57 protein-coding genes, 1 tRNA gene and 1 pseudogene (2 of these 59 cut by a window edge) are annotated in these 54,830 nt (G+C 69.5%); 32 read left to right on the plus strand and 27 right to left on the minus strand.

The window, feature by feature from the left end; all coding sequences use genetic code 11:
• Window positions 1–409: the 5' portion of a GNAT family N-acetyltransferase gene (locus tag DS837_RS09035; protein WP_149164436.1), read on the minus strand. The gene continues 59 nt to the left of window position 1, outside the view; the window shows 409 of its 468 coding nt (coding positions 1–409); the start codon lies at window positions 407–409; its stop codon lies beyond the left edge, outside the window.
• Window positions 410–422: 13 nt separating this feature from the next.
• Window positions 423–1,496, minus strand: coding sequence for a tRNA (adenosine(37)-N6)-threonylcarbamoyltransferase complex transferase subunit TsaD (gene tsaD, locus DS837_RS09040; protein ID WP_149164437.1), 1,074 nt, complete (start codon window positions 1,494–1,496; stop codon window positions 423–425).
• A 72-nt stretch (window positions 1,497–1,568) separates the two neighbouring features.
• Between tsaD and DS837_RS09045 the strand changes: the two genes are divergently transcribed.
• The 5 genes from DS837_RS09045 (at window position 1,569) to DS837_RS09065 (ending at window position 7,500) form a co-directional block, all read left to right on the plus strand.
• Window positions 1,569–2,405 (plus strand): class I SAM-dependent methyltransferase, encoded by an 837-nt coding sequence (locus DS837_RS09045; RefSeq protein WP_149164438.1) that lies wholly within the window; start codon window positions 1,569–1,571, stop codon window positions 2,403–2,405.
• 87 nt (window positions 2,406–2,492) lie between these two features.
• Window positions 2,493–3,419: a hydroxymethylbilane synthase gene (gene hemC / locus DS837_RS09050; RefSeq protein WP_149164439.1), complete on the plus strand. Its 927-nt coding sequence runs from the start codon at window positions 2,493–2,495 to the stop codon at window positions 3,417–3,419.
• Window positions 3,420–3,431: 12 nt separating this feature from the next.
• The gene (locus DS837_RS09055) at window positions 3,432–4,187 is read left to right on the plus strand and encodes a uroporphyrinogen-III synthase (protein ID WP_149164440.1); all 756 of its coding nucleotides are present in this window, start codon (window positions 3,432–3,434) and stop codon (window positions 4,185–4,187) included.
• Window positions 4,188–4,249: 62 nt separating this feature from the next.
• Window positions 4,250–6,094, plus strand: a complete 1,845-nt coding sequence (locus DS837_RS09060) for a COG4223 family protein (protein WP_149164441.1) — start codon at window positions 4,250–4,252, stop codon at window positions 6,092–6,094.
• A complete protein-coding gene (locus tag DS837_RS09065) occupies window positions 6,091–7,500 on the plus strand; it encodes a heme biosynthesis protein HemY (protein ID WP_149164442.1) in 1,410 nt (469 codons plus the stop codon). The genes DS837_RS09060 and DS837_RS09065 overlap by 4 nt, the downstream gene beginning before the upstream one ends.
• A gap of 186 nt (window positions 7,501–7,686) precedes the next feature.
• On the opposite strand, the gene DS837_RS09070 is transcribed toward DS837_RS09065, so the two are convergent.
• Both DS837_RS09070 and DS837_RS09075 read right to left on the minus strand, forming a co-directional pair.
• Window positions 7,687–8,925, minus strand: a complete 1,239-nt coding sequence (locus tag DS837_RS09070; RefSeq protein ID WP_247889831.1) for a pentapeptide repeat-containing protein — start codon at window positions 8,923–8,925, stop codon at window positions 7,687–7,689.
• A 43-nt stretch (window positions 8,926–8,968) separates the two neighbouring features.
• Entirely contained in the window at window positions 8,969–9,946 is a 978-nt protein-coding gene (locus DS837_RS09075; protein ID WP_149164444.1) for a protein phosphatase CheZ, read from the minus strand.
• Between the two features lie 409 nt (window positions 9,947–10,355).
• Here DS837_RS09075 and DS837_RS09080 point away from each other — a divergent pair, with 409 nt between their 5' ends.
• The gene (locus DS837_RS09080; RefSeq protein WP_149164445.1) at window positions 10,356–11,462 is read left to right on the plus strand and encodes a Do family serine endopeptidase; all 1,107 of its coding nucleotides are present in this window, start codon (window positions 10,356–10,358) and stop codon (window positions 11,460–11,462) included.
• A gap of 34 nt (window positions 11,463–11,496) precedes the next feature.
• Window positions 11,497–12,234: a hypothetical protein gene (locus DS837_RS09085; protein WP_247889832.1), complete on the plus strand. Its 738-nt coding sequence runs from the start codon at window positions 11,497–11,499 to the stop codon at window positions 12,232–12,234.
• A gap of 10 nt (window positions 12,235–12,244) precedes the next feature.
• Here DS837_RS09085 and DS837_RS09090 read toward each other — a convergent pair whose 3' ends face one another.
• Window positions 12,245–12,514: a DUF2934 domain-containing protein gene (locus tag DS837_RS09090; protein ID WP_149164446.1), complete on the minus strand. Its 270-nt coding sequence runs from the start codon at window positions 12,512–12,514 to the stop codon at window positions 12,245–12,247.
• A 76-nt stretch (window positions 12,515–12,590) separates the two neighbouring features.
• The gene (locus DS837_RS09095; RefSeq protein WP_149164447.1) at window positions 12,591–13,256 is read right to left on the minus strand and encodes an NnrU family protein; all 666 of its coding nucleotides are present in this window, start codon (window positions 13,254–13,256) and stop codon (window positions 12,591–12,593) included.
• Window positions 13,257–13,474: 218 nt separating this feature from the next.
• Here DS837_RS09095 and DS837_RS09100 point away from each other — a divergent pair, with 218 nt between their 5' ends.
• The 4 genes from DS837_RS09100 (at window position 13,475) to DS837_RS09115 (ending at window position 17,047) form a co-directional block, all read left to right on the plus strand.
• Window positions 13,475–14,002 carry a hypothetical protein gene (locus DS837_RS09100; protein WP_149164448.1) on the plus strand — a complete coding sequence of 176 codons (528 nt, stop codon included), beginning with the start codon at window positions 13,475–13,477 and terminating at the stop codon, window positions 14,000–14,002.
• Window positions 14,003–14,232: 230 nt separating this feature from the next.
• Window positions 14,233–14,694 carry a DUF4398 domain-containing protein gene (locus tag DS837_RS09105; RefSeq protein WP_149164449.1) on the plus strand — a complete coding sequence of 154 codons (462 nt, stop codon included), beginning with the start codon at window positions 14,233–14,235 and terminating at the stop codon, window positions 14,692–14,694.
• Window positions 14,694–15,464 (plus strand): OmpA family protein, encoded by a 771-nt coding sequence (locus tag DS837_RS09110; protein ID WP_149164629.1) that lies wholly within the window; start codon window positions 14,694–14,696, stop codon window positions 15,462–15,464. Before DS837_RS09105 ends, DS837_RS09110 begins: the two co-directional genes overlap by 1 nt.
• Window positions 15,465–15,739: 275 nt before the next feature.
• A complete protein-coding gene (locus DS837_RS09115; protein ID WP_247889833.1) occupies window positions 15,740–17,047 on the plus strand; it encodes a methyl-accepting chemotaxis protein in 1,308 nt (435 codons plus the stop codon).
• A gap of 21 nt (window positions 17,048–17,068) precedes the next feature.
• Here the strand turns inward: DS837_RS09115 and DS837_RS09120 are convergent, their stop codons facing one another.
• Window positions 17,069–18,646 (minus strand): phospholipase D-like domain-containing protein, encoded by a 1,578-nt coding sequence (locus DS837_RS09120; RefSeq protein ID WP_149164450.1) that lies wholly within the window; start codon window positions 18,644–18,646, stop codon window positions 17,069–17,071.
• Window positions 18,647–18,988: 342 nt separating this feature from the next.
• On the opposite strand from DS837_RS09120, the gene DS837_RS09125 reads away from it, so the two are divergent.
• The gene (locus tag DS837_RS09125) at window positions 18,989–19,414 is read left to right on the plus strand and encodes a hypothetical protein (protein ID WP_149164451.1); all 426 of its coding nucleotides are present in this window, start codon (window positions 18,989–18,991) and stop codon (window positions 19,412–19,414) included.
• 74 nt (window positions 19,415–19,488) lie between these two features.
• On the opposite strand, the gene DS837_RS09130 is transcribed toward DS837_RS09125, so the two are convergent.
• The 4 genes from DS837_RS09130 to DS837_RS09145 form a co-directional block, all read right to left on the minus strand.
• Window positions 19,489–21,819 (minus strand): ATP-binding protein, encoded by a 2,331-nt coding sequence (locus tag DS837_RS09130; RefSeq protein WP_149164452.1) that lies wholly within the window; start codon window positions 21,817–21,819, stop codon window positions 19,489–19,491.
• A 139-nt stretch (window positions 21,820–21,958) separates the two neighbouring features.
• Complete coding sequence (locus DS837_RS09135) at window positions 21,959–22,672, minus strand: gamma-glutamyl-gamma-aminobutyrate hydrolase family protein (protein ID WP_149164453.1); 714 nt, start codon at window positions 22,670–22,672, stop codon at window positions 21,959–21,961.
• Window positions 22,673–22,683: 11 nt separating this feature from the next.
• Window positions 22,684–23,697, minus strand: coding sequence for an amidoligase family protein (locus DS837_RS09140; RefSeq protein ID WP_149164454.1), 1,014 nt, complete (start codon window positions 23,695–23,697; stop codon window positions 22,684–22,686).
• Window positions 23,698–23,769: 72 nt separating this feature from the next.
• The gene (locus DS837_RS09145) at window positions 23,770–25,446 is read right to left on the minus strand and encodes a sensor histidine kinase (RefSeq protein ID WP_149164455.1); all 1,677 of its coding nucleotides are present in this window, start codon (window positions 25,444–25,446) and stop codon (window positions 23,770–23,772) included.
• Between the two features lie 390 nt (window positions 25,447–25,836).
• On the opposite strand from DS837_RS09145, the gene DS837_RS09150 reads away from it, so the two are divergent.
• A complete protein-coding gene (locus DS837_RS09150; RefSeq protein WP_149164456.1) occupies window positions 25,837–28,806 on the plus strand; it encodes a PAS domain-containing protein in 2,970 nt (989 codons plus the stop codon).
• Window positions 28,807–28,812: 6 nt separating this feature from the next.
• On the opposite strand, the gene DS837_RS09155 is transcribed toward DS837_RS09150, so the two are convergent.
• Both DS837_RS09155 and DS837_RS09160 read right to left on the minus strand, forming a co-directional pair.
• On the minus strand, window positions 28,813–29,250 hold the full coding sequence (locus tag DS837_RS09155) for a hypothetical protein (RefSeq protein WP_149164457.1): 438 nt from the start codon (window positions 29,248–29,250) through the stop codon (window positions 28,813–28,815).
• 36 nt (window positions 29,251–29,286) lie between these two features.
• Window positions 29,287–29,508: a hypothetical protein gene (locus DS837_RS09160; RefSeq protein WP_149164458.1), complete on the minus strand. Its 222-nt coding sequence runs from the start codon at window positions 29,506–29,508 to the stop codon at window positions 29,287–29,289.
• 289 nt (window positions 29,509–29,797) lie between these two features.
• Here DS837_RS09160 and DS837_RS09165 point away from each other — a divergent pair, with 289 nt between their 5' ends.
• The 3 genes from DS837_RS09165 to DS837_RS09175 all read left to right on the plus strand — a co-directional run bounded on the left by DS837_RS09165 (window position 29,798) and on the right by DS837_RS09175 (window position 32,484).
• Entirely contained in the window at window positions 29,798–30,748 is a 951-nt protein-coding gene (locus DS837_RS09165; protein WP_149164459.1) for an ABC transporter substrate-binding protein, read from the plus strand.
• A gap of 149 nt (window positions 30,749–30,897) precedes the next feature.
• Entirely contained in the window at window positions 30,898–31,686 is a 789-nt protein-coding gene (locus DS837_RS09170) for an ABC transporter permease (RefSeq protein ID WP_149164460.1), read from the plus strand.
• Window positions 31,687–31,695: 9 nt separating this feature from the next.
• Complete coding sequence (locus DS837_RS09175; protein ID WP_094307089.1) at window positions 31,696–32,484, plus strand: ABC transporter ATP-binding protein; 789 nt, start codon at window positions 31,696–31,698, stop codon at window positions 32,482–32,484.
• A gap of 93 nt (window positions 32,485–32,577) precedes the next feature.
• On the opposite strand, the gene DS837_RS09180 is transcribed toward DS837_RS09175, so the two are convergent.
• The gene (locus DS837_RS09180) at window positions 32,578–32,970 is read right to left on the minus strand and encodes a hypothetical protein (protein WP_149164461.1); all 393 of its coding nucleotides are present in this window, start codon (window positions 32,968–32,970) and stop codon (window positions 32,578–32,580) included.
• A 417-nt stretch (window positions 32,971–33,387) separates the two neighbouring features.
• Between DS837_RS09180 and DS837_RS09185 the strand changes: the two genes are divergently transcribed.
• The 7 genes from DS837_RS09185 to DS837_RS09215 all read left to right on the plus strand — a co-directional run bounded on the left by DS837_RS09185 (window position 33,388) and on the right by DS837_RS09215 (window position 37,915).
• Window positions 33,388–33,615: a YMGG-like glycine zipper-containing protein gene (locus DS837_RS09185; RefSeq protein ID WP_149164462.1), complete on the plus strand. Its 228-nt coding sequence runs from the start codon at window positions 33,388–33,390 to the stop codon at window positions 33,613–33,615.
• Window positions 33,616–34,477: 862 nt separating this feature from the next.
• A complete protein-coding gene (locus DS837_RS09190) occupies window positions 34,478–34,825 on the plus strand; it encodes a hypothetical protein (protein WP_149164463.1) in 348 nt (115 codons plus the stop codon).
• On the plus strand, window positions 34,822–35,109 hold the full coding sequence (locus DS837_RS09195) for a hypothetical protein (protein WP_149164464.1): 288 nt from the start codon (window positions 34,822–34,824) through the stop codon (window positions 35,107–35,109). The genes DS837_RS09190 and DS837_RS09195 overlap by 4 nt, the downstream gene beginning before the upstream one ends.
• Before the next feature lie 65 nt (window positions 35,110–35,174).
• Window positions 35,175–35,519 (plus strand): hypothetical protein, encoded by a 345-nt coding sequence (locus DS837_RS09200; protein ID WP_149164465.1) that lies wholly within the window; start codon window positions 35,175–35,177, stop codon window positions 35,517–35,519.
• 156 nt (window positions 35,520–35,675) lie between these two features.
• On the plus strand, window positions 35,676–36,497 hold the full coding sequence (locus tag DS837_RS09205) for a DUF5131 family protein (protein ID WP_149164466.1): 822 nt from the start codon (window positions 35,676–35,678) through the stop codon (window positions 36,495–36,497).
• Window positions 36,494–37,393, plus strand: coding sequence for a three-Cys-motif partner protein TcmP (gene tcmP, locus DS837_RS09210; RefSeq protein WP_149164467.1), 900 nt, complete (start codon window positions 36,494–36,496; stop codon window positions 37,391–37,393). The genes DS837_RS09205 and tcmP overlap by 4 nt, the downstream gene beginning before the upstream one ends.
• Window positions 37,394–37,516: 123 nt before the next feature.
• Complete coding sequence (locus DS837_RS09215; RefSeq protein ID WP_149164468.1) at window positions 37,517–37,915, plus strand: hypothetical protein; 399 nt, start codon at window positions 37,517–37,519, stop codon at window positions 37,913–37,915.
• Window positions 37,916–37,926: 11 nt separating this feature from the next.
• On the opposite strand, the gene DS837_RS33290 is transcribed toward DS837_RS09215, so the two are convergent.
• From DS837_RS33290 to DS837_RS09230, 5 genes and pseudogenes are all read right to left on the minus strand, one after another.
• Window positions 37,927–38,691: an LPD7 domain-containing protein gene (locus tag DS837_RS33290; protein ID WP_425599239.1), complete on the minus strand. Its 765-nt coding sequence runs from the start codon at window positions 38,689–38,691 to the stop codon at window positions 37,927–37,929.
• Window positions 38,692–38,900: 209 nt separating this feature from the next.
• Window positions 38,901–39,122 carry a hypothetical protein gene (locus tag DS837_RS32615; RefSeq protein WP_247889835.1) on the minus strand — a complete coding sequence of 74 codons (222 nt, stop codon included), beginning with the start codon at window positions 39,120–39,122 and terminating at the stop codon, window positions 38,901–38,903.
• 160 nt (window positions 39,123–39,282) lie between these two features.
• Window positions 39,283–39,918, minus strand: a pseudogene (locus DS837_RS33295) (MobA/MobL family protein); the annotation flags it as partial.
• Window positions 39,915–40,115 carry a hypothetical protein gene (locus tag DS837_RS09225; protein ID WP_149164470.1) on the minus strand — a complete coding sequence of 67 codons (201 nt, stop codon included), beginning with the start codon at window positions 40,113–40,115 and terminating at the stop codon, window positions 39,915–39,917. The gene DS837_RS09225 and the pseudogene DS837_RS33295, both read right to left, overlap by 4 nt.
• A 6-nt stretch (window positions 40,116–40,121) precedes the next feature.
• Window positions 40,122–40,301, minus strand: a complete 180-nt coding sequence (locus tag DS837_RS09230) for a hypothetical protein (protein ID WP_149164471.1) — start codon at window positions 40,299–40,301, stop codon at window positions 40,122–40,124.
• A 291-nt stretch (window positions 40,302–40,592) separates the two neighbouring features.
• Here DS837_RS09230 and DS837_RS09235 point away from each other — a divergent pair, with 291 nt between their 5' ends.
• The 6 genes from DS837_RS09235 (at window position 40,593) to DS837_RS09260 (ending at window position 45,748) form a co-directional block, all read left to right on the plus strand.
• Complete coding sequence (locus DS837_RS09235; RefSeq protein WP_149164472.1) at window positions 40,593–40,925, plus strand: hypothetical protein; 333 nt, start codon at window positions 40,593–40,595, stop codon at window positions 40,923–40,925.
• Entirely contained in the window at window positions 40,922–41,203 is a 282-nt protein-coding gene (locus DS837_RS09240) for a hypothetical protein (RefSeq protein WP_149164473.1), read from the plus strand. Before DS837_RS09235 ends, DS837_RS09240 begins: the two co-directional genes overlap by 4 nt.
• Window positions 41,187–42,014: a hypothetical protein gene (locus DS837_RS09245; protein ID WP_149164474.1), complete on the plus strand. Its 828-nt coding sequence runs from the start codon at window positions 41,187–41,189 to the stop codon at window positions 42,012–42,014. The genes DS837_RS09240 and DS837_RS09245 overlap by 17 nt, the downstream gene beginning before the upstream one ends.
• Window positions 42,015–42,580: 566 nt before the next feature.
• Window positions 42,581–44,806, plus strand: a complete 2,226-nt coding sequence (locus DS837_RS09250; RefSeq protein ID WP_149164475.1) for a DotA/TraY family protein — start codon at window positions 42,581–42,583, stop codon at window positions 44,804–44,806.
• 369 nt (window positions 44,807–45,175) lie between these two features.
• Window positions 45,176–45,418: a hypothetical protein gene (locus tag DS837_RS09255; protein WP_170295790.1), complete on the plus strand. Its 243-nt coding sequence runs from the start codon at window positions 45,176–45,178 to the stop codon at window positions 45,416–45,418.
• Between the two features lie 3 nt (window positions 45,419–45,421).
• The gene (locus DS837_RS09260) at window positions 45,422–45,748 is read left to right on the plus strand and encodes a hypothetical protein (RefSeq protein WP_149164477.1); all 327 of its coding nucleotides are present in this window, start codon (window positions 45,422–45,424) and stop codon (window positions 45,746–45,748) included.
• Between the two features lie 312 nt (window positions 45,749–46,060).
• Here the strand turns inward: DS837_RS09260 and DS837_RS09265 are convergent, their stop codons facing one another.
• From DS837_RS09265 to DS837_RS09280, 4 genes are all read right to left on the minus strand, one after another.
• Window positions 46,061–47,611 carry a hypothetical protein gene (locus DS837_RS09265; protein ID WP_149164478.1) on the minus strand — a complete coding sequence of 517 codons (1,551 nt, stop codon included), beginning with the start codon at window positions 47,609–47,611 and terminating at the stop codon, window positions 46,061–46,063.
• Between the two features lie 119 nt (window positions 47,612–47,730).
• Window positions 47,731–48,822: a site-specific integrase gene (locus DS837_RS09270; protein ID WP_149164479.1), complete on the minus strand. Its 1,092-nt coding sequence runs from the start codon at window positions 48,820–48,822 to the stop codon at window positions 47,731–47,733.
• A 132-nt stretch (window positions 48,823–48,954) separates the two neighbouring features.
• A tRNA-Gly gene (locus tag DS837_RS09275) sits at window positions 48,955–49,028 on the minus strand.
• A 35-nt stretch (window positions 49,029–49,063) separates the two neighbouring features.
• Window positions 49,064–49,723 (minus strand): GNAT family N-acetyltransferase, encoded by a 660-nt coding sequence (locus DS837_RS09280; protein ID WP_149164480.1) that lies wholly within the window; start codon window positions 49,721–49,723, stop codon window positions 49,064–49,066.
• A 416-nt stretch (window positions 49,724–50,139) separates the two neighbouring features.
• Between DS837_RS09280 and apaG the strand changes: the two genes are divergently transcribed.
• Window positions 50,140–50,532 carry a Co2+/Mg2+ efflux protein ApaG gene (gene apaG / locus DS837_RS09285; RefSeq protein WP_149164481.1) on the plus strand — a complete coding sequence of 131 codons (393 nt, stop codon included), beginning with the start codon at window positions 50,140–50,142 and terminating at the stop codon, window positions 50,530–50,532.
• A gap of 318 nt (window positions 50,533–50,850) precedes the next feature.
• Complete coding sequence (gene folE / locus DS837_RS09290) at window positions 50,851–51,516, plus strand: GTP cyclohydrolase I FolE (protein WP_170295791.1); 666 nt, start codon at window positions 50,851–50,853, stop codon at window positions 51,514–51,516.
• A gap of 12 nt (window positions 51,517–51,528) precedes the next feature.
• Here the strand turns inward: folE (DS837_RS09290) and DS837_RS32620 are convergent, their stop codons facing one another.
• Window positions 51,529–52,116, minus strand: coding sequence for a response regulator (locus tag DS837_RS32620; RefSeq protein ID WP_170295792.1), 588 nt, complete (start codon window positions 52,114–52,116; stop codon window positions 51,529–51,531).
• 235 nt (window positions 52,117–52,351) lie between these two features.
• Here DS837_RS32620 and ybaK point away from each other — a divergent pair, with 235 nt between their 5' ends.
• Complete coding sequence (gene ybaK / locus DS837_RS09300) at window positions 52,352–52,834, plus strand: Cys-tRNA(Pro) deacylase (RefSeq protein WP_149164484.1); 483 nt, start codon at window positions 52,352–52,354, stop codon at window positions 52,832–52,834.
• A gap of 53 nt (window positions 52,835–52,887) precedes the next feature.
• Here ybaK and DS837_RS09305 read toward each other — a convergent pair whose 3' ends face one another.
• The 3 genes in view from DS837_RS09305 to DS837_RS09315 are tightly spaced (at most 57 nt apart) and all read right to left on the minus strand, a layout consistent with a single transcriptional unit that may run on beyond the window.
• Window positions 52,888–53,841, minus strand: coding sequence for a DMT family transporter (locus DS837_RS09305; protein ID WP_149164485.1), 954 nt, complete (start codon window positions 53,839–53,841; stop codon window positions 52,888–52,890).
• A complete protein-coding gene (gene folE, locus DS837_RS09310) occupies window positions 53,822–54,511 on the minus strand; it encodes a GTP cyclohydrolase I (protein ID WP_149164486.1) in 690 nt (229 codons plus the stop codon). Before folE (DS837_RS09310) ends, DS837_RS09305 begins: the two co-directional genes overlap by 20 nt.
• A 57-nt stretch (window positions 54,512–54,568) precedes the next feature.
• On the minus strand, window positions 54,569–54,830 hold the end of the coding sequence (locus tag DS837_RS09315) for a sensor histidine kinase (RefSeq protein ID WP_149164487.1). Its footprint extends 1,301 nt past the window's final position; only the last 262 of its 1,563 coding nucleotides appear in the window; its start codon lies off the right edge, out of view; its stop codon occupies window positions 54,569–54,571.

Genomic DNA, 54,830 nt, shown 5'->3' on the forward strand with positions numbered 1-54,830 from the left:
GCTCGTAGAAGCGGTGGGCGTCGGTGCGCCGGGTCTGGCTGGTCAGTTGCACCATCACGCAGCCTTCGGCGCGGGCCAGCGCGATGGCGTGCCGCATCATGGCGCTGCCGATCCCCTGGCCGCGCAACGTGCCGTCCACCTTCACCGCCTCCACCGTCGCCCGCGCCGCGCCCCGGCGGGCCAGCCCGTGGGTGACGGTGAACTGGAAGCAGCCAACGATCCGCCCGTCCTGCTCCGCCAGAACGATGGAGTTGCCCGGCTGGGCCGCCATGCGGTCGAAGGCGTCCCAATAGAGCGGGTCCAGCGGCTCAGCATAGACGTCGCCACCCGTGGACAGGGCGTCGTCGGCGGTCAGCCGGACGATGTCCGGCACGTCCTCACGGACGGCGGTGCGGAAGGTCAGCGCCATGCCGCGCTCTCCCTCATGCCTTCACGCCGGAGCCCACCCCGGCCTTGCCGATGGCGGGCTTCGCCGTGGGATCGAGCGGCCAGCGCGGGCGCGGGGCGAAGTCCAGCGGGTCGGTCTGGCCCAGCCGCAAGCGCTCGATCCCCGCCCAGGCGATCATCGCCGCGTTGTCGGTGCACAGCCCCAGCGGCGGCGCCACGAAGGGCATGCCCTCGCGGTTGGCCAGCGTTTGTAGGCGGGCGCGCAGCGTCCTGTTGGCCGCCACGCCGCCGGCCACCACCAGGGCGCCGCCCTGCGGGTGCGTCTCCTTGAACTGGCGCATGGCGCGGGCGCAGCGGTCGGCCATCACCTCGGCGACCGTGTTCTGGAAGGCGGCGGCGAGGTCGGCCCGGTCCTCCGCCGAGAGGGGAGTCCCCAGTTCCTCGACATGGCGCCGCACCGCGGTCTTCAGGCCGGAGAAGGAGAAGTCACAGCCGGGGCGCCCGACCATCGGCCGCGGCAGGTCGAAGCGGCCCGGATTCGTCGCCAGCGCCGCCGCCTTCTCCAGCAGAGGCCCGCCGGGATAGCCGAGGCCGAGCAGCTTGGCCGTCTTGTCGAACGCCTCTCCCACCGCGTCGTCGATGGTGGTGCCCAGCCGCCGGTATTGGCCCACCCCCTCCACGACCAGAAGCTGGCAATGCCCGCCGGACACCAGCAGCAGCAGGTAGGGGAAGGGCACATCGTCGGTCAGCCGGGCGGTCAGCGCGTGGCCTTCCAGATGGTTCACCGCGACGAAGGGCAGCCCGCGCGCCGCGGCGATGGCCTTGGCGGTCATCACCCCGACGATCACCCCGCCGATCAGCCCCGGCCCGCCGGTGGCCGCCACGGCGTCGATGTCGGCGAAGCCCAGCCCGGAGTCGCTCATGGCGCGGCGGATCAGCCCGTCCAGATGCTGCAGATGGGCGCGCGCGGCGATTTCCGGCACCACCCCGCCATAGGGCGTGTGGTCGTCCAGCTGCGACAGCACCACGTCGGCGCGGATCTCCCGCGCGTCGGTCACGATGGCCGCCGCCGTCTCGTCGCAGCTCGTTTCGATTCCAAGAACGATCATGGCCGCCAAACTAGCCGTCTCCACCGCTCTGGTATAGGGTCTTGACCCGGATTCTTCAGGGTTTCGCCCTCCATGAACAAAGACGTCCCCGACGACGACGCCAGCATCGTCTATTACGACGGCGACTACCCGTCGCTGGAGATCGGCGAGGCGCGGGCGGAGCACGCCGCGACGCTGGCCCGGCTCGGCATGCTGGGCGACGTGCCCTTCTACAAGGAGCGCGCGGCGGAGACCGGCGGCCCGGTCCTTGAGATCGGCTGCGGCACCGGGCGCCTGACCATCCCGCTGGCCCGCGCCGGGCACGAGGTGTGGGCGGTGGACGTTTCCGCCGCCATGCTCGACCAACTCCGCGCCAAGCTGGCGCGCGAGGCGCCGGAGGTGCAGGCCCGTGTCCATCCGGTGCGGCAGGACGCCACGGCGCTCGATCTGCCGGTGCGGAATTTCCGGCTCGCCGCCATTCCCTTCAACGTGCTGATGCTGATCCCGGAACTGGCGGCGGAGCGCCGCGCGCTGGCCGCCGTCGCGGCGCATCTAGCGCCGGGCGGCACGCTGGCGCTGGACGTGATGAATCCGCTGACGCTGCCGATGGACGCCGAGACGAAGCCCAGCCCGTCGGAGCCGCGGCGCAGCCCGCGCAACGGCAACAGCTACATCCGCAACACGATGGCCTCCCGCCTCGACGAGGGGCAGTGCCAGCGCATCCACGGCTGGTACGACGAGCTGCTGCCGGACGGCAAGATCGCGGTGACCGAATACGCCTTCACCTGGCGGATGATCTTCCGTTACGAGCTGGAGCTGATGCTGGAGGCCGCCGGATTCGCCATCGAACGGCTGGCCGGCGATTTCGATGACGCCGCCTGGACGGTGGACAGCCGCCGCATGGTGGTCACGGCGCGGCGCGCATCGTGAGACGCGCGGCGACGCGCCTCACCAAAGAGTAGTGCGCCCGTCACCAAGGCTTGCAAACCGCGGCGGATCGCCTAGAACACTGCCCTCATGACCCAACCGCTCCGCATCGGCACGCGCGGCAGCCCGCTGGCGCTGGCGCAGGCCCACGAGACCCGCGACCGGCTGATCGCGGCGCACCCGCATCTGGCCGCCCCCGGCGCCATCGAGATCGTCGTCTTCAAGACGACCGGCGACCGCATTCTGGACCGCACGCTGGCCGAGGCCGGCGGCAAGGGCCTGTTCACCAAGGAACTGGAGGACGCGCTGCTCGACGGCCGCGCCGACCTCGCCGTCCATTCGATGAAGGACGTGCCGACCTGGATGCCCGACGGGCTGGAGATCGCCACGCTCCTGCCGCGCGAGGACACGCGCGACGCCTTCTTCTCGCGCGGCGGACACACGGTGGACACGCTGCCCGCCGGCTCCGTCGTCGGCACCGCCGGATTGCGCCGTCAGGCCCAGATCCTGGAGCGGCGGCCCGACCTGACGGTCGTGCCCTTCCGCGGCAACGTGCAGAGCCGCCTCGCCAAGCTGGAAGCCGGGGAGGTCGACGCCACCCTGCTGGCGCTCGCCGGGCTGCGCCGCCTCGGCCTGACCGACCGCATCACCGCCGTGCTGGAGCATGAGGAGATGCTGCCCGCCGTCGCCCAGGGCGCCATCGGCATCGAGATCCGCAGCGCCGACGACGCCACCCGCACCCTGCTGGCTCCGCTGAACTGCGCCGCCACCACGGCCCGCGTGACGGCGGAGCGCGCGCTGCTCGCCATGCTCGACGGCTCCTGCCGCACCCCCATCGCCGGGCTGGCCACGCTGGACGGCGACCGGCTGCATCTGAAGGCCAAGGTGCTGTCCAACGACGGGCGGCAGGTCTTCCGGGCCGAGCGCAGCGGCAACGCCAGCGATGCCGCCGCCATCGGCGCCGACGCCGGTGCGGAGATCAAGGCGGTCCTGCCGCCCGACTTCTTCAAGAGCTGACGGCGGCCGGCGATGGCGGCCCCTCACCTCCTGGTCACCCGTCCAGCGGAGGATTCCGAACCGCTGGCGGCCCGTCTGCGCGCGCTGGGCTTCGCCGTGTCGGTGGAGCCGATGCTGGACATCCGCTGGCTGGACGGGCCGGAGCCGGACATCGGGAACGTACAGGGTCTTCTCTTCACCAGCGCAAACGGCGTACGGGGCTACACCAGACGTACGAGCCGGCGTGACCGTCCGGTCTATGCGGTCGGCGACGCCACCGCGACCGCCGCCCGCGCGGCCGGTTTCACGCAGGTCGAGAGCGCGTCCGGCGACGTGTACGCGCTGGCCGAACTGGTGCGCGCACGCTGCACCGCAACAGCGGGTCCGCTACTTCATGTCGCAGGAACCAAGCTTGCCGGGGACCTGTCGGCCCTGCTGGGCGAGGCCGGATTTTCCATCCTGCGGGAAACGCTGTACGACGCCGTTCCGAGCGCGCGGCTGTCGGACGGCACGGCGGCGCTGTTGCGTACGGGAACACTGGACGCCGTGTTGTTTTTCTCTCCCCGTACCGCCCGTTCGTTTGTTAGGCTTGTCGCCGAGGCCGGGCTCATCGACCGCTGTCGTACAGTGGACGCGCTCTGCCTCAGCCCCGCGGTCGCGGAGGCTGCCCGCGCGTACGGTGAGCTGGGAGTGACACCGTGGCAGAACGTACGGGTGGCGCCACGGCCGGAGCAGGACTCTCTGCTCGGCCTGCTGCCGGAAGCATCCGGCGGCACGGGCCGGGCTTGAGCGCATCCGCTTGGGGGCTTGTGTGGCGTTCGTTGAGAACAACTGCGACCAGAAGGCACCCAATGACCTCTCGCCCAGGCTCCGAACACGAGGCTGACCCGAACGGCCACACGCCGTCCGACCAGAACCAGACGCCCGACCAGAATCAGGTGTCCGGCGGCCCCGCCGTCGAACGCATCATCGAACGCTTCGGCGGCATCCGCCCGATGGCCCACAAGCTGGACATCCCGGTCACCACGGTGCAGGGCTGGAAGAAGCGCGGCGCCATTCCGCTGGCCCGCCACGCCGACCTCCGCGTCTCCGCCGCCAAGCACCGCATCAAGCTGAGCGAAGCCGACCTGGAAGCCGCCACGCCGAGCGAGGACCGCAACGCTCCCGACGCCGCCGATTCGGTGACGCCGCTGCCGCCGGACGCCGCCATCATCGCCTCCGCCGCTCCCCTCCCCGGAAGCGCCGAACCGTTCAAGACCGAGCCCGCCAAGGCCGAGGACACCCTGCCGGGCGCCGACACGCTGCCGGGCGGTGGCCCGGTGCCGGCCACGGACCTGCCGCCCTCGACCCTGCCGCCCGTTGCCGATACCCTGCCGGGCGCCGCCGACACGCTGTCGGGTGGCGATGCGAAGGCCGAGACGATCAAGGGCGAGGAGATCCGGTCCGAAGAGTACAAGGTCGAGGCGACCCGGATCGAGGAGGCCAAGGCCGATCCCTTCAAATCCGAAGAGGTCAGGAGCGAGACGCCGCCCCCGGTGGAGCCCCCCGCCTCCGCCTACACCGCCTCCTCCTACGAGCCGCCGCGCTACGAAGCGCCGCGCGAGGAGCGCAAGTCCGGCGCCGGCTTCGCCACCGCCGTCTCGCTGATCGCCCTGCTGGTCGGCGCCGCCGCCCTGTCGCAGCCCTGGTGGGGCCCGCGCGTCCCCGGCTGGCCCACCGCCGGCGGTTCCGCCGCTCCGGTCGCCACGGCGCCCACGCCGCAGGCCGACCCGGCCCTGCGCAACCAGATCCAGCAGCTGTCCGAACGCCTTGCCAAGCTGGAGCAGCGCCCCGCCGCCGCCCCGGCCGAGGGCAACGCCACCGCCGGCATCGACCAGCAGACGCTGGACAACGCCGTCGGGCAGCTCACCGCCCGCATCCAGCAGCTTGAGGAGCGTCCGCAGGCCGCCGCCGCCGCCGCCGCCCCGGCCGAGCCCGACCCGCGCGTCGCCCAGCTGACCGAGCAGCTCGGCCAGGTCCAGCAGCGAGTCGACGCGGTGGGCAACGAAGCCCAGGCCGCCGGGCAGATCCGCCAGGAGGTGGATGCGCTGAAGCAGGAGCTGGCCGCCGTCAACCAGGCGGTGGAGACCCGCCGCGACGCCGCCACCGCCGCCCAGGCGCTGGTGCTCGCCTCCGGGCAGCTCCGCTCCGCGCTGGCCGCCGGGCAGCCGTTCCAGCAGGAACTCCAGGCCGTCCGCGCCGTGGCGTCGGGCGACGCCCAGGTGACGCAGCCGCTGGAGGCCGTGGCCGGCTACGCCGCCAAGGGCGTGCCGACGCAGCCGCAGCTCACCGACCGCTTCTCGGCCATGGCCTCCGACATCGTGCGCGCCGACAACCAGGGCGAGGGCAACGACTGGGTGGAGCAGGTCACCGGCAAGATCGCCACCCTGGTCACCGTCCGCCGCTCGGGCGGCGACGCGGTCGGCGACGGCGCCTCGGCGGTGGTCGCCCGCGCCGAAGCCGCCCTGCAGGACGGCAACCTCGGCGGCGCGGTCAAGGAGCTGGCGGCCCTGAAGGGTCCGGCGGCGCAGGTCGCCGCCCCCTGGATCGCCGACGCCAAGGCCCGTCTGGCCGCCAACGAGGCCGGCCAGCAGCTCACCAACCGCGCCATCGGCCTGCTGTCGCAGTCCGCCGGTGTCAAGGGAGCGGCCCAATGACACGCGCCATCTGGTTCATCATCAAGGTCGCCATCGTCGTCGCGATCGCGGTCTGGCTGGCCAACCATCCCGGAACCCTCGCCATCAACTGGCAGGGCTACGTCGTCGAGACCGGCATCGGCATCGCCATCCTGATCGGCGTCGCGGCCCTGGCGGCGGGCATCGTCCTGTACCGGCTGGCCCGCGCCGTCCTCGGCGCGCCGCGCAACTTCGGCCGCTACCGCCGGTCGCGCCGGCGCGAGCGCGGCTATCAGGCGCTGACCCGCGGCATGGTCGCCGTCGCCGCCGGCGACGCCACGACCGCCCGCAAGATGGCGCGCAAGGCCGACGGGCTGCTCAACGAGCCGCCGCTGACCATGCTGCTGTCGGCCCAGGCCGCCCAGCTCCAGGGCGACGACCGCGCGGCGAAGGAATACTTCACCGCCATGCTCGACCGGCCGGAGACCGCCTTCCTTGGCCTGCGCGGCCTGCTGACGCAGTCGCTGAAGGCCGGCGACCGGGTGGAGGCGCTGCAGCTCGCCCGCCGCGCCCAGTCGCTCCAGCCCAACACGCCCTGGCTGCTCGGCACGCTGTACGACCTGGAAGCCCGCTCGGGCGAATGGGCGGCGGCGGAAGGCACGCTGCAGCAGGCCGTCCAGGCCGGCGCCATCAACCCCGACGACGGCCGCCGTCACCGCGCCACCCTGCTTCTGGAGCGCAGCTTCGAGGCGGAGCGCCGCGGCCGGTCCGATTCGGCCCTGTCGCACGCGCAGGCGGCGCACGACCTGCTGTCCGGCTTCGTCCCGGCGGCGGCCCGCGCGGCCCGGCTGCAGATGGCCATCGGCAAGCACAAGAACGCCGCCAAGACCATCGAGCGCTGCTGGCGCGTCAACCCGCACCCGGACCTGACCTCGGCCTACCGCGAGGTGGTGTCGAGCTACGACCCGATGACCCGCGTCAAGCTGTTCGAGAAGCTGCGCAACCACGCCCCCAACGACGTCGAGTCGCTGCTCGCCGTGGCCCGCGCCGCCCTCGACGCCCAGCTGTGGGGCGAGGCCCGCGCCCATCTGACCAAGGCCCTGGAGATGCGGCCCTCGCGCCGCGTCTTCCAGCTCCTGGCCGAGCTGGAGCGGGCGGAGCGGCAGGACGAGGAGGCGGCGCGCGCCTGGCTGGCCCAGGCGGCCAACGCCCCGGCGGACGCGGCCTGGACCTGCAGCGCCTGCAACGCGGTCAGCCCGAGCTGGGGGGGCCTGTGCGGCCATTGCGGCGCCTTCGACAGTCTGGAATGGAAGACCCCGACCGTCAGCATGTCGCTGATGAGCCCGGAGGCCGCTCCGGCGGCCATCACCCATCAGGTGACGGAGCCCGTGACCGGCCAGCCGGGCGTTGCGCCCGGAGGCCAGATCGCTCCCCAGGGAGCGACCTAGTCCCGCGTCGGTCGCATCAAAGAAAAAAGCCCCTTCCCGGTCCGCCGGGGAGGGGCTTTTTCTTTGCGGAGACGGTGAACCACAGAGACACGGAGACACAGAGATCCGACCGGCGAACCGTCGTTCTCTGTGCCTCCGTGTCTCTGTGGTAGATCAGAAAAGCAGGACGCTCTTCGGTCCCGAACCCTACGCGTTGCCCAGCCGGGCGCCGTCCAGGATGGCCTCGTCGAAGATCGCGCTGCTGCGGTCGCAGCCGGTCAGGTCGGCCAGCGTCAGGTCGCAGCCCTTCATGTTCGTCGCGCTGAGCGAGGCGCCGGCCATGCGGGCGCGCACCAGCGAGGCGCGCATCACCTTCGCTCCGGCGCTGATCAGCAGCATCCCCAGATTGGCCCCGTCCAGACAGCCGTCGATGAGGATCGCACGGTCCAGCTTCGCGCCGCGCAGATCGGCGCCGCGCAGGTCGGCGGAGCGCAGATCGGCGCCGTCGAACTGGGCCGCCTGGAGCTGCGCGCCGTTCAGCCGGGCGTGGCGCAGCCGCACGCCGGAGCCCTTGGCGAGCGTCAGCACCTTGCCCGACAGGTCCGCCCCGTCGAGGTTCAGACCGGTCAGGTCGAGCTGGCGCCCCTTCTGGCCGCTGGTGCCGAGCCACAGCAGGTGCTGGTGCAGCAGAACCTCGATGTCCGCCGCCGGGATCGCCGGCCGGGGGGGCTCCGCCGCCGGGTCCTCGTCCGGTTCCGGGATGGGCGCGGGCGTCTGGGCCGCCGCCACCGCCTCCTCGTCCGTGCGAATGGAGGTGACGAGGTCGAGTTCGGACACCTTGGCGCCGTCCAGGATGGCGCCGCGCAGGTCGGCACCGTTCAGGTCCGCCCCCTGAAGGTCGGCGCCGGAGAAGTTGCAGTCGCGCAGGTCGGTGCGCTGGAGCCGCGCCCCCGACAGGCGGGAGTTGGTGAAATCCGCCGCCCGCGCGAAGCTGCCCGACAGCTTGGCCCGCGCCATGTCGGCGTTGGTCAGCTTGGCCGAGGCCATGTCCGCCGGTCCCGGCTCGAAGCCGACCACCTTCAGCTCGCCGGACGCGCTGCGGTTGGCGACGCTGCCATCGCGCAGGTCGACCTCCACCATCACCGCGCCGTCCAGGATGGCGCCGCGCACGTTGGCGCCGCGCATGTCGGTGCGGTAGAGGCGGGCTTCCGAGAGGTCGGCGCCGCGCAGGTCCGCGCCATAGAGGTCGGCGTGGTCGAGGATGGCGCCCTGCATCCGGGCGTCGCGCAGGATGGCGCCCGACAGATGCGCGCCGGTCAGGTTGCGGCCCGACAGGTCGAGTCCGGTCAGGTCGAAGAAGGGCAGGTTGGCGCGGGCGCCGTTGGGCCGCCCCTCGGTGAAGCGGACATGGCGCTCGCACACCCGGTCCAGCTGCTCCTGGCTCAAGCGTATCCGGGACTTGTGGGAGCCGTCGTTCGCCATCGGCGCCTCAGGCGAACAGAGCGTCGATGTCGGCCTGCGAAATCCCGCTGCCGCCGCCCGACGGTTCGGGCGCCGGGGCGGCGGGTCGCGGGGCCGGCTTCGCAGCGGCGGGAGGCGGAGAAGGAGGCGGAGGGGGCGGTGCGGGCGCGTCGGCCGGCTCGGCCCGTTCCAGCACCTGGGGGATCTGCGTGGCCAGGGTGTCGAACAGGGCGTCGATGTCGTCCTGGCTGACCTCCGGCCCGCCGAGCTGCGGGCCGTTCAGCAGATGCGCGTCGGGCCGGGTGTCGCCCAGCTTGCGGTGGGACGCCCCCTCGCCCATGGACGCGGTTTCCGAGGCGGTGGCGATGCGGTCGACACCCCAGATCTCGATCATCGTGTTCACGCGCTGCTCGATGTAGCGCAGCGTGTTGACCACCTTGGTGGTGCGCTGACCGGTGATGTCCTGGAAGGCGCAGGCGGTCATGATCTCGATGCTCCAGGCGTCGATGGCGTCGACCATTTCCGCGATGTCGGGATCGGTGCGCGGGATGCCCTGGGTGATCTCCTGGATCTTCTCGGTGGCGTTCAGGATGTCGGTGGTCGCCCGCTCGGTCGCCGCGACGATCTCGTCCAGCTCGCCGGTCGCCGCCTCGATGCGGTTCGACCCGGTGTCGGCGGGGCGCAGCGCTGCGATGTCGCTGCGCGTCTCGCGCACCACCTGGGTGATCGACATCAGCTCCTGCTGAAGCTGCAAGCCGTCACCCATACCGCCGCTCAGGCCGCCCCCCGGCAGCGGGCGGGGCAAGGCGCCGGGGTCCACCCCGCGCAGCCGGTTGACCTGCTGTTCCAGCGCGCCGGTCAGCCGGTGGAACTCGTCCACCGCGACCACGCGGGATCGCCGGTCGCGCATGCGCAGGAACGCGCGGCCGCGCGCGGTCTGCGACAGCGCCTCCTCCATCTGGAGGTAGTCATGCTCGGTCAGTTCCATCAGAGGAACATCGCTCATCGTCGTCACCGTCGGCGGGCCGCTGTTGAGAATCCGCCATGGAGGAAAGCACGTCTTAGGAAAACTGAGGTTACACCGGACATGGCCTGGATTTCAGACAAATCCCATACACCTCTGCCTCGCAGATCCCGCTGAACAAAGTCTTAATGACGTCATGGACGGTGCACGATGACGCACCCTGTCGTCATGCAACCATGCATGGAAGTCGGTCACCGGAGCGGAGCGGACCATGGAGGCCGGGCCACGGCATTGAGGATTCTCCCGTCGCCGCCGCTGCCCTATACTCCGCCGCCCCGGCGCTGGCCGAGCGGTGGGGCAAAGGGCGCGCAGGCTTGACCCAAGGGCGCCGTTCGCCCACATCAGCCGCGGAAACGCGGTTCGGAACAACAGGAACGGGGACAAGATGCCGATGAGGACGACGCTTCGGTTCGCGGCGCTTCGGTTTGCGGGGGCGGCGTGCGTGGCCGGGCTTTTGGGGATCGGCGTTCCGGGCGCGGGTCTGGTGCCCGCCCCCGCCGCGGCAGCCCTGCCCGCCGGGGTCACCGGGGTGACGACCATCGCGCCGATGCTGGAGCAGGTGACCCCCGCCGTCGTCAACATCGCCGTCCTGTCGCGGGCGCCGCAGGCCGAAAACCCGCTGCTGCGCGATCCCTTCTTCCGCCGCTTCTTCAACGTTCCCGAGCAGCAGGCCCGCCCCCAGGTCAGCGCCGGGTCAGGCGTCATCGTGGACGCGCGGCGCGGCTACGTCATCACCAACGCCCATGTGGTGGAGAACGCGCAGGAAATCGCCGTCACCCTGAAGGACCGGCGCCGCCTGCGCGCCAAGCTGGTCGGGCGGGACGCGGCGACCGACATCGCGCTGCTGAAGATCGAGGCGGAGAAGCTGACCGCCCTGTCCTGGGGCGATTCGGACCAGTTGAAGGTCGGCGACTTCCTGGTCGCCATCGGCAACCCCTTCGGGCTGGGCCAGACGGTGACCTCCGGCATCGTCTCGGCGCTCGGCCGCAGCGGGCTGAAGATCGAGGGGTACGAGGACTTCATCCAGACCGACGCCTCCATCAATCCCGGCAACTCCGGCGGCGCGCTGGTGAACTTCAGCGGGGAGTTGGTCGGCATCAACACCGCGATCATCGGCCCGGCCGGCGGGTCGGTCGGGATCGGCTTCGCCGTCCCGGTCAGCATCGTCCGCTCGGTGATGGAGCAGCTGGTCGAATACGGCGAGGTGCGGCGCGGCCGGCTGGGGGTCTCCATCCAGGACCTGACCCCCGATCTGGCGGACAGCATGAATCTGGCCGGCGACGCCGGGGCGGTCATCGCCCAGGTGGAGCGCGGGTCCGCCGCCGACCGCGCCGGGTTCCGCAGCGGCGACGTGGTGACCGCGGTGAACGGGCGCCCGGTGCGCAGCGCCACCGACTTCCGCAACCGCATGGGTCTGGTGCGGGCCGGCACGCCCTTGCAGGTGACCGTCCTGCGCGGCGGCAGCGAACGGGTGCTGAACGTCCGCACGGGGAACTAGACCCGGCGGACCGGATCGGGATAACCATGGTCTGATGATCGGCCGCCCCTCCCCTCCCCGCCGGCAGGCCCCGCCCGCCCCCATGGTCAGCGCGGCCCAGCGCCAGCGCGAGGTCGCCCGCATGCTGATGCGGCTCGACGACATGCTGAAGACCTGCGCGGATCTGGCGGCGGCGGCGCGGGAGCGCGTGTCGGTCGGCGGGATGGGCCGCTACCGCAAATTCTCCCGCAAGGTGCGCGACTTCTTCTCGCTGGCCGCGGTGACCCAGGAACGGCTGGACGCCGCCCCGTCGGAGATGGAGGAGCTGATCGGTCCGATGACCACCGCGCTGGAACGCCTGCACGCCCGCATGGTGATCCTGTTCGTGGAGGAGAGCCTGGGCTTCTTCAACACCTTCGCGCGGGTCAAGGCGCTGCCCATCGGCACCCACGAGACGGTGGGGGTGGAGTTCCGCGCGCTGATGGAGATCCGCAAGTTCCTCGACGACCCGCTCTATGAGGGGGAGCGCGGGCAGGGCCTGCGCAAGCAGACGGACCGCGTCGCCGTCCTGATGCGCGCGGTGATGGACCGCTGCCCGCCCCTGCCCGACTTCGGCGACGAGCCGAGCATCGGGCCACGCGGAACGGTGAACAAGCCGCTGCGCCCGCCGCGCGCCGCGCCGCCAGCCGCCACGGGCCGGGCGGCGGAGCCGCGCCCGCTGCCGCAACCCAGTTCCCAACGGCCCGATCCCCGGTTGGAAGTCCGCCAACTGTCCCTGGACGACGAGGACTGACGGGCCGCCGTCAGCCTTCCGCTGGCGACGACTGGCGGTGGTGGCTGTGCGCGTCCACGCCGCGTAGATGCTCGGCGGCCTCGTGCAGGGCGCGCTCGCTGGCGCTGTCGGGGGTCTGCAGCCCGGCCTCCGGACCGGGGACGGCGTCCTCCTCGGCGATCTCGCGGGCGGCCTGCTGCCAATGCGCGATGTGGCGCCCCTCGGGACGGCCCTCACGCTCCCAGATGGCGTGGGCGCGCTCGCGGACGCGGGGGTCGTCGGGGCCGGTGTGATGCTCCATGACGCTGTCCTCCCAGTGCGGTCTGTTTCATGACCGTCAACAGGCGGACCGCACCGGCGTGCCGCAGGCCTTTCCGCTACAGCCAATAGAGCGGGCTGACCCCGAACAGCCAGGGATGCACCGCGATCATCGCGGCGTAGGCGGCCAGCGCGCCCAGGACACGGCCCCAGCCGATCTCTCCGGGGCGGAAGCTCTGACGTCCGGCCAGGACGGCGGCGAAGGGCAGCGCGGAGGTCTCCGTCCGGTAGGCCCGCCCGGCCGCACTCCGGCGCAGCAGCCAGTCGTTCTTGACCATGGCGAACAGCGCGATGGCCGCCATCGCGACGAACAGCACGACCCGCCGCCCGTCCCCGGTGGCTTGCAGATGCAGCAGCGCCCACAGCAGCAGCCCCATGCTGCCGGGAAAGCGGGTGATCCGGTAGATGCCCCGCGGCGGGTTGGGGGCGTCGGGCTCGCCGGCCTTGCTGGTGACGCGGGCGGCGATCAGCAGGAAGGACAGCGGCATCAGCGCGACGACGAGCGGCGCCGCCCAGCCGGCGGGAACGAACAGCGGCTCGCCGCCCCCGGCCTCGCGGTAGGCCCAGACGAACAGGCCGAGCGCCAGCAGCGAGCCCAGCGAATGCAGGGCGACGAACCCACCCCGCCCCATCCGGGCGATCAGCCAGGGCCGCACCCCCGGCCAGGACGGCACGGCGTGGGTGGCGAACAGGAACAGGGCGGCGAGGAAAAGGTCGGTGGTCATGGGGACGGAGAAGACACCGATTTGCCCGACGGAGTCTTGATGAACGTCAATCCTGCGGCGCTGAAAGCAAACCGCATCCGAGTGTGGCGCAGGCCACAGCGGGGATGGGCGGCGGGGCGTACTGTCCGGTCATCGAACAGGCCGGGCCCCGACGCAGACGGAACCGGCAGACACCCCCCAGAAGCCAACTCCCCCAGACACCGGAAGGAAACCACACCATGCGCCGCACCACCCTGATCGCCGCCGCCGTCGCCGTCCTGTGCTCCGCCCCGGCCTTCGCCGGCGACCTGATGACCGGCGGCATCCCGCTCGGCAACGCCAGCAACCTGGGCGTCATCTCCAACACCGCCGCGGGCATCCAGAACAAGGCGCAGCAGCAGGTGATGGGCGTTCAAGCCGGCGGCGGGCTGGCCGGGCCCTTCGGCACCGCCTCCAACCTGGGCAACGTCTCCAACCTCGCCGCCGGGGTCGGCAACAAGGCCAAGCAGCAGGTCTTCGGCCTGCAGACCGGTGGCGGGATGGGCGGCGGGGTGAAGGCGCCCTTCGCTCTGGGCGGCTTCAACAGCAACGCCGGCACCGTCAGCAACAGCGCCGTCGGCATCGGCAACACCGCCCAGCAGCAGGTCAAGGCCATGCAGTTCGGCGCGCCGGGCGCCCTGTTCAACCAGAACCTCGGCACCGTCTCCAACCTTTCCGCCGGCATCGGCAACAAGGCCCAGCAGCAGGTCACCGGCATCCAGAAGTAACCCCCCTCCCCATCCATCCTCCCACCCAGGCAGACCTTGCGGCCGGGGCGCTCCCCCGGCCGTCTTTGTGCGCGCAAGCGGGCCGTTTCCCGGTGCGGATGTGCCGAGAAGGAACCTTCCACCCGGCGGCGCGTTGGAGCGGCGTTCACTCTCCCGCGGCCGTGCGCCGCGGTCATTCGGGAAGCCGCAGCATGAACCGCAACAGCACTTCGACATTCGGATGGCCCAGGGTGGGATGGAGGGCCGCTGTCATCCTGTCGGCGTCGGTCGGGCTGGCCGCCTGCGCCGGCAGCGTGCCGCCGCCCACCGCCCAGCTCGGCGCGTCGGCGCAGGCCATCCAGCAGGCCGAACGGGCCGGCGCCCTCCAGCACGCCCCCGCGGAGTTCCAGTCCGCCCGCGAGAAGCTGGCCGCCGCCGACGCCGCCATGCGCGAGGACGAGCGGACCCAGGCCCGCCGCCTCGCCGAGCAGGCGCAGGCCGACGCCGAACTCGCCACCGTGCGCTCGCAGCGCGCGACGGCGCAGCAGGCCGCCAGCGCGGTGCGCACGCTCGCGAATCCCAACAGCGGTGTGCCGGGCGCTTCGGTTCCGGGCCGGGCGCCCGCCGCCTCCGCCGCCGCTCCCCTGGCCCCGTCGGGCATGAGCGGGACCTCGACCTGGGATTCCCCGCGCACGCTGGAGGGCACGCCGTGATGCACGCCGCAAACGAGAAGACCCGCAAGGTGAGGAAAAGCCTGGCCCTGGCCTCGCTTGGCGTCGTGGCCCTGTCGCTGGGCGCCTGCGCCACCCCGGACGACACCCCGGCCCTGGCCCAGGCGCGCCAGTCCTATTCCGGCGCCGCCGCCAACCCGCAGTTGGCGAGCAACGCCACGCTGGAGCTGCGCCGCGCCGAAGAGGCGCTGCAGCGCGGCGAGCGGGCGCGCAGCGACGGCAACACCGCGGAGATGGACCATCAGGCCTATCTCGCCAACCGGCAGCTCCAGATCGCCCAGGACGTGGCGGCGATGAAGGGCGCGCAGCAGGTCGTCGCCAACGCCGAGACCTACCGCCTCCAGGACCAGATCCGCGCCCTCCAGGCGGAGCGGACGGAACGCGGGCTGGTGATGTCGCTGGGCGACGTGCTGTTCGCCACCGGCAGCGCCCGCCTGACTCCGGGCGCCGACGCGCGTCTGAGCGAACTCGCCAACTTCCTTCAGCGCAATCCGGAACGGACCGTGCGGATCGAGGGCTACACCGACACCACCGGCTCGTCGGCCACCAACCTGCGTCTGTCCGAGGAGCGGGCCATGGCGGTGCGCGACGCGCTGACCGCGCGCGGCGTCAACCCCAGCCGCATCGCCGCCCAGGGACTGGGGTCGGCCCAGCCGGTCGCCTCCAACAGCACGGAGTCGGGACGCCAGCAGAACCGCCGCGTCGACATCGTGATCTCCGAGCCGGGCTCGGTGGCGGAAACGCGCCCGTGACGGACTGTGCTGCCATTTGACGCAGACCGTGCATGTTCAAGAACGGGCGGGCCGGAAACGGCTCGCCCGCGTCGATTCCGGCCCGATTCCAGGCCGTTTTTCCCGAACTGATTTGCCCGTTGCGCACCGCCATTGCGGCCGAGCCTCGGCCTTCCGAGATAAATTGTCTCGAATGCAAGGCAAACTCAATCTTTCTTTACCTTTTATGGTGTGTGGTTTTACCATGCGCGAACACAAAGGACTGAAGCGTCCTTTTGATTGCGCGAGGATTCGGAATGACCACTGGACAGGGTGACGAGGGGGCGATGCTCAGCAAGGGATTCCTGAAGGCGCAGGCTTTGCTTCTTCTCATCATCGGCGTTCCGGTGATCCTGGTGGTGGTCCTCCTCAACCCGCTGTGGAACGCCACGCTGCACCGTTTCGGCGTGCCGGAGGGACCGGCGGCGGCGCTCGGCATGATCGTCACCATCATGGTGGTGATGGTCGTCCAGTATTGGGTTCTGGAAACGCGGCGGACCATGGTCACCTCGCTGTTCAACTTCATCCCGCACGAACATCTGACCTTCGACGGCGAGACGCTGACGACGGACGAGGCCAACCGCCTGTTCGTCACCCTGCACCGGGATTTGGAGGTCTGGCGGCGCCTGCTGCGCGACAACGGCATGGACGGCCCGCTGGACGAGTTCGGCAGCCTGTGCGCCGCCCGGCTGGCCTTCGCGCGACGCCCCCAAGGCATCCCGCCGGAGGCGGAGCGCGCCATCGCCGAGGTGCCGCAGGCGGTCGAACTGGCCAAGGCCCGCGTCGGCGCGGCACTCGACCAGGCAGAGCGGGAGGTGCAGGCCCTGCGCGGCCGCCTGTCCGACACGCAGGATGCGGTGGCCGCCCTGGTCGGCTTCATCCGCGACAGCGGGGTGCAGGTCGCCGGCCGCCACGACGACGCCCAGCGCTGCGCCACGGAGAACCGGGAGCTTCTTGCCAGCCTTCAGGAGCATCTGGACCGCCGCCGGGCGGAGGCGACCTCCGACCTGACGCGGTTCGAGCAAATCGTCGCGGAGTCCCGCGCGCTGGAGGATTCGGTCAACGCCATCACCCGCATCATGTCCGCCACCAACATGCTGGCGCTGAACGCCGCCATCGAGGCGACGCGGGCCGGGGAATACGGCCACGGCTTCCGCGTGGTGGCGAACGAGGTGCGCGATCTGGCCCGCCAGTCGAACGAGGCCATCCAGGTGATCCAGAAGGGCATCGACCGCATGCAGCAGGCGATCGCCCAGCAGATCGCCGGGCAGGACGCCCAGGCCAAGGTGGCCGCCGAGCACGCGCTGCTGTCCGATCTGGCCGACCGCCTGCAAAGCCTCAGCACCGGCCAGCAGGACGTCGCCGGGCACGGGCGGCACTTGATGGGCGAACTGGACCGGCTGGGCGACTCCCTGTCCGACGCCCTGGCCGGTTTCGCCGGCGACCTGCGCGTGCCCGAGGGGCTGCGCCGGGAGCTGGAGGCGATCAGCGGCGGGCTGGCGAGGCTGAACGGTCTGGAGCAGGAACTGCGCGGCCTGTCCGGCATCCGTAAGCGCGCCGCCTGACGGCGGGAGGCGGCAAACCGCTCAGCGGTCGCCGCGCTCGGTCTCGACAATGGCCTGTGCAACGGCGTAGACCCCGGCGATCGCCCCGGCGGTGAACAGGGCCGCACCCACCGCGCGTGTCAGGGAGCGGGCCGGCGCGGGGGCCGGGGGCATGCGCTTCCACACCGCCCAGGCTTCCTCGGGACGATCGGGATCGGCGATGCGCAGGGCGGCGAAGGCCTGCTCGGTCAGGCCGGGGTCGGTGTTGGGCAGCGGCGCCAACCGGCGCCCCGACGGTTTGTTCAACCGGTCGATGGCGGCCACCAGACTGCCCGTGGCGCGGACGGCGGCGGTCAGGTCCGACGGATCCACGCCCATATGCTCGGCCAGCAGACGGTTGCGCACCGCGCCGATGGCGTTGGCGGTGCTGCGGTCTCCCGGCGGGGCCTCCACCGCCAAGTCGCATTCCGTGTCGTAGCCCATGGAACGGTTGTTCAGGTTGCTCGAGCCGATGCGCAGCAGCCGGTCGTCCACCACCATCAGCTTGGAATGCACGACGATGCCGTTGCCGCCCTCGGTCAGCGGGGTCATGGCGCGCAGCCGTCCATAGCGGTCGGCGGCGCGCAGCTCCTGAAGCACCACGCCGCGCGGCGTGTCCATGGCCATGCGGTCGAACCAACTCGGGCTTTCCATGGGGACGACGACCACCACCTCCGGCCCGTCCGGCTCGCGCAGCCGCCGGGCCAGCGCCTCGGCCACCCGGAAGGAGGCGAAATACTGGTTCTCCAGATAGATGCTGCGCCGCGCCCCGGCGATGGCGGCGAAGGTCAGCGCCTCGTTCTCGCGGACCGGACGGCCGACCAGACAGTCGGGAAGCGTACGGGCGATGCCCACCACCGCGTCGGTGATCAGCGGGTGCAGCCCCTCCGGCCAGGGATCGGCGCCCGAAATGCCTTCTGGCGGCGGGGGCGGCAGAACCTGTCCGGTGGCGTGGCTCCAGCGCTCGCGCGCCATCACACCCAGCGCGCGGGCGGCGGGGCCGTCCACCGCCATCATGACGTCGTGGCGCGGTGCGTGAAGCTCCCCGGTCGGCCAGCGGCGGCGCGGGTCGTTGTCCCGATGCTCCGGCGTGTCCCAGCGATCGCCGGCCAGATCGATGCCGCCGCAGAAAGCCAGCGCGTCGTCGACCACCACCAGCTTCTGGTGCTGCGCCGCGCCCACCGGCAGGGCGTCGTCCAGTTCCAGCGTCAGCCGCGGGCCGGTGCGGCGGTTCAGCCGCTCCAGCGGGCCGTGCGGGTGCTCCAGCGAGATCGGGAACGGCATGTCCCACTTCAGCGCGTGGATCCGCAGCGACGGGCGGTGATGGATCAGGCGGGCGAGGAAGTCGCCCAGCGTTTCCGGGTCGTGGGGATCGAGGCGCATCCGCGGATCGATGTCCCAGCCGAGCAGGATCACCGACCGCCGCGCCCGCAGCAGGGCGGCGCGCACCGCCGCGAAGAAGGCGGCTCCATCGACCAGCACGGCCAACCGGTCCGCGCGTTCGGCCCGCCAACAGGTGGCGCCGGGGCGCAGGATGGGCCGCGCCCCGGCAAGGTCCGCCGCATCCCGATGATCGCTCATTCCTGCCTCGACGTGCCGTAACGGTGCTTGCGTCAACCTTTCCGGCGGCGGCCTGTTCCGCGGGCCGCCCGGCTGCTCCGGAATCGCCCGGCATCCGCATCTGGATGGGCGCGGACGAAAAGCCCGGACGGTGTGCAATTCGCCAAAAGATCGGGCCAAAGGATCGGATGACCGTCCGGTTTTTCCGAAACGATGCGCCCGGCCTCCTGTTGGGGATGGGCGAATGGGGGACGGGCGCGCCGCAGGGCGCCGGGCCGCAGGGCGCCGGACTGAATCCCCGCCCGAACCCCCGCCAGGAGGGCGCCCGGCCAAAGGGCGCCATCACCAGATGGAGAGATGAGGATGCGTACCCTGTTGATCGCCGCCGCTTCGGCGCTCGCCCTGATGGCCGGCTCCGCCGTCGCCCAGTCGGGCGGCACCGCCGTGAGCCCGACCGTTCCCAGCACCACCACATCGCCGTCCACCGGCCTGAGCACCTCCGGTCCGGGTTCCACCCCGGGCAGCGTCACCTCGCCGGGCACCGCCGGCTCGTCCGGCACCATGAACACAATGCCGGGGAACAACACGATGCCCGGTTCGTCGGGCAGCACCATGGGCAGCGGCTCCATGGGCAGCGGCTCGTCGGGCGGCACCTGGCAGGGCCAGACCACGGCGCCGTCGGGTATGGGCAGCGCCACCAGCAGCAACCCGGCGCGCGACAACCAGACCGCGACCGGCACCCATTGCCCGCCGGGCACCCCGAACTGCGGCCCGGACGGCAGCAAGTAACCGCCTTCAATTAATCGCCTTCAAGGTTTGCAGCGAAGGGCGCGCCGGGACCTCCCGGCGCGCCCTTTTGCGTTTCAGGCGACCGGCTCCGGTGTGACTGCCACCGGCTCACCGGAGTCCATCGCGGAGGGAGCCTCGGCGGGAAAGCGCAGAACGAAACAGGTGCCTCCGCTCTCCAGGCCGCCCTCCAGGCCGCCCTCGCGGCTGTCCACCCGGATGCTGCCGCGCAGGCGGGTGGTCACGATGTTGTAGACGATGTGCAGGCCGAGCCCGCTGCCCCCCTCGCCGCGCCGCGTCGTGAAGAAGGGGTCGAAGACACGCCCCAGATGGGCGGCGGGAATGCCGCAACCGTCGTCGCAGAAGCGCAGTTCGACCTCCTGCGGGTTGGGGCGGGTCACGGCGATGGTCAGCGTGCCCGCCCGCCCATCCGGATAGGCGTGAATCACCGCGTTCATGGTCAAGTTGGTCAAGACCTGGAACAGCGCACCGGGATAGCTGTCCACCCACAGCCCCGCTGGACAGTCCACCACCACCCGGTGGGGGGTCTGCTTCAGCCGCGGGCGCAGGCTGGTCAGCACGTCGTCCAAATAGGCGGCCAGATCGACGCGGCGCCGCTCCTCGCTGGTCTGGTCCACGGCGGTCTGCTTGAAGCTCTGGATCAGCTCGGCGGCGCGGTTCAGGTTGCTCTCGATCAGCCGGCAGGCCTCCCCCGCGGTGGTCAGATAACCGGTGAAGTCGGCGCGGCGCAGCGTGTTGGCCTCGACCCCGCGGACCACCTTGCGGGTCTGGTCGGCCAGGTGGGTGATGCCGGTCAGGGCGATGCCCACCGGCGTGTTCACCTCGTGCGCCACCCCCGCCACCATCCCGCCGAGCGAGGCCATCTTCTCCGCCTGGATCAGGTGGGTCTGGGTGTCGCGCAGATCGGCCAGGGCGCCTTCGGCGCGCTGCTTGGCGGCCTCCGTCTCCTCCTCCGACCGCTTGCGCAGGGTGATGTCGTTGACGGCGATGAGGATGGCCGGCTCGTCCACGTCGCGGATCTCCACGGCGGAGATCATCGCCCAGAAGGGCCGGCCCCCGGCGGTGCGCATCTCCATCTCCAGGTCGCTCGCCGCCCCCTGCACGGCCACCAGGCGGGACAGCCGGACAGCGTCGGACGGGTGGACGAAGAAGCGCGCGTTGCGGGTCAGCGTCAGGCGCGGCCCCTCGGTCCCGAACAGCGCCTCGGCCTGCGGGTTGGCGAACAGGACGGAATCGTCCGACCGACGGGCGATCACGATGGGAAAGGGCGAGGCCGCCAGGATCGCGCGCATCCGCTCCTCCCCCGCCTTCAGCGCCTCGGCGTAGGCGTGGGTTTCCACCAGCGCCGTTCCGAACCGCTCCACGCTGGTGGAGATGGCATGAAGCTCCGCGAACAGGGCGGGTGGCAGGCGGACGGTCCGGCGTTCCCGCTGCACCATGGCCAAGGCTTGCGAGGCCCGGCGGATCGGGCGGACCACATGGACGCGCAGCAGCACGTAGAGCACCGTCTGCACCGCCGAGGCGACGCCCAGCCCGACCAGCACGATCCACAGGCCGCTGCGCGCCTGGTCAGTCAGCGTATCGGCGATGCGCCGCGTGTTGGTCGCCGCGGCGTCGGTCAGGCTGCCGCTGAGGTCGTTCAGCACGCCGTGGGCGATTTCCGTCTCCAGCCCCATCAGGGCCGCTTCGGACAGGATGGTCCGGCGCAGGGTGAACAGCGCGCCCAGCCCGTCGAGGTCGCGCGCGGTGCGGGCCAGCGGCGCCCGCTCCCCCGCCTCCAGCGGGATCAGCGCGTTCACCACCGCGGCGGCGTGCTCGTGGAAGCGGGCGACCTCGACGGCAAGCTGCTCCGTGTCCGCCGCGGTCACCCCCGCGGCCAGCGCCTCCAGCGCGCGGTGGTAGGGCTCCTGCACCGCCAGGGGCGCGCCGGAGCGCAGCAGGCTCAGGAAGGCTTCGTCCCCCCTGCGCTGCAGGGCGACGGCCTGCGCCGCCATGGCGTCGATGGCGTCGGCCCGCTCCGCGGTGCGGCGCACCGCCTGGATGGCCGTTTCGAGCCGCTGGAGAAGCTCCGGGGCCGCCGCGTCCGCCGCGAAGCGCTGCGACACGCCCTCCACCTCGGCCAGGGCGCCGGCGCGCTCCTCCGGCGAGCGGGAGCGCAGGACGGCCTCGGCGAGCTGGCCCATGCGGGCGGCGAAGACGGCGTATTGGTGCTGGCGGGTGATCTGGGGGACGATGGCGCGGTCGGCCTCCTCGGCAAGGTCGAGCACCCGCACGAAGGCGCCGCCCACCCCGAGGGTCAGCCCGGCCATCAGAAACGCCGTGGCCAGCGCGGTGAGCATCGTCACCGTGTGCAGCCGAAGCCGCCGGCCCGCCTGTTTCTCCGTCACGCCCTTGCCCCTCCGCCGTTGCGGCGGCCCGATCGCCAAACCCGATCATTGGGCCCGATCGTTAGGATAGCCACTTCCGCGCGCGAGGGAAATGGTGGCACACCGAACAGTTAAGGGGTCGGCGTGATCAGGGGATCGGCTACAGGGTGGCGGCGTCCTCCAGGCTGGCGGCTCCGGCGGCGGTGGCGGCCAGAGTGCGGAACAGCGCCTGCTGGCGCGGGTCGGCGACCAGATATTCGGGATGCCACTGCACGCCGATCAGGAAGGGGTGGTGGACCGCCTCGATCCCCTGGACGATCCCCACCGTCTCGCGCGCCACCACGCGCAGGCCGTCGCCCAACCGGTCCACCGCCTGATGATGCAGCGCGTTCACCCGGCATTCGGCAATGCCCAGGATGCGGTAGAGGTGGCTGCGCGGGTCGATGCGGATCCGCTTGCGCGGCAGGACGGTGCGCAGGCGCGGCGCCTCCTCGTACACCTCGTGGATGTCGGTGAGCAGCGAGCCGCCGCGGTGCACGTTGATCATCTGCGAGCCCCGGCAGATGCCCAGAACGGGAAGCCGCCGCGCCGCCGCGCCGTCCAGCGCGCACAGCTCCAGCCGGTCGCGCTCCGGGTCGATGCGCATCTTCGGGCGCGCGCTCTCGCCGTAGAGGGCGGAGTCGATGTCGTCGCCGCCGCCGACCACCAGACCGTCCAGCCGCTCGATGGGAAAGGGGTCGCGCGCCGTGATGCGCACCGCCCGCGCCCCGGCGCGGCGCAGCGCCAGGCGGTTCGCCCACCAGGCGATGCGGCTGCCGTGCACCGACGCGGTGACTCCGATCAGGGGGCGTCCCCCTGCGATGAAGGCGGCCATCCCGGTCCCCGTCAGATGGCGAGCCGCCGGCCCGCCTCGGCGGCCCAGCCGTCCAGCGCCTTGCGCGCGGCGAAGGCGCGGAAGTCCGCCCCCAACGCGTCGAGCCGGTCGCGGTCCGCCGCCAGCTCCTCCACCGCCACCCAGCGGTTCCAGTCCTGGGCCAAGCTCCAGTCCGGGTCGCCCAGCCGGGCGTTCGGCAGGCGGTAATGGAAGGTCGGGCGGGGCCGCACATGCGGGTCGCTCAGCGTGGCCGCCATGGTCTCCGGGGCGAGATGGGCGAACAGAGGGAACAGGTCCAGCTCGCGGTTGCGGGTCGGGTTGGCCTCCAGATAACCACCGATCAGGCCGTCGAGATCCGGACGGTAGGCGGGGTCGACGACCTTCACCGCATAATCCACCGGGAAGGCGGCGATGAAGCCGGTCAGGCGCCGGGTCGGGTCCACGCGGATCTCGCGGCGCAGCCACGGGGCCAGCAGCAGGAAGGCCTTCAGATGATCCAGCACATAGTCCCCGTCGGTGCGCGCCACCTGCGGGTTCAGGTGCAGGCCGAAGGCGAACAGCGGGCTGGCGTCCGTGCCGGCCGCACCCTGGGCGCTCAGAGCGGCGAACAGGGGCTCCAGCTCGGCAAGTCGGGCGATGGGAATGGGCGGGGCGGCGATCTCGAAGGGCATGACGAGGCTGCCGATGTTGCCCCACCAGGGGCGCAACGCCTCCACCGCGCCATCCACCGCCTTGCCCACCGCCTTCTTGAGCGCTCCGGGTTCGTCCTCCTGCGCCTTGCCGGCCTCCATCTTTTCGGGATGCGCGGAGCGCATGTCCAGCTCCACCGAGAAGTCGCCCAGCCGCGTGCCGGTCACCCGGCAGCGGTGCGGGCTTTCCGGTTGCAGCGCGCCGCCGTAAAGGCGGTGCACCACCGCCGCCGCGGAGGGGGCGTCGAGGTTGGCGAATTCGACCTCCACGCCGACCGTGCGCGGGGCGCCGTCCGTCGTGGTGGAATGGGGGGGCGTGCGGAATGCAATGTCCATGGCGCCCGTTCAACACGGCGCACGGCCGGCGGTTCCCCGCCACCCCGGCCATTACCCCGGCCACCGTCCGGTTCAGCCGTGATCGTCGCCCGCCGGCGCCCGCGGCAGATAGAGCGTCACGGTGGTGCCGGCCCCGACGGTGCTGGTCACCGTGACCGTCCCGCCCGACTGCCGGGCGTAGCCGAAGACCTGACTGAGCCCCAGCCCGGTCCCCTTCCCCTCCGGCTTGGTGGTGAAGAAAGGTTCGAAGATCTGGCGCTGATGCTCCGGCGAGATGCCGGTCCCGGTGTCGCGGACGGCCAGCGCCACGAAGTCGCCGGCCAGTCCGGTGTCGTCGCCCCGCCGGCCCGGCAGGCCGCGGTTTTCCGCCATGATGGTGAGCGTTCCGCCGTCCGGCATGGCGTCGCGCGCGTTCACCGCCAGATTGAGCAGAGCCACCTCCATGGCGTCCGGATCGGCCAGGATGGGCCAGAGATTGTCCGGAACGATCAGTGCGGTGTCCACCGCGCTGCCGGCGGAGCGCGCCAGCAGGGCCTCCAGCGACTCCTTGCGGTCCTGGAGACGGAAGGGCACCGGCTCGTAGACGCTGCGGCGGCCGAAGGCGGCCATCTGCCGCATCAGCGACTGCCCGCGCGCCACCGCACCCTCGATCTCGGGCAGCACGCGGGTGATGCGCGCCGGATCGTTGGGACGGCTGCGGATGACGGCGATGCCACTCATCACGACGGTCAGCAGATTGGCGATGTCGTGGGCGACGCCGCCGGTCATGCGGCCCAGGGCCTCCAGCCGCAGGCTTTCCTCCCGTGCCGCCTCCTGACGGCGACGCAGCCGCAATTCGCGGGCGAAAAGCCACAGGAAGGCGCCGGCCATGGTCAGGCTGGCCAGCGCCCCCGCGCCGGCCAGCCACAACGCGTTGGAGACCGGCGCCCGATAGGCGTCCCGCGGGATGGCGAAATGGACCGACCATCCGTAGTCGGGCAGCTTGCGGAAGGCGACCACCGTCGGCGTGCCTTCCAGGCTCATCCCGTCATAGACGCCGCTGCCGGCGGCGCGGCGGGCGCGGAGCGCGTTTTCGCTGGCCTGGCGCCCGATCATGTCCGGCTCACCGCCGGCCCGTGCCACCACACGTCCTTCGGCATCGATGACTGCGGCGATCCAGCCCGGCGGCAGGCTGTTGCCGAACAGCAGGCTCTGGAAGCCCTCCGGCATCACCACCGCCGACAGAACGGCGACCGGCGCGCCGTTGCGCGTCACCGGAACGCGGATGGGGAAGGCGTGGCTGCCGCGCGGGCCGCGCAGGATCGTGCCGACCACCGGCTTTCCCGTCTCCACCACCCGCCGGTGGCTGTCCAGGTCCAGCACCTTGCCCCTGACGCCGCCCACCAGGAAAGGAGCGTCGACCAGCCGGTTTCCCTGGACATCGCTGAGGACGATGGTCGTCCACAGCGGAAGCGCGCCCTGCACCCGTTCGGCGTATTCGAAGAAGGCAACGGCATCGACCTCACCGCCCACCGCCAGCCCGTCCAGCTGGGGCGACGCCGCCATCGCCTTCAGAGCGTCCATCTGCGCGGACAGTTCGCGGTTCACCAGGGCGGACAGCCGGTCCACCAGCGCAATGGCGTTGGCCTCCATCGCGCTCTGCTGCCCCCGCAGCCAGGCACCGCCGAGAACCGCGGACAGGACCACCAGCGGCAGCAGTGCGGCCAGCAGCAGAAGAACCAGCGGACGATGATGGGACTTCGACGGCAAGCGGGTCTTCCGGAGCGGCGGGGTGTGCACTGTAGCACGCCCGTCCTCCACTGGAAGCGGGTGATCCGATTCAGGAGGTCATGCATCCCGCATTTACCACGGGTTGTAGAGGATGGGCTCATACCCATCCTTCGAAAGGGGTGATGATTACCTCTTTCGACAAGAGAAAATGCGAAAATTTTAAGAGAAACGCAAAAGTAAATCTCCGGCACACCTCTCTACCTACCCCTTTATTTCCAGCAAAGTTCCGGCAAGCTGCCGGTCTTCAAGAAAATAAACCCGAGGCATTAACTGCGATTTAACCATGCAAAGGTTATTCGGAACACAGGCGAAACGATAGCGGACTTTTGGTTCCGGCTGCTTTCCCGCCCGATGGGAGCCTGTGACACGATGACCTTGCTGGCCCGCCTTTTCCTGCTGGTGCTTCTGGCCGTCCTGCCGGCCCTGGGCATCCAGGCCTACAGCGTGTTCCAGTTCCGTGCGGAACGCGCCGAGGAAGTCGCGACCCAGGCCGAGCGGCTGCTGCATCTGGTCGAAGGGGAGCAGGCGCGAATCGTCGACGGCGCGCGGCTGATGGTCACCTCCATCGCGGAATCGGCCACCCTGCGGTCCGGCGACTACGCCCAATGCCAAGCCCATCTGATCCGGCTGGCGCAACGCGCCCCCGAGTACCGCAACCTGTCCGTCCTGGACCGCGACGGCACCGTTCTGTGCCGCGCCGCGCCCGACGGCGCCCCCGCCGCGACCGGCCTTCCCAATGCCCAGCGTCCCTACGTCCGCCGCGCGCTGGAGGAAGGCCGCTTCGTCGTCGGCGAATGGACGCCCCCCGGTCCGGCGGAGCCCGGCACCGCCATGCTGCCCTTCGCGGTTCCCTTCCGCGACGAGGCCGGCGCGGTCGCCGGGGTGGTGACGCTCGGCCTCGACCTGCCCTGGCTGGCCACCAACTTCGCGGCGCGCCCGCTGCCCGAGAACGCCAGCCTGCTGGTCACCGACCGCAACGGCACCATCCTGGTCAAGCTGCCCAACGGCATCGCCCAGCGCGGCGAGCGCGTGCCGCAACCCTATCTGAACCTGCTGGGCGAAAAGCGCGGCGGCGTCACCACCCTGCCGGGGATGGACGGGGTGGCGCGGGTGCTCGCCTATTCGCCGTCCCGTCAGGGCACGCGCGACCTGTTCATCAGCGTCGGGCTCGACCACACGGCCGTGGCCGGCACCATCGACCGCGCCACCCGCCAGGGCCTGCTGATGACGCTGACCGGGCTGCTGGTCGCCATCCTGGCCGCCTGGATCGGCGGCACCCTGTTCATCCGCCGCCCGGTCGAGGCGCTGATCCGCGCCACCCAGGGGTGGAGCGCCGGCAATTCCAGCGCGCGGGCCGGTCTGGTGGACCGCAAGTCGGAGATCGGCCAGCTCGGCCGCGCCTTCGACGCCATGGCCGAAACGCTGGAAGCCCGCGAGCGCGCGCTGCGCGGCTCGGAGGAGCATCTGCGCGCCGTGCTGGACGCCCTGCCGACCTTCGTCGGCGTGCTGAGCCCGGACGGCGACGTTCTGCAGGTCAACCAGACCGCCGTCCAGGCGTCCGGCCTGCCGGTCGAGCAGATCGTCGGCCATCCCTTCCACGAGGCCTGCCGGCGCGCCTTCGCCGGCGCCGCGGGCGACCGCCTGCGCACGGCGGTGGAGCGCGCCGCCCACGGCGACTCCGCGCGCTTCGACGCGCCGGTGCGCATCGCCGGGGACCGCGCGGCGATCATGGAGATGCGGGTCACCCCGATGCGCGGCCCCGACGGGCACATCACCCACCTGATCGTCTCGGGCATCGACATCACCGAGCGCAAGTCCACCGAGGAGGCGCTGCGCGTCGCCAACGAGCGTTTCCGCACGGCGCTGCGCAACTCCGGCGTCGTCGTGTTCAACCAGGACTGCGCCCTGCGCTACACCTGGATGCACAACCCGGCGCTCGGCTTCACGGCGGAGCACGTCGTGGGCAAGACCGATGCCGAGGTGTTCGAGGACGCCGACGACGCCGAGGCCCTGACCGCCATCAAGCGCCGCGCGCTGGAGACCGGCGAGGGCGTGCGCGAGGAGGTCCGCATCCGTCGCGCCGGGCAGGACCATTTCTACGACATGACCATCGACCCGCTGCGCGGCCCCGACGGCGCGCTGGCCGGCATCACCTGCGCCGCCGTCGACGTGACCGGCCGCAAGCAGGCCGAGGCCGACCTGCGCCGCGCGCGGGAAGCCGCGGAGCACGCCGCCGCCGGTAAGTCCAAGTTCCTGGCCGTCGCCAGCCACGACCTGCGCCAGCCCGTGCAGTCGCTCTACCTCTTCGCCGCCGCGCTGGGCGACCGCCTGCAGGGCCACCCCAGCCTGCCGCTGCTCGACAACATGCGCCAGGCGCTGGACACGCTGAAGGGCCTGCTGGACGGGCTGCTCGACATGTCGCGGCTGGACTCCGGCAAGATCGCCGCCACCCCGGCGGAGGTCCGGCTGGGCCAGGTCCTGGGTCGGCTGGTCGCCGAATACGCGCCGCGCGCCGCCCAGAAGGGGCTGGAACTGCGCGCCGTCCCGACGCGGGCCTGGGTGCGCACCGACCCGGCGCATCTGGAACGCATCCTGCGCAACCTGATCGAGAACGCGCTGCGCTACACCCGCCAGGGCCGCATCCTGATCGGCTGCCGCCGCAGCGGCCCCGACCGGCTGCGCGTCGAGGTGTGGGACAGCGGCATCGGCATCCCCGCCGACCGGCTGGAGGACATCTTCGAGGAGTTCACCCAGATCCAGGGCAGCGGCGACCGCGGGCTGGGCCTCGGCCTCGCCATCGTCAAGCGCCTGTCGAAGTTGCTGGACCACCGCGTGCGCGTGCGCTCCAAGGAGGGCATCGGCTCCGTCTTCTCGGTGGAGATGCCGCGCGTCGTCGTGGAGAGGCCCCGCGCCGCCGTCCCTCCGCCCGCCATGGACCTCTTCCGGCAGGCCGCCAACGACTGCGCGACCAAGGGGATGGTGCTGGTCATCGACGACGAGGCGATCATCCTGCTCGGCCTGAAGGCGATGCTGGAGGGCTGGGGCTACAGCGTGCTGACCGCGCGCTCGGGCGACCAGGCGCTGGAACGGCTGCGCGCTGACGGGCGCCGCCCGCAGATCGTGTTGGCCGACTATCAACTCCAGCAGGGGCGGACCGGGCCGGAGGCTCTGGCCGCTGTGCAGGGTCTGGTCGGCAAGGACGTGCCGGGCATCATCCTGACCGGCGACACCGCCCCCGAACGGCTGGACGAGGCCCGCCGCAACGGCTTCAGCATCCTTCACAAGCCGGTCTTCCCCAACGACCTGCGCAAGATGATGGCCAGCGCCGGGGCGGCGTGAGGGGGATCAAGGGGCAGAGGACCGCAGCAGCCTCCGCTCCTCCTCCTTGTCCGGGCGGAGGATCAACCAGAAGGTCATCCCTCCGACAATCCCTCCCCACCAAGAAAATATCGAAAAAAAAGAAAAAACCATCACACCACTTATATAGTTTTCTATCGTATTACTAGCAACCACTCCAATGCGATTATAAAATAATAAAAGTAAAAAGGGAATAAATAATGGAAAAAATACAGAAACACCCAGTCCAGCAAAGACATGAGAACTAAGTTTTTTTATCCCTCTTCGCCGAAAAATGAAGTAGATTGGAATTCCAACGGTGATTATGCTTGTATATCCGTAAATTAAACCGATAAATACGAGCTGTGGAAACACGTAGGCAAGACTTGCCGCCAGCGGAGCAAGGGCGAAAGCCAGCACCACACGCATCCATTCCGGCATACCCATCTCCGCCTGCTCCCGTAGAGCGGGCAGAGTAGCAGATCACCGCCTCCTGACAATCCTCCGCCACAACGGCATCGGGCGCTCCTCCGCGGCCTTCTCGGCCAGCCATTGGTCGGCCAGCTCGCGCACCTGCCAGCCGCCCAGGTAACGGTCGCAGTCGATGGCGCTGTACAGCCGCACCTTGTCCCGGCCGAGTCGTTCGAAATAGTCCAGCGTCCGCTGGCGGTCCATCGCGTTCATCGGCGGGTTCATCGGGTCCATGGAGCGCATCCTGTCCGGCCTCCCCTCTGTGGTGCCCAAAAGAACGGCATACACCCGTCACGGTTTGTTCAGTTGGTATATGGATTGGGCACGCAAGCATCCCAATAAGCCTTTGGTTGCAAGGGCTTCCATTCGCACCATCCGACGAAGGTCAGGTCTGCGGCCGAGGTGGTGCCCATCCCTTCCCACCCACCCCGCGGGCGTGCACAATGCGGCACACGGATGCGTGGGCGGCGGGGCGCCGCCCGGCGCGATCAAAAGACACCTTCAGAACCGGGAGCGGGGGATCATGAGGAAGACGTCGTGGATGGCCGGAGCCCTGGCGGCGGCCGTCGCCGGGCTCTGCGCGGTTTCGGCCTCGGCGCAGACCAAGGTGACCGTGGCGATGAGCGGCTGGACCGGCTTCGCGCCGATCACGCTGGCCAAGGAAACCGGCATCTTCAAGAAGAACGGCATTGAGGTCGAGATCAAGAAGATGCCGACCTCCAACCGCCACCAGGCGATGGCGGCCGGTGAGGTGCAGGCGATCACCACCACGGTGGACACGCACCTGCTCTACGCCTCCTCCGGCGTGAACGTGACGCAGGTGCTGGTGCTCGACAGCTCGCACGGCGGCGACGGCATCGTCGTGCGCGACGCGGTCAACAGCCTCGCCGACCTGAAGGGCAAGCAGGTGGCCGTGCAGTATGGCGGCGTGCCGCAGTTCTGGCTGGCCTATGTGCTGAAGAAGAACGGGTTGTCGATCGGCGAGGTGCAGACCGTCAACCTCCAGCCGTCCGACGCCGCCAACGCCTTCGTCGCCGGCCAGTTCGACGCCGCCGTGACCTACGAGCCGTACCTGTCCAAGGTGCGCGAGGCCAACGGCAAGATCATCGTCACGTCGGACCAGACGCCGGGCGTCATCATCGACACGCTGGCCTTCCAGCCCGACTACATCCAGAAGAACCCGAAGGTCGTGAAGGCCTTCGTCGACAGCTGGTTCGAAGCGCTGGACGCGATCAAGAAGGATGAGAAGAAGGCCTTCGAGATCATGGCCCGCGACGTCAACCAGACGCCGGAACAGTTCGCCACCTCCGCCAAGACCGTGCTCTGGTACGACAAGGCCGGCAACGTCGAGTATCTGACCAAGACCATGCCGACCTTCATCAAGGAGGTCCAGGACGTGATGCTGGAGGCCAAGCTGATCCGCAAGGCCCCGCCGAGCCTGGACAGCATGACCGACGCGTCCTTCGTGAAGTAAGACGGTACGTTTCTGCTGCCGTTGCCCCCTCCCTAGCCCTCCCCCGCCTTCGGCAAGGGAGGGAATCAAGCCCCCTCCCCTGCGACAGCGGGGGAGGGCCGGGGTGGGGGCAAGCGCCTCCAATACACCGACAACGGTCCACCAATCCCATGTCCCCCCTCTTCACTCCGCTGAAGCCGGTCGCTCCGGCGCTGCGCACGGTGCTGGGCATCGCCTGTTTCGTGCTGTTCTTCCTGGGCTGGGGCATCGCCACCTACGGCGGCTTCGTGAAGCCGCTGTTCCTGGCCTCGCCCGGCGACACATTGACGGCGGGCATCGCGCTGTTCCGGGAGTTCGGCTTCGCCGAGGACATCGCCGTCACGGTCTGGCGCGTCTTCGCCGGTTTCGCCATGGCCGCCGCCCTGGCGGTGCCGCTGGGCATCCTGATGGGGGCCTTCAAGCCGGTGGAAGCCTTCTTCGAGGCCTTCGTGTCCTTCGCCCGCTACCTGCCGGCCTCGGCCTTCATCCCGCTGCTGATCCTGTGGGCGGGCGTCGGCGAGTTGCAGAAGGTCCTGGTGATCTTCATCGGCTCGGTCTTCCAGCTCGTCATCATGGTGACGGTCATCGTGTCGGGCATCCGCAGCGATCTGGTGGAAGCCGCCTACACGCTGGGCGCCAAGCGCGACGGCGTGGTGCTGCGCGTCCTGCTGCCCGCCGCCTCGCCGCAGATCTTCGAGGCGTTGCGCCTCGTGCTCGGCTGGGCCTGGACCTACGTGATCGTGGCGGAGCTGGTGGGCGCGTCGCGCGGCATCGGCCACATGATCATCGACGCCCAGCGCTTCCTCGACACCGGCCAAATGATCTTCGGCATCTTCATCATCGGCGTGATCGGCCTGATCACCGACCTGCTGTTCCGGGCGCTCAACGCCCGTCTCTTCCCGTGGGCCAAAGGACGATAAGCGCCGGCCATGAGCAAGCTGTCCATCCGCAACGTCGAGAAGACCTTCCCCGGCCGCAACAGCACGGCGCCGACCCGCGCGCTGGTGCCGACGAGCCTGGAGGTCGCCGACAACGACTTCATCACCATCCTGGGGCCGTCCGGTTGCGGCAAGTCCACGCTGCTGCGCATCGTCGCCGGTCTGGAAACCCCCACCGCCGGCGAGGTGCTGCTGGAGGGCAAGGCGGTGTCCGGCCCCGGCCCCGACCGCGGCATGGTGTTCCAGTCCTACACGCTGTTCCCCTGGCTGACCGTGCGCGACAACGTCTGCTTCGGCCTGCGCGAGCGCGGCCTGCCGCGGGCGGAGCAGTTGGCGATCGCCGACCGCTTCCTGGCCCAGGTCGGGTTGAAGGGCTTCGAGAACCACCACCCGGCGCAATTGTCCGGCGGCATGCAGCAGCGCACCGCGCTGGCCCGCGCGCTGGCCAACGATCCGAAGATGCTGCTGCTCGACGAGCCCTTCGGCGCGCTGGACCACCAGACGCGCGAGCTGATGCAGGAGCTGCTGCTGGGCATCTGGGAGGCCGACCGCAAGACGGTGATGTTCGTCACCCACGACATCGACGAGGCCATTTTCATGGCCAGCCGCGTGGTGGTGATGTCGGCCCGCCCCGGCCGCATCAAGTGCGACATCCCCATCGAGCTGCCGCACCCCCGCTCCTACAAGGTCAAGACCACCCCGGAATTCGCCGCCTACAAGGAGCGGCTGACCGAGGAGATCCGTGTCGAGACCATCAAGGCCGTGACGATGGAACGCTGACCGGCGCTCCCGTCCGGACCGGAACATGCGAAAGAGCGGCGCCTGCGGGCGCCGCTCTTTCGTTTTTTCACCGCTTTTTTTATTACCGCCGGATCAGGACTGGCGGCCGGTGTTCACGACGAGATCGGACAGAGCGACGCCGACGCGCTCGGCATCCGAGGCCAACGCACGCGGGCAGTTCCAGTGCAGCCGTCCCTCGATTTCAAGCAGCTGTCCATGACGCTTCACCACCCACACGCCGGTGGTCGCCATATGGATGACACGGGCCAGCGGTTCCCCGTTTAAGCCTGGACGGACCGGAGGCATGGGTTGGGCAGCCGCCGGGACGGCCGCCGGAACCGCTGGATGGATCGCCGCATCCGAGCGCTCGAAGGCCGGCGCGCAAGGATAGGCGCTGACCGGCTGCAACGGGTGCCGTTCACGGCGGTCACTCGGGCGGCTCGCCGGGGGAGCGGCAAGCGCCTGCGGTCTGGAAAGATGCAGCATAGTGGGCATCCTGGGACGTTTCCGATAAGCCTGCGCCCTCGATGTCACGCAGGTCGTTAGGACACTGAACGTTCCACGCACCCTGAATGAAGTAAAGAGGAAACACCCCCGAATCAGTGCAGCCTTTCGACGCGGAGAAATTGGTAATAAAGCAATAACCAGATTATCTCTGCAGTTATCGACCGTCGGCCAAGCACTGCCTTCCTGGCTTTGCAGAACGTTCCCAAATCCCTAATTCGAGGGAGGATGAGCGGCCAAACTCGCTCTCTTAGGGATGAAAGCGGTGGCTTTCTGCCCCGGAATAGTCACACGCAAAAGCGTGTTCATTCCGTAAGCATGCGACGTAAGCGCAGGCTTGACCGCTGGCTTTCGAGTCTGGCGGCACCCAAGAATGCAGGGAAGATAACGGGTAGGATCATGGTGAAGAAACTGGCAGTGATCGTGGTTGGCGGCCTTGTTCTGACGGGCTGCTCAAACCTCAGCCATCGCGAACAGCGCACGCTGTCGGGTGGCGCCATCGGCGCCGCGGGCGGTGCCACGGTCGGCGCCCTGACGGGGGGCAGCGCCGTGATGGGCGGCGTGATCGGCGGCGCGGCCGGCGCCGCGGTGGGCGCCCTGACCTCCAACAACGGCAAGCGCCGGTAAACACCGGTTTCACAACGGGGATCAGGCCGCCGGAGCAGTGTCCGCGGCCGTCCCAAACGCCTGCGCGCCATGAATGTCAGGGCTTCAGCAGACTTCTGATTTTCAAGGAAATGTTGGAGCGGGTGAAGGGAATCGAACCCTCGTCGTAAGCTTGGGAAGCCCTTCTGGCGCCATTGCGGCGCTTAGGCTTTCGCTAAGTTTCCAGAATTTTCAAATCACTAGAGGTTCGTCGGCATTCGTGGGCATTCGCAGATTTTCAGGGTCAGTGGTCCAAATTGGTCCAAGGCTCACGATTCGCTCGTTCCGTGCGCGTCATCTTTGTCAAGAGAAAAATAGAATTATCTTCTTGACGCTTCCGGCGAGTTCACCTACGTTCGAGAAGGTTCAACAAACAGGGACAGCCTAGGGCCGCGAAGAGTCGTCCGCACCTCGTTATACGCCGTCCAGACCAGTTAAACGACATCGCCGAAACCCTGTTATACGCTGTCCAGACCCTGTTAACCGCCTCCTTCCGAACAGTTTAACGTTGCGACTGTAGAGCGTGCCTGCCGCTGGCAGGTGCATCATGGCGACAACGCCGCTTACCGTACGGATTCCCGACGCCGCAGTGCTGACCGGGATCCCTGAGCACGTCCTCCAAAAATCGTTCATGCGGCCGGACAAACGGCCTCGCGGGATTCCCGCGCCACCGCCGCACGTCCGCCTCGGCCGCGCCATCCATATCCTGGTCGCGGAACTGCCGGGCTGGGTCGCCAGTCTGGCAGGCGAGGTGCAACCGTCCTCGGCCCCGGCGGTGCTCCGCCGGGGCCGTCCCACCAAGGCAGAGCAGGTTGCTCGCCATCAGCGTGGGGAGGGCTGAACCATGGAGATCCTCCACACCGCCACCGCATGGGATGGCCGCCAGTTCGTCGTCGTCGAGTACGCCGTGCGCCGCGCCTGTCACTGGTACGACGCCCGGCGCCTGGTGCTGGCCGAGACCGATGGGACGCCCTACCACCGCGCCAACGGGAGTAACGTGGTCCGCGTCCTCAAGGACATCACGTACGACGACGTGCGTTCCCGCTCGGTCAGGTGGGAGTACCTCGGCACAGTCGGCCGTCTGACGCGCGAGGCGGACGAGTTCGCCCAGCGGGGCGACGTCCCTCCGGGGACGGCCGAGATCACGCTCGATGACCTCCGAGCTCTCGGCGTGGCGGGAGGTGCAGCATGAGGCGCCTCCTCACCGCATTCGGCATCGTGGCCGCCTCGGCCGCCACGCTGCCGGTTGCCATCCTGGCCGGGCCGGTGCTCGCCGGGGCGGCATACCTATCCCTGCTGTCCGCCCTGCGCGGGGGCCTCGACGTCGGGAGCGGCCTCGCGGCCACGACGACGGCAGAGTACGCCGCGGCCGTTGCATGCGGCTGGGGCGGCATCGTAGGCGTCGGGCTCGGTCCCTATGCCGTCCTCGCGGCCGCCACGTGGGCCTGGCGGCGGTGGGTCAGCCCCCGCCCGTAAATCCCTCTTGCCATGCCCGCCGGAGACACACCGGCGGGCCTTCTTCTCTCCTTCTGAGGTGCAAGATGCTGACGTTCCAAACGTTTGCCGCCGGTCCTGGTGGCGAGATGTCCCGCCTTCTGGGCCTACGCCTCGACGGGATCACCGACTGGAGCGGGTACACCGCCACCACGTCGACCGTAACCCGCGGTCGGGGCTCACCGCTCGCCGCGGCCGCCCGTAAGCTCTATGAAAGCGCCTCGACGGGCGAGCGCGCCGTGGTCCTCGCCTGTCTCTGGGCGGTTGATTACGCTTGGCTCGCTGACGAGCTCATGTCCAAAGACGGCCGGGGCATCTGGCGGGCGCTCAACGGCTCGGACGACGCCCACCGGCAGGCCGTCGCGGCCGCCCTAGTCCGCGCGAACGGATGACGGAAAGGTTCGCCGAGATTATTCTCGGCGAACCGCAAGGAGCCTGTGACAGCATCGTTGCACCTCCGGTTCGTTGCTCCCAAGCATCTCGGAAGATGCCGCAGTCGACACCGCGGGTGAAGCAGGGTACATTATCAACGCTTACGGGGACGTGAAGTGGCGAAGAACAGCAAAATCGAGTGGACAACGCACACTTTCAATCCCTGGTGGGGGTGCCTGAAGGTTTCACCGGCCTGCAAGCATTGCTATGCCGAATCCTGGGCTAAAAGGACAGGACATGACCTTTGGGGGGTGGCCGCGACCCGCAGGTTCTTCGGTGACAAGCACTGGGCTGAACCCTTGAAGTGGAATGCCGAGGCGATCGGCGCTGAGGTGCGCCCACGAGTGTTCTGTGCCTCTATGGCAGATGTGTTCGAGGACCGACGCGACCTCGATGCTGCACGGGCTCGCTTGTGGACGCTTATTGAGAACACGCCGAACCTCGATTGGCTGCTCTTGACCAAGCGACCCGAGATGGTGAACGCCCTAGCGCCATGGAATGACAATTGGCCGAAGAATGTTTGGCTCGGAACCACTGTCGAAAATCAGCGGTACGCGGAGGAGCGCCTACCTGAGCTCGCCGCGATTCCGGCATCGGTGCGGTTCATCTCAGCCGAACCTCTTCTTGGTCCGCTGGACCTCACCGCGTGGACCGCTTCCATCGACTGGGTCATCACAGGGGGTGAGAGCGGGCCGAAAGCCCGTCCGTCGAGCCCTACGTGGTTTCGCGATCTCCTGAACCAGTGCATGGCAGCCGACATCAGCTTCCACTTCAAGCAGTGGGGGGATTGGGCGCCTGGACAGGGCATCAGCTTGGCCAAGGTCCGGTCGGAGCAAGCGGCGGACGGCACCCTGATGCTGCGGCTCGGCAAGAAGACGGCAGGGCGCAGCCTTGACGGTGTGACGTGGGATGGCTTACCGCGAGTGAGGACTGCGTGACGAACAATCTGATGCTATTCGAGCCTTCGGACCTGCCCCAATTTCCGAAGGTCCAGGAGAAGCCCTTCAAATCCCTCAGATACCCCGTGTGGTCGGAGGAGAAGGCGAACCTCATCAGGGAATACATCAGGCTCTTCACGTACGTGACGAAGCATGGGGCATACATTGACGGCTTCGCGGCGCCGCAGCAGAGGAGCATGTCGGAGATCTGCTCCGCCCGCCTCGTGCTAGAGACCGAGCCAAAGCGCGTCACGCGCTTCTGGCTCTGCGACCTTGACCCCAAAGGGGTTGCGCTCCTGCACGACATCGCCGCCGCCAATCAGTCAAAACGCCGCCGCATCCACGTGATAGGTGGCGACTTCAATCTAACCGTCTCCGACATCCTTGCCTCCGGTGAGATTACGGCTAAGAGAGCGACCTTCGCCCTGCTGGACCAGCGTACCTTCGAGTGTGCGTGGGAAACCGTAGTAAAACTGGCCGCGTTCAAGCCGTCCCTCGACCCGACGACAACAAAAATCGAGATTTTTTACTTTCTCGCAACGGGTTGGCTTGATCGCTCAATTGCAGCCGTGCGGAAACCAGAAACGGCGGAAAAACTTGACCGATGGTGGGGCAAGTCCGATTGGCGTGCCTTGCTTGGGATGGAAAGCATCGCTCGCGCCAACCTGCTTGTCAGCCGTTTCAAAGAGGAGTTGGGCTACAAGCACGCCCACCCTTACGCAATCCATAGCCGTCGCCATGGTGGCCGGACCATGTACCACATGATCCACGCCACCGACCATCCCGAGGCGTCTCCCTTGATGCTGCGTGCATACCGGAAGGTTTCCGGTCGGGCGGATGCGGACCTTACACCAACGCAGATTGATATGGGCGCTTGGTGGAGTGAGGTTCTGTGATCCGGCGGTAAACGTCCCCGCCAGTTCGCTATCAAAATCTTAAATATTCCAGCGTTTTCTTTTTGCACGCGCATTTGCGCAATTATCGCGCCCTTAAGGGGCACAAGAACACTGGGGATAGAGATGCCGGTTTATAGTGGTCGTCTTAAAGTGATTGGGGCTGGAACTATAAGAAATGGGACAACCCATACTAGCGTTTTGGAGGTCGGATCGTCGACATTGCGAAACGTGAAATACTCAGATTTTATCAGAACGTACCTTGATACGTCGTTAGGCAAAGAAATTGCTATCATAAAGTGCAGAAATGGAAAGGTGGAAGCAATTAAAATCGGAGAGAAAATCTATAGCGAAGCGTCTCCCTCCATGAAAATTATCATGGGTATTGCAATTTTTCTCTTTGGCCTTCCTCTTCTTCCTCTGTTCTTCCTTGGTATGCCTTCTCTGCGTGGTTTGGATTTGTTGGCAGAGGGAATAACCCTCAGAAAGAATATGCCGAAGCTGGAAGCTATCTCTTTGGGCTAGCAAGCCTTCAGCTATCGCGTCAACCGCGCAGCCTGGGGGCCTTGTGCCCACGATGGCCGGTATGCGGGAGTCGGGGATTGTGGCCCGTCGGTGGCAGGCTCCGATGTGGCCGCCGGGGCGGGTTGGATGGCCAGGGCCTCCTCACGGCGGCGCCATGCCGCCCCGGCCCGCACAGCCCCCTTGATGTCGCCTTCGGCGGCCGCCCTGACAGCGGCGGCGTCGCCCCGGGACGCTGCCGCCTGTGCGTCCCTGACAGCCTCCAGCGTGGCCGTATCGTGGGCGGTGGGCTGCCTCCCAACCAACCGGGCGAGGTGGTCACGCTCGGCCGCGCGCAGCGCGTCCAGGGCGACCCTGCGGCGCTCCTCGGCCCGGCGGGCGAACTCGGCGCCAACTGCCTGCCGGTCGGCCTCGTCCAAGCCGACCACGGCCACCGGTGGCCGCCGGTCGGCCAAGGCCGCCGCGACGGCGACGCGGAACGCCGAGTCCCCAGTGAGCGTGACGCTGGTCCACCCGTGCCGGTCCACGGCCGCCACGAGCTCGGCGACAGCCGCTTCGCGGGGGCGGCCATGAAGCACAAGCCGGTCGCCGCAGTCGATGAGGCGGCCGCCGCCGCGCAGGTGCAGCGTCGCCGTCCCTGCCCCCCGGTCGAGTTCGATGCGCGCAAGGTTGGCGGCGACGGATTCGGGCAGCCAGCCGGAATCGTAGTGCTGCCGCAGCAGCCCGGCGAGGTGGCGCTCGCGCCGTCGCCGACGCTCGGCAGCGTCGCCCGGCGCCATTGAGGGCGGCAGGGTGTCAGCCAACCGGCGGCGGGTGGCTGCGAGACGATCATCGGCCGGGTGGCGGGGCGCCCGGAAAGCGGCCTGCTCGGCGGCCCGGCGCGCTCCGGCCCGGCGGTGGCGGGCGGCACGCCCGTCGGCCTCGCCGAGGCGGCGGCGGGCCTCGGCTAGGCGGTCGTCGCCCGGCCGCCTTCCGCCGCCGGTAAGCTCTACGCGCGGCGGGATGCGACGGCGTCGATTTTGGCGTGCAGGCTCGCCAGCGATTCCAGGACCTCGGCCAGCGCGGCGAGGATCTGCGCGATCCGGTCCTCGTCCTGCTCGCCCTCGGGCGGGGTCAGCAGATCCAGGATTTTGCTCGTGTCGGCGTGGACCGCTTGAGTCTCTGCGTGGGTCGCCGCCAGCATGGCGGCCGGGGTCTGCGGCTGAGTCATGGCGTAGCTTCTCCTTCTGAATATTCTGGATCTCGGCCTCGGCCGCCTCGCGCTCGGCGACGGCCTTCCGCAGCGCGCGGCGGCGGGGGCGTTCGGCGAGGACGTCGCTGAACGCGACGGCCTCGTCAGGCCGGTTGCGCCACGCTTCGACGGCGGCGCGACCGACGTCGGGCTCGGGCGGCACAAGGTCGCCACGGTCGGCGCTGGAACGGTGGTCCACGCGGCTGTCATACCCGTGGTCGGCGAGCCAGGCATTCATGCGGGCCGCCACCGCGCCCCGCATGTCCCGCCCTTTGTTTGCGGTCCAGGGCAGGTTGTCGGTTTTGCGGGCGGCGAATCCGGCCGGGCCGAGAGCTCGGCGGGTGAGAATGACGTGCGCGTGGGGCTGCTCGCCGCCGTCGGCGGCCAAGGGACAGTGTAGATCCACCTGTGCAGCCACACCCTCGTCATCGACCCAAGGCGCGACGACGGCACGGGCGAAATCGAGCCGTTGTTCGGGGGTCACTTCGCGCGGTATCGCGAACTCAACGAGGCGTGCGGGCTGGCCGTCTACTCGCGTCTCGACCGCCTCGGCCTGGGACCAGAGGCGGGCCGGGTCCGCCGCCCATGCCGGTGCACCGACGGGAAGCATGAGGCAGCCGCCGACGTGCTCGGCGGCTTTGCGGCGGAAATCGTAGGCATCGCCATCGGGCGTCTGCACCCTAGCCGCCGCGTTGTAGGCGACCACCTTGAGGAGGCGATCGCCACGCGAGGGCTGGACGGCGCCGAACTGACAGTGAAACAGCGCGGCGGTCATCTGCGCCACGCCTGCCACACGCGGGCGGCTGCTTGGTCGCGGTGCCAACCGCGCCACCCGGCCGCCCAGGCGTGTGCTTCGCGGCTGCCGCGCGGGTGCGGCGGCGCGTCGGGGTGCCCGGCCCGGGCTGCTGCGGCGCCCGCGTCGAGCAGGGCGCCGTACACGTCGAGCGGCAGGTCGGCGACGGTGATGAGCATGGCGGACTAGCTCCGCTGGCAGCGGAGCTTGCGCTCGGGCGGCGGGGGCAGCGGCTCCGTAGCCTCGACGGGGTACAACGCCGTGACGCCGGGCCAGCAGGCCACGTAGGCGACGGCGTGCGTACCCGGCAGCACGCGGCGGCCGAGAGCGCGCCACCGGCTCTGGCTGCGGAGATTCGGTGGCACGTCAGCAGCCCGGCGGTACTGGTGGCCGGAGGGCGCGAGAGTATCGGGCGCGGTGGGCATCACGGGGCTCCTGCGTGCGGGGTGGCGGGGTTCCCCGGGGCGGCAGCCCCGGCGAGCATGTCCACAGTATTGCGTTAGCAATATTGTGGACATATAGGCGAGACTAAGCCTCAGTTGGCTGTTCATCCTGAGATTACGGTAGTCACTAGCTGACGCATTTCGCAAGTGATGCCCTTGCTTTTCCCGAAGCTGACTGCACACATTGGTTTCAGAAAGCCATAGAGGTGTGTAATGTCTGTCAACATTATTTCGGCGACTGACGTGGAGACACGGCTCGCCGCAGCACAAGCCCGCCGTCGTCGCGCCGCCGCAGAGGAGTCCAGGTTGAGGCGTGAGCTCGTCGAGGCCGCGCGGCGGCGGGCTGCGACGACGAAAATTGTCCTGGGAGCGGCGCTCCTGCGCGCGGCTGAGGCGCACCCGTCGGCCGTGCCCGGCCTCGTCAGGCTCCTGGATCCTCACGTCACGCGCCCCGGCGACCGAGAGGCGCTGCGCGACACGCCGCTTGCTCTGCCCGAGGTCGCCGACGCGGCGGCCTCAGCGGCGGTCGAAGGGGGCAAGCCGTGACAGACGACGTTGATTTTGACCTCTCCGCGTTCGACGGCGGCGAGCGGCATCCAGCGCCACCGCTCGCACCGCTTGGTATCGAGGACCCTGAGCCGACTGTTGACGCGGAGCTCGAAGTGGTCGTCTCAATCACGCCGCGCGGTTATCTGGAGTGCGCGGTTGGTGTGAAAGTGACGTGGGAGAGGGCGGCAATGTCCCGTCGCGAGGCGCTGCTCGCCGCGTGTCTGGTGCTGATCGAGGATCTGAAGGGGGGCGCGCGGAATGCTCGCACCGGCTGAAGACGACGGCCTCCCCCCGTTTCCGACCCGGCGTCGCGCATGGGATGCTGAGACCTGGACCGCCGTCGTCGCCGCTTGGCTCGGCGACGGCGCAGTCAGGCGTGCAAACCTCGTCGTCGCCGAGCACTGCGGACATGGCGCCGATGTGGTGGCGTGCTGGGACGACTCAGCACGACAGGCGCGCCTGCTACGCGGCTATCTCGCCGCTAAACTGGGCGCCCCGTTGCCGTCCTGGGGCACGGAAGGGCCGCCCCCGGACGCGCTCGACCCGCTGCTCGTCGCGGCCGCCAACGGCGCGTCAGTGCACGAGGCTCAAGCCGCAGTAGCCGCGTGGGGCCGCCTCGGCGGTGCGACGCTACGCCGGGCCATCACTCGGTGGCGCGAGCGCGGTGCAGCACTCGTGGCGGCGTACCCCGACCTCGGGCTCGACCGGCCCGAGCCCGGGCGGCCGCGGGGGCTGGCGCTCCCCGACGACGCGGCCCCGCCGGTGGACGAGGTCGCGAGGGTAGCGCCTGGGACCGCGCCGGGCAGCGCGGCGCAGGTTGCCGCTCTGGCCGCGGCCGCGCAACGCGGAGACCTCCGCTGGGAGGCGCTGCCGTCCGGCGTCGCGGCCGCCGTCATGGCAGCGCTGCGGAAGCGCGCCGTTGCCCTCGGCCGGGTCGCCGAGGTCCCGGCCGCGGCGACCGAGAAGCCGGACGCTGACGAGGTCGTGGCCGACCTGCTGCGGTCGCCTGAGTGGCAAGCGGCGGCCGCGGCGCTGCGAGCCGCCCTGGACGCGGCGGCCGTCGTCGTGACGCCGGGGCCGAAGTAGAGGAGGAGAAGAGCATGAGCTTGCTGCGCGCCGTTGGCGTCCTGGGCAGCGTGGTCGCCGCAACCGACGCACCCGCTCGTGCCGTGGCGGAGACGGCTGCGGTGCACGGCTTGGTGATTAGACGCCTGTGGGCGGCCGCAAGGCGGCCGTCAGCCTCCCGCATGCGACCCGTGGCCGACCTGACGCCCGACCTGCTGCCGGGGCTGTGGAGGGCATGGGCGGCCTGGGTGCTGGGCGCGACGGTGGCGCTGGTCACGGCGTTGGTCGCGGTCCCAGCCGGGTCCTGGGGCGGCGTAGCGGCCGGGAGCGGGGCGGGGGTGCTATGCGCGGCCCTAGCGGCGCGGGTCGGGGTCGCACATTGGCAGACGCGGCACCGGCGGGCGGGGTGCTGGCGGGAGTGGCTGGCTGGCGATGCGCTTTGCCCTCCGCCACCCGGTGACGGGGGCGGCCGGGGACTGGCGTCGTTGCTGGTCCTAGGAGCGGCCGGGGCGCTGCTCCTGCCGTCGGCAGCCCTGGCGGCCGTGTCAGCCACCGGCGGGACTACGCCTCCCGTCGTGGATCCGGCCTTGCTGGCAATCAAGGCCCTGTTCCCGGTCGGCGGCGAGGGTACGCCGTTGACGCACATGATTGGTCAGTGGTCAGCAATTCTGTGCGGCCTCAGCGCTGGGACTCTAGCCCTGCATGTTCTCCAGGCGGCGGAGCATGCTGCGCGGACGGGACAATCGTCCCTGTCCTCCGCGGACGGAGAGTGGTTTTCAGGTCTGGCCGTTGTCAGGACAGTCGTGGGCGTCAGTTTTTTGTATCCCGTATCGGTGGCCGGGTTGAGCGGCGGCCATTACCTCTACGCCTCCGGCGCCGGATGGAGCTCGGCCACGGCCACCGGCCTTGCAACCGGACTGGTGGCCGATGTGCTGGCTCCGGTCACCGGCGCGGGGACAGGCTCGCTCGGCCTGTCCGTCGAGGCGGGCGGGCTGAGCTTGGCACGGGCGCTTCTGGTCGGCGAGACCTGCGCCGAGTACGTCCTCGCCGAACGCGCTGCGTATGCCGCGCGAGGACTGTCGGCGCGCTGGTTGCCCTCGGCCACGCTGCCGCCGACGGCGGGTGCCGAGAATTCCGGGAGTGTCACGTGGGATTGGGGCAGCCGGTGCGGAACAGTGTCGGTTCCAGCGGCCCCCTCCGGCGCCCCGGCCGAAGTTTCGTACCATGCTGCCCGGCGGGCGGCCGTCGCCGACGTGCTGGCGGCCGTCCGGGCAGATGCCGCGAACCTGGCGCGCGGGGCAATGCCGGGCTCGGGCGTGACGTGGCCGCAAGAGCCTCTGCTGCCTCGCCTGTGGGCGGCGGCCGAGGCTCACGACAGGGCCGTCATGACGGCCGCCTCCGCATACCTCGCAGCCCGCCAGCAGGCGGAGCGGCAGGCAATCGTAGCCGGGGTGGCCGCGCAAGGCTGGACGTCGGCGGGGGCGGTCTGGCGGGCTTTGGGGCAGGTACACGCCGAAGCCGCCGCGCTGGCGCGGGAGCCCGTGCAGGTGCGCGCGCCGGACACTGCGCTGCTGCGGGTCGCCCTGGGACGGACGTGGCCCGACTTGGTCGCGCACCTGGACCGACAGTGGCTCGACGAGACCCGCATCCCGGCCCTGTCCGGCGACGCCCTGGCGGCTCCTGGGGATGAGTCCGCCGGGCTGATGGCGCGGCTGCTGAACCCGGTGACCAGGCCGGTGACGGAGTACCTGCTCGCCTCGTCGCGAGGGGAGCGTGCTGACCTGGATCCGCTCGCAGAGTCCGTGGCGCTGGGGCACACGATCACCGGCGCTGTGGAGGCAGGCTGGGCGGTCGATCTTGTCGTGGCGGCCGCCGCAAAAAACGCTGCGTCTGACGCCCTAGGCATTGACGGCTCCTACGAATCCGCCACCGGCCGGGCCAACCCGCTGCTGTGGTGGCTGTGGGTCGTAGGGCTAATTCACGCCTACGTTCTGCCAATAATTCCCTACGTTAGCGTAGTATTCGCTGGCATCTCATGGCTCATCTCGCTCGGTGAGATGACGATGGCGCTACCCTTGCTGGCGTTCCTCGCCATACGGCTGGACGGCCGCGAACTGGTTAGCGCGGTACTGCGGCCGGGCTTGATCCTGACAGCAAACACGGTGGTTCTGCCGATTTACACCGTACTGGCCCTCGGCGCGACGCATTACCTGTTGCCGTTCGGCATGAAGATGGTGAACGGGACATTCTCTGCCGCTTTCATCGGGTCTCAAGGTGGTTCCACCTTGAGCCTCACAGGTATACTTGCTGGCCTCATTTTGTCTCTGTGGCTACAATGGCAGGTTATTACCCGCCTGTTTGCTGTCATCCACGAGATGCCCAACCGCCTGTTGCGTTACTGGGGCAGCCAGGACGAACGCTCGGACGGGAAGAACGCCGCCGCGCTGGTTGCGACATCGGGCGGCGCTGCCAGGCCCCCCGGAGGCACGGGAAGCCGTCCGGGCGGGGGCGGCCGCGGCCGCCCTCCTCATCCAGGGGGCGGTGACGGCGAGGGAGGCGGGACCGTGTCGCCCGCCGACGGTGACAGCGGGGGCGGCGTGTCCAAGGTGGGCGGAGCCGCCGATGCTGAGTCCTCCTGGATGCGCGGCACGAGCGGGCTCGGCGGGCTGTCTGCCTCTCAACAGGCCGAGGCAGAAGCGGCATATGGCCGGTGGGAAGAGGCTCACCCTGACCGGGCCGCGCGCCATGACCTGGAGGCCTACGTCGGCTATGTGCAGGCAGCCCGCCGGGGCCGGGGCGGCCGGAAGGGCTGAGTCCCGCGCAGGCGCGACCGGGTCAGGCCCCGGCGCGCAGCCGCGCAGCGGCGAGCACGGCCCTACTACACCCTGCATATGACCAAAGTTTTCTGCAAGGATTTCCTCCTCCAGTTGCAAGGATTTTGGATCGAAAGGGACCGGGAAATCCTTTCCGGAGTGGCTGAAATCCTTGACGAATGAAGCGTCAATATATTGAAATCCTTGCGTTAATAGCCAGTCCCAACTTCGGAAACTGCTCGACAGCTACCCCGAATGCGTCTACCCATCTGGGTTAGATAAACACAACCGATAGAGGTGGTCGTGATGCATGGTGATTCTGATGTAGCCGCCGTTTCCGCCCCTACGCGCGTCCTCCTGGTCACCGACATGGACGGCACAGGCGTGGACGTGACCGGCACCGATGCAGGCACGGACGCGCTGCACCGGCTGACGTTGCTGCTGGCGGCCGGTCTCAACGTGGACGAGGCGCTCGACGACGTGCTCCTCGACGGCGCCAACGCCTGGGACGACGCGCGCGTTGTCGGCGACGCGCTGTTCGTCACTGAGATGGAGCCCATGACGTGGGAGGGGTGGCCGGACACAGAGTTCGTCTCTGAGAAGGAGGTCTAAGCCATGCCCAAGGGCTACAGCCTCCGCACGTGGTGTGACCTGTTCCGCGCCGACGGACTGCCCTCGCTGGATGCCTGCACCGCCGTCTACGCGGCAGTCTGGTCGCTGGACGAGTACGAGGACGAGGATTGGTTCGTTGTCACCCCTGACGGCGAGGTTCTAACCGAACTGAACACCCCCTACGAACATGACGACGGGGAGTGCTACTGCCAAGCGCAGGACGTCCAGTGGATTTCCGAGGCCGAGCGGGTCAACATCTCGGCGCAGCTGGGCAACATCGCGCCGCCCCTCCCGCCCCATGTCGAGGATCCCGAACGGGACCTCAGGTAGCCAAGGACATTGAGCCGACCCCGACCAAGCCCGCCGGAGGAGCCTTCGGCGGGCTTTCATCGCGGGTGGCTTGCCACCCCCCGCCCCTCGGGGCGGGGCCGCCAGAGGCGGCGCGAAAGGGGGTGGGGGCCGATGCTGGCGCTCGCCGTCCCCGCTTTCCAGCCCCCGGCCACGCCGGGGGCCGGAGCGCAGCGGAGCAGCTTCCCCGGCCAAAGCGCCCCCATGGCGCAACTTGGCCGGGGAAGCTGTGGTAAGCGGGGGCGGGGCCAGGTAGCCAAGGCGCTCCATTGCGCTGCAACTGGGCATTTCCGTCTACAAATACATCCCAGCGGCTTTCCGCACCAAATAGACGGCCCCCGCCTCAGGATTCTGCGCCAGGGCTTCCGCAGCGCGGCTGAGGATGTCGGGGCGCGACCTCTCGGACACGGTGCGGCCAAGGCGTGCCTCCAGGTCGGTGAGGGCCTGAGTCACCGCGCGCAGGGCTTCGGCTTGCTCTCTCACCTTCCGAGCGGCCTCCACTTTCTCTTGCCGGACTCGGGCGACAATCTCATCGGCATTACCCGTGCCGCCCGCATGACGGGCGAGCAAAACGGCTTGGCGTAGGCTGAGAGGCTCCCCGACGGCGGCAGCGGCAGCGTGCACGGCGCGCGCGAGGGTCCGCTCCCGCTGCACTTCCTTCACCGCCTCAACCACGGCCGCATCCGGCTGCGCCCCGCGAAGGAACTCGCGCCCAGCGAGCTTGAGCACGCGCGGCCGCAACGGCGCGGGCACTTCCGACCAGACCGCTGGAGAGACCCTTGCCGGGCAGGCGTACCGGCATGATGCAGCCGCAGGGGGAGCGATGCGTGCGTCGGGTACTTGCACACGGGCTCGCGACGTATCGAGGGCCTGGCGCCGCTCAAGCGCGGCCGCCGCCGCGCTTACCGCCGCATGGTAGGTGTCCTGGTCGCCCGACGGGAGGCGCTCGACCGCGTCCAGGTCGTACCAAGTACCCGGGCTCTCGTGCTGTGCCCAATCGGAGAGCGTGAGCCCCAGCCGCTCGGCAAGGGCGACCAGTCGGCGCGCCTCGGCCGTGCGGGTGAGTTCCGCCGGTAGACGGGAACGGGTCGTCGGTGTGAGACGCGGATTGAGATTCGGGCCGACCCTAGAAAATCCCTTTTTTCTTTTCTTAGGTATCGGGTCGGCCCGAGTCTCATTTTCAGTCTCACGTGTCTCACGGAGCCGACGATAGTACGTAGCCCGGCTGACCCCGGCAGTCAGCCAAGGTTCTGGGCCCGGATCGGAAGTCCCGAGGGTCTTGCGCACCTCCTCCACGGCTGCTTGCACGGGTGCGGCGCGCAGCCGACGGTAATAGGTGGCCCGGCTGAGACCGGCGGCAACCCATGGTTCTGAGCGTGCGGCGGCCCGAGCGCCCTGCGCCTCGTCAGCAGGCCGCGCGCCCTCGGCGCGGCGCCGCTGACGGGACCGACGGCCCTCGCCGACGAGTGCGCGCAGGTCTAGCGCTTCCTCCTCGGCGGCGGTGATACCCCAGATCCTGACAAGCTCACGGCGGCCGGGCTCCACCGTGTCGGCTCCGCGCGCCGCCAGTGCGTCGGACTCCGGCGGCGGACGCCCACCGGCTTCTTCAATCCACCGGCGCAGCGTCGTGGCAAGGTCGTCAGACCGGTTGGGGATGGCGGCCAGAACGGCGGCAAGCGATATCATCTGAGGGACGGTCGCGCGGCCCTGGCGGGCGCGCAGCAGCAGCGCCAGTTCGGCCAGGTAGTTGGGCCGGGCAGCCTCGCGGCGTTCGTCGATGTCGGCCTGTGCGGCCGCCGATATGGGACGGCTACCGGTCTTGCGGATGGTCGGACTCTGGGTCATGCTGATGTCCTACACATAGAGACCCCGGCGAGCCGTTGGCGCGGCGTTGACCCGGGGTCTTCATATTCTGGCCCTGGCGCGCTGGCGGGTGTCAAACGTCCCATTTGTCCCAATATTCATCAGCGCCGGTGCTGCGAACCGCCCGGCAGCCTAGCTCCGAGTTTATCGCCTCGGAGATGTGTGTATCTTGTCAACATTTCAGCCCTGAGGTGGCCCGAGATCGCCATGATCTCGTTGTCTCGGAGGTCGGTGTTCTCGAACAACCTGCTGATGGCCTCGTGTCTCAGGTCGTGCCACCGAAGGTCCGGGAACTTGTCGTCGGTCACGGCGTCCCGGAAGGCGTGCGCAATCCCGCGGCCGGTCTCGACCGGCAGAACGGGGCGCTTACCGATGACTGCGACGGTTCCCTCGGGGCGCAGGCTCGCGAACGCCTCGGTGGCCCGCACGGACAGCGGAACCCGCCGGGCACGGTCATTTTTCGTCTTGGGCAGGTCTGCATAGGGATGCGGCACGTCCAGCCGAACCCGGTCCCACGTCAACCCGGCAAGCTCGGCCTGCCTCATACAGCTTTCGAGGGCGATTACGATAGCCGCCCGCAACCACGGCCGCGAGGATTCGGCAGCGGCAGCGAGGAGGCGCGCCTCCTCGTCGCGACCATGCTCGTCGGGGTGAGGGTCCAATCGCCTGTCCCGGCCTTTAGGCAGGCCGGGGCGCACGTACTTGGTCACGGGGCACGTGAGTGTCTGGTCGTGAGCGAGTGCCCAGCGCTGGTAGACCTGAGCTAGAACGTTCAGGCGATGGACCACGGTCTGTGGTCCAACCTCCGCGGCCGGTCCGACAGCCTCAAGATCCTCGGCGTTGTCCTCATCGAGGACGATGCGGCGCCAGCGTAGCAAATCGGCCGGACGTAGACTGACAAGGGACCAGTCAGCGAATTCGCTGTTCTGCCAGTACGCGAGCTTGCTGAGCTTGTTCTTGGCGTCGGCCTGCCGTCGGTCGAGGTGCTCGACCATCCAGCCGCACGCCTGCGCGAGTGTCGTTCCGCGTGCCTGCCGCCGGTCCTGATACTCGTCGCCGACGAGCTTGCCCTCAAGCTCCAACGCCCAGCGCTGTGCGGCTTCGTAGCTCTCGAAGGTCTTGGTCTCAGACTTCCCGTTGCGGCGGACACGTGCTCGCCACTGGTAGTCACCGCGCTTGTCGATCGTCGCCATGTCCCCTGCACCCCGGACCAAATGGACCACGCCAGCGGACCACGGATGGTCCAAACTGGTCCAAAAAGTCTACGATATTTCGGGGAGGGAGCCCAGGAACTCGCGCAAGGCGTTGATTTTCCTAGGGAATTTTGGAGCGGGTGAAGGGAATCGAACCCTCGTCGTAAGCTTGGGAAGCTTCTGCTCTACCATTGAGCTACACCCGCGCGCCGCATGTTTATAGGCGACGCTTCCGCCGCTTTCAAGCGGTTCGAGCATGCCACAGGCGGGATTCGGCAAGTTCCCGCGGGGGCGCGGCGAAAACCGACACCAGCGGCGAGATCAGTCGCGGAAACAAGGCGCCTCCGCCGGCCGCCGGCCGCAGGTCCTCGTTTGCGGGCACGCCATAGCCCTCGTCCGCCGCCGGGGCGGTCACCATGCCGGCGGCGCCGGCCAGGGCGCCGGGAACCAGTTCCAACCCCAGGAAGCGGTCGAGATCCACCGGACCCGGCAGCGCCATATCCAGCGTCAGGTCCCGCGTGAAGCCGAACCGCGCGTAATAGGGCGCGTCGCCCACCAGGATCACCGCCCGGTGGCCCAGCGCCGCCGCCTTGTTCAGGCTCATCCGGATCAGCTTGCTGCCGAGCCCGCCGCCCTGCAGCCTATCCGACACGGCGATCGGGCCAAGCAGGAGCGCCGGCACCGTGCCGCCGATGGTCACCGGCCAGTAGCGGATCGTGCCCTCCAGGATCTCGTTGCCCAGTTCGTCATGCTCGATGGCGACGAAGCCGAGTTCCGGGATCGGGGCGACGCCCTCCCGCAGCTTGTAGGCGGTCTTCTTGAAACGATCCGGGCCGAAGGACCGGTCGAGCAGGGTTTCGATCGCCGCGTCGTGCCGCGGCTCTTCCAGGGAAATCATCATGTCAGGGGCTTCCCGGCAGAAGGACTGTGGTCGGAGGCGGATCGCGCCGCCGCGCCGGGGGAGCGCCGGATCAGTGCCGGCGGATACCCGAAGCGTCCGCACGCGACCCAAGGACGGCCGCACCCGCGCGCTGCGCGGGGTGGCGTCGTCGTCGGATGCTGATGCTGTGCGGACGAGACATGGGCAAGGCTCTTCGGCCGTTGCAGGGACCTCGCATATATCATCGGCGGACAGGGGGTTCAAGCGATCGTGAATGGGCCGGAACCGGCCCGCTGCGCATGGCTTACCGGTGTGTCCTGCATGCATCGCCGTCGCACCCGTCTCGCCGCTTCGGGGCATCCGGAGGGGGTGTCCCCCGCTCCACCACTGGACAGGCGCTTTCCCCCGCCCCTATTCTCTGGGCCGGGAGTGCCGCCATGTACACGAAAGTCACCCGCGCGATCCGCGTCACCGTCCAACCGGTCTTTCTCGACGAGCAGTCCATGCCCGCCGAAAGCCGCTATGTCTGGGCCTATCACGTCCGGATCGAGAACGAAGGCCCGGAAACCGTCCGGCTGCGCACACGCTATTGGCACATCACCGACGCGCTGGGGCGCGTGCAGGAGGTTCGCGGGCCGGGCGTGGTGGGCGAACAGCCGGTGCTGGAGCCCGGCGGCAGCTTCGAATACACCAGCGGCACGCCGCTTCCCACGCCCTCCGGCATCATGGTCGGCTCCTACCGCTTCGAAACGGGCGGCGGCGAGGCCTTCGACGTTGCGGTCCCCGCCTTCTCGCTGGACAGCCCGCACCAGCCCCGCCAGCTGAACTGACGCCGGTCGCTTGACGGTCGTCGTTGAAAAAAGCCGCCGGCCGCGCGCAACCGATCGCCGCAGCGCGGACTGAAAGTCCGAGTCCAGCGCCTTGACTGTGGGGCCTTCGAACCCACTTGCGCCATACTCAGCCCTGCTGCCGGCCGGCTTTCTCGAAGATCCCGGTGATCCGGGCGAGCAGCGGGTCGTATTCATACCTGACTGGCCGGCTTCGGCATTGTCTGCCGCGGCGGCAGCCCGCATGTGGTTAGAACTTGTTTGACCCAGGCCCTGTTTGACTCAGACCCTGTTTGACCAGGTATCGAAAGGCTTCGCTCCGTGACGGCTTCCAAGACCCCGCACGCCGACAACGTCCTCTGCGGCCCCGGCCACCCCGCCGGCACCAACCACAGCGAGACCGCGCGCCCCACCCGCGCCGAGGCTGAGGAGGCCGTCCGCACGCTGATCCGCTGGGCCGGCGACGATCCGGCGCGCGAGGGCCTGGTCGGCACGCCGGACCGGGTGGTCCGCTCCTACGAGGAGTTCTTCGCCGGCTACGCCATCGACCCGGAGGAGATCCTTGCGCGCACCTTCGAGGAGACCGACGGCTACGACGAGATGGTCGTCCTGCGCGACATCCGGCTGGAATCCTATTGCGAGCACCACATGGTGCCGATCATCGGCAAGGCGCACGTCGCCTATCTGCCCCGTCAACGGGTCGTCGGCATCTCCAAGCTGGCGCGGCTCGTCGAGGCCTACGCCAAGCGCCTGCAAATCCAGGAGAAGATGACGGCGCAGATCGCCAACACCATCGATCAGGTGCTCCAGCCCGAAGGCGTCGCCGTGGTGATCGAGGCGCAACACCAGTGCATGACCACCCGCGGCGTGCACAAGACCGGTGTGACCATGGTCACCAGCCGGATGCTGGGCGCCTTCCGCAGCGACCCGTCCACCCGGCGCGAGTTCCTGTCGATGATCGGCAACCCAGGCTCCCGCGCGGAGTGAGCCAAGGCCGCCTTAATCCGCGCGGATGCCGTGCTGGCGCAGCAGGCTGTAGAGCGTCGGGCGGCTGACCCCGAGCAGGCGCGCCGTCGCCGACAGGTTGCCGCCGGAGCGGGCCAGCGAGTCGAGCAGGGCGCGCCGCTCCGTCTCGTCGCGCAGGACGCGCAGGGTCGGCGGGGCGTCCCCGATGGCCAGCCGGCGCCCTTCCAGCTCCAGGTCGGCGCGCCGGAAGGCGCGCTGCACCACCCCGGCCAACTCCTGCGCATCAATCGGCTTGCCGCACACCTCGTGGGCGCCGCGGGCCACCGCGCGCACAGCCAGCACCCGCTGGTCGTGCGGGGCGAGCGCGATGACCTTGATCGACGGCGCCTCGCCCAGGATCAGCGACAGGGCGTCCAGGCCGTCGCTGCCTCCGTTCGGCGATTCGGTCAGTTGCGCCAGATCGACCGACAGGGCCACCACCGGCGGCCGGTGCGCCCGCACCGCCTCCAGCGCGTCCGCCACGCCGCCCGCGGCGACGATCCGGCACACCGGCAGGGCGTCCTGGACCCGGCCTTCCAGGGTGGGATCGTCATCGACGACAAGCAGCGTGCGTGGGACCATGATTCTCCAACTCTCCGACCGGGAAGCGGGCCGGCGGTCAGAATCGCGGCAGGCGGCCCGTCTGTCCAAGGCGCGTTGGCATGAACACGGACGCAATTTGGGCAAAATTGCGTCGTCGAAAGGGGTGCACCGCGGCGGTGCACCCTTCCTCCGTCCCCCCTCTCCCGCTTGTCGGAGCGGTCTGCTAAGCTCCCGGCGTGGAAGGGCGGATCCGCGCCTGGGGAGCAAGGTCGAGATGGCGGCGAAGGTCACACCGGCGGTGAACGCGGCGAAGGCGGCGGGGATGGCCCATCGCCTGATGGAGTATGAGTACGACCCCTCGGCGGACGCCATCGGCCTGCACGCCGCGGCGGCCATGGGGCTGGACCCGGCGGTGGTCTACAAGACGCTGATCGTCCAGTTGGAGCCGAAGGCGCTGGCCTGCGTCGTCATCCCCGTCGCGGCCAAGCTGGACCTGAAGGCGCTGGCCGCCGCCGCCGGGGCCAAGAAGGCCGATCTCGCCGACCCCACCCTGGCCGAGCGGACCACCGGCTACATGGTCGGCGGCATCAGCCCGCTCGGCCAGCGCAAGGCCCTGCCCACCTTCATCGACGTCAGCGCCGAGGCCTTGCCGGAAATGGTCGTCAACGGTGGGCGCCGCGGCCTGCAGATCGCCCTGGCCCCGGCGGATCTGGCCCGCGCCACCAAGGCCGTGGTGCGGCGGATCGTGGTGCAGTAGGCGAAACGGGCGAAGCCGTCAGCGTGGTCCGCCAATTCCACGCTGCACCCTGGTCACCCCGCCGCCTGTCGGTCCGGCCGCCGCGCTCCGGCCCACAGGGTGCCCAACCCGGCCGCGGCGATCAGCCCCCCGCCGAGCAGCACCGCGGGCGACGGGCTTTCGCCCCACCACAGGAAGCCGATGGCCGCCGAGGCCGCGATCCCCAGATAGTCGATGGGCGCCAGCACCGCCGCGGGCGCCCGGCGGAAGGCGGCGGCGTTCAGCAGGATGGCCGCCCCCGCGGCAAAGCCCAGCAGCAGGAAGACCGGCAGGTCGGCCGTCTCGGGCATCCGGAAACCGGTCAGCAGAGCCGCCGGAGCGGTCAGCAGGCACCCCGCCAGCACGAAGACCAGCCCGGTCGCCGCCGGCCCGTCGGCCTGGGCCGTCCGCCGGGTCGCCAGAATGCAGACCGCGTTCAGGAAGGCCATGGCGAGCATGGCGAGGCTCCACGGCTCCAGCCGGGTCGGCGGGGCGATCAGGATGACCCCGGCCATCCCCAGCGCGACGCAGAGGGCGGAGGCCGCCCCCGCCCGCTCCCCGATGGCCGGGCCGGACAGCAGCACCACGAACAGCGGTGCGGCATAGGAGAGAGCGACCAGATCGGCGAAGGGCAGATGCTGGGTCGCCGCGTAGAAGATCAACGCCGCCCCGACGCCGCTCAGCGCCCGCACGGCGTGGCTGCCGGGCCGGGTGACGGACAGGGCGCGCCGCCCGGCCATCGCGACGGCCGCCGGGGCGACCACCGGCAGCGACAGCAGGAAGCGCAGGAACAGCACCTCCGCCGCGCCGTAGCGGGCGCCCAACTCGCGGGCCAGCGCCCCGGCGGTCAGCACCAGGGCGAGCGACGCCGCCATCAGCAGCGCCGCCCCCGCGATACCGGACCGCCACTCCGCGCCCGCGGAAACAGGCAGGCGCTCCGCGCCCGTCCGGGTGGTCAGGACGGTCCGCTCAGCGGGCGGAACGCTCAAGCGTCGCACACTCCCTCAGGAACTCCTCGCGCAGGTCGCGCGACTCCAGCATCTCGCCGTGGAAGGAGCTGTTGACCATGCGGCTGTCGTGGCCGGCGCGCACGCCGCGGTGGGTCTTGCACATGTGCACGGCGCTGATCCGCACGGCCAGCCCGCGGGGCCGGGTGGCCTCGACGATGAAGTTGCCGATCTGCTTGACCAGTTCCTCCTGGATCTGGAAGCGGGCGGCGAAATGGTCGACGATCCGGTCGTACTTGGACAGGCCCAGGATGTTGCCGCCCTCGGCCGGCAGGATGCCGATGAAGGCGGTGCCGTAGATCGGCATCAGATGGTGCGCGCAGGTGGAGCGCACGGCGATCGGGCCGGTGACGATCAGATGGTCGAATTCCTCGGCGTTCCTGAACTCGGTCAGCGCCGGCGGCGCCGTGAAGCGGCCCTTGAGAAGCTCGCGCACCAGCATCTTGGCGACGCGGCGCGGCGTGTCGCGGGTGTTGTGGTCGTTGCGGTGGTCGATCCGCAACACGTCGAGCAGTTCCTCGACCTTCCGCGCCGCGGCGTCGATCATGGCCGCCTCGCCCGCGGCGTCCAGCGGCGTGTCGAGCGCCTCGTTCGACCGGCGCGCCTCCATCGCCTCCTGCACGAGGGCGAGAACATTTGCCTGCACCGTCATAAAACCCGATCCCTTCTTTGCTTTGCTTATTTCCGGCAAGACCGATGCCGGTTGTTCTCAAACCTGGCTGGCCGGCTCCGGGCGCGGCGCCGGCCCACCGACCCGTTCCGCCGGGAAATGGAGAGAGGCCCGGAGGCCGGCCCCCGCCGCGCCTTCCAGCAGCAGGCAGCCGCCATGCGCCTCCATCAGGCTCTTCACGATGCTGAGCCCCAGCCCCGATCCTTGGAAACGGCGGGTCGCGCCATCCTCCGCCTGATAGAACGGCTGGGCGGCCTTTTCAATCTGCTCCGGCGTCATGCCGATGCCCCGGTCCTGAACG

The sequence above is a fragment of the Azospirillum brasilense genome (assembly GCF_008365405.1).
Lineage (GTDB): Bacteria > Pseudomonadota > Alphaproteobacteria > Azospirillales > Azospirillaceae > Azospirillum > Azospirillum brasilense_D.

Excerpts from the sequence above, each read along its gene's own strand:
- DS837_RS09120 (WP_149164450.1), bottom strand. The coding sequence starts at position 18,646 with ATGAGCGATCATCGGGATGCGGCGGACCTTGCCGGGGCGCGGCCCATC.
- folE (WP_149164486.1), bottom strand. The coding sequence starts at position 54,511 with ATGACGGTGCAGGCAAATGTTCTCGCCCTCGTGCAGGAGGCGATGGAG.
- DS837_RS09265 (WP_149164478.1), bottom strand. The coding sequence starts at position 47,611 with ATGACCCAGAGTCCGACCATCCGCAAGACCGGTAGCCGTCCCATATCG.
- DS837_RS09270 (WP_149164479.1), bottom strand. The coding sequence starts at position 48,822 with ATGGCGACGATCGACAAGCGCGGTGACTACCAGTGGCGAGCACGTGTC.
- DS837_RS09200 (WP_149164465.1), top strand. The coding sequence starts at position 35,175 with ATGCTGACGTTCCAAACGTTTGCCGCCGGTCCTGGTGGCGAGATGTCC.
- DS837_RS09125 (WP_149164451.1), top strand. The coding sequence starts at position 18,989 with ATGCGTACCCTGTTGATCGCCGCCGCTTCGGCGCTCGCCCTGATGGCC.
- DS837_RS09090 (WP_149164446.1), bottom strand. The coding sequence starts at position 12,514 with ATGGAGCATCACACCGGCCCCGACGACCCCCGCGTCCGCGAGCGCGCC.
- DS837_RS09100 (WP_149164448.1), top strand. The coding sequence starts at position 13,475 with ATGCGCCGCACCACCCTGATCGCCGCCGCCGTCGCCGTCCTGTGCTCC.
- DS837_RS09175 (WP_094307089.1), top strand. The coding sequence starts at position 31,696 with ATGAGCAAGCTGTCCATCCGCAACGTCGAGAAGACCTTCCCCGGCCGC.
- DS837_RS09060 (WP_149164441.1), top strand. The coding sequence starts at position 4,250 with ATGACCTCTCGCCCAGGCTCCGAACACGAGGCTGACCCGAACGGCCAC.
- hemC (WP_149164439.1), top strand. The coding sequence starts at position 2,493 with ATGACCCAACCGCTCCGCATCGGCACGCGCGGCAGCCCGCTGGCGCTG.
- DS837_RS09155 (WP_149164457.1), bottom strand. The coding sequence starts at position 29,250 with ATGGGTATGCCGGAATGGATGCGTGTGGTGCTGGCTTTCGCCCTTGCT.
- DS837_RS09260 (WP_149164477.1), top strand. The coding sequence starts at position 45,422 with ATGCCCAAGGGCTACAGCCTCCGCACGTGGTGTGACCTGTTCCGCGCC.
- DS837_RS09245 (WP_149164474.1), top strand. The coding sequence starts at position 41,187 with ATGCTCGCACCGGCTGAAGACGACGGCCTCCCCCCGTTTCCGACCCGG.
- apaG (WP_149164481.1), top strand. The coding sequence starts at position 50,140 with ATGTACACGAAAGTCACCCGCGCGATCCGCGTCACCGTCCAACCGGTC.
- DS837_RS09085 (WP_247889832.1), top strand. The coding sequence starts at position 11,497 with ATGATCGGCCGCCCCTCCCCTCCCCGCCGGCAGGCCCCGCCCGCCCCC.
- DS837_RS09215 (WP_149164468.1), top strand. The coding sequence starts at position 37,517 with ATGCCGGTTTATAGTGGTCGTCTTAAAGTGATTGGGGCTGGAACTATA.
- tsaD (WP_149164437.1), bottom strand. The coding sequence starts at position 1,496 with ATGATCGTTCTTGGAATCGAAACGAGCTGCGACGAGACGGCGGCGGCC.
- DS837_RS09170 (WP_149164460.1), top strand. The coding sequence starts at position 30,898 with ATGTCCCCCCTCTTCACTCCGCTGAAGCCGGTCGCTCCGGCGCTGCGC.
- DS837_RS09065 (WP_149164442.1), top strand. The coding sequence starts at position 6,091 with ATGACACGCGCCATCTGGTTCATCATCAAGGTCGCCATCGTCGTCGCG.
- DS837_RS09195 (WP_149164464.1), top strand. The coding sequence starts at position 34,822 with ATGAGGCGCCTCCTCACCGCATTCGGCATCGTGGCCGCCTCGGCCGCC.
- DS837_RS09095 (WP_149164447.1), bottom strand. The coding sequence starts at position 13,256 with ATGACCACCGACCTTTTCCTCGCCGCCCTGTTCCTGTTCGCCACCCAC.
- DS837_RS09160 (WP_149164458.1), bottom strand. The coding sequence starts at position 29,508 with ATGGACCCGATGAACCCGCCGATGAACGCGATGGACCGCCAGCGGACG.
- DS837_RS09075 (WP_149164444.1), bottom strand. The coding sequence starts at position 9,946 with ATGAGCGATGTTCCTCTGATGGAACTGACCGAGCATGACTACCTCCAG.
- DS837_RS09110 (WP_149164629.1), top strand. The coding sequence starts at position 14,694 with ATGCACGCCGCAAACGAGAAGACCCGCAAGGTGAGGAAAAGCCTGGCC.
- ybaK (WP_149164484.1), top strand. The coding sequence starts at position 52,352 with ATGGCGGCGAAGGTCACACCGGCGGTGAACGCGGCGAAGGCGGCGGGG.
- DS837_RS33290 (WP_425599239.1), bottom strand. The coding sequence starts at position 38,691 with ATGGCGCCGGGCGACGCTGCCGAGCGTCGGCGACGGCGCGAGCGCCAC.
- DS837_RS32620 (WP_170295792.1), bottom strand. The coding sequence starts at position 52,116 with ATGGTCCCACGCACGCTGCTTGTCGTCGATGACGATCCCACCCTGGAA.
- DS837_RS09115 (WP_247889833.1), top strand. The coding sequence starts at position 15,740 with ATGACCACTGGACAGGGTGACGAGGGGGCGATGCTCAGCAAGGGATTC.
- DS837_RS09225 (WP_149164470.1), bottom strand. The coding sequence starts at position 40,115 with ATGCTCATCACCGTCGCCGACCTGCCGCTCGACGTGTACGGCGCCCTG.
- DS837_RS09055 (WP_149164440.1), top strand. The coding sequence starts at position 3,432 with ATGGCGGCCCCTCACCTCCTGGTCACCCGTCCAGCGGAGGATTCCGAA.
- DS837_RS09140 (WP_149164454.1), bottom strand. The coding sequence starts at position 23,697 with ATGGACATTGCATTCCGCACGCCCCCCCATTCCACCACGACGGACGGC.
- DS837_RS09280 (WP_149164480.1), bottom strand. The coding sequence starts at position 49,723 with ATGATGATTTCCCTGGAAGAGCCGCGGCACGACGCGGCGATCGAAACC.
- DS837_RS09255 (WP_170295790.1), top strand. The coding sequence starts at position 45,176 with ATGGACGGCACAGGCGTGGACGTGACCGGCACCGATGCAGGCACGGAC.
- DS837_RS09080 (WP_149164445.1), top strand. The coding sequence starts at position 10,356 with ATGAGGACGACGCTTCGGTTCGCGGCGCTTCGGTTTGCGGGGGCGGCG.
- DS837_RS09180 (WP_149164461.1), bottom strand. The coding sequence starts at position 32,970 with ATGCTGCATCTTTCCAGACCGCAGGCGCTTGCCGCTCCCCCGGCGAGC.
- DS837_RS09190 (WP_149164463.1), top strand. The coding sequence starts at position 34,478 with ATGGAGATCCTCCACACCGCCACCGCATGGGATGGCCGCCAGTTCGTC.
- DS837_RS09235 (WP_149164472.1), top strand. The coding sequence starts at position 40,593 with ATGTCTGTCAACATTATTTCGGCGACTGACGTGGAGACACGGCTCGCC.
- DS837_RS09185 (WP_149164462.1), top strand. The coding sequence starts at position 33,388 with ATGGTGAAGAAACTGGCAGTGATCGTGGTTGGCGGCCTTGTTCTGACG.
- DS837_RS09045 (WP_149164438.1), top strand. The coding sequence starts at position 1,569 with ATGAACAAAGACGTCCCCGACGACGACGCCAGCATCGTCTATTACGAC.
- DS837_RS32615 (WP_247889835.1), bottom strand. The coding sequence starts at position 39,122 with ATGACTCAGCCGCAGACCCCGGCCGCCATGCTGGCGGCGACCCACGCA.
- DS837_RS09165 (WP_149164459.1), top strand. The coding sequence starts at position 29,798 with ATGAGGAAGACGTCGTGGATGGCCGGAGCCCTGGCGGCGGCCGTCGCC.
- DS837_RS09135 (WP_149164453.1), bottom strand. The coding sequence starts at position 22,672 with ATGGCCGCCTTCATCGCAGGGGGACGCCCCCTGATCGGAGTCACCGCG.
- DS837_RS09150 (WP_149164456.1), top strand. The coding sequence starts at position 25,837 with ATGACCTTGCTGGCCCGCCTTTTCCTGCTGGTGCTTCTGGCCGTCCTG.